This is a genomic window from Pedobacter nototheniae, from assembly GCF_004335085.1.
In the GTDB taxonomy this organism is placed as follows: Bacteria; Bacteroidota; Bacteroidia; order Sphingobacteriales; family Sphingobacteriaceae; genus Pedobacter; species Pedobacter nototheniae.
In genome coordinates, this window is sequence record NZ_RQRS01000010.1 from 57,672 (window position 1) to 115,342 (window position 57,671).

Sequence of the window (57,671 nt, forward strand, 5' to 3'; positions counted from 1 at the left end):
GCATCATGAAAACTGTATATAAAAAAAGCATCTACTTGTTTATCTTTATCTGCATCGCTAAACCCTTTTCTGGCACCCCAAACACTTATCACGCCATTATGGGTAATGATTTTTTCTTGAGCCAACTTCCAGGTATCTCCTATTTTAGTAAACTTTTCTGCATATAAAGTATCTGGATTACGGCCTGCAGGGACTTTAGAAAAAACAAAAATGTTTTTGGAAGATCCATCATCTATCCGATCAACCATCATTGCTCTTGTTCCCTTAAACTTAAATGGAGCATTTTTTAAATCACTCACATTCATTGCAATGGAGGTGATTTGCGCTTTGGAATAACTAAAAAAAACGCAAAGAATTAAAGAGGCGATAATTTTTTTCATAATCTATTTTTATTGAAGCTACAGAATATTTGTGAAGGTAAAAACCATTTATTTTATAATAGCACTGGAGGTAAATTCAGTATTTATCGCCACAGAAACATAAAATTTCAGAAATATTCTGTGATGATTGTATTTCTGTGGCAGATAAAATAAAATGGCTTATTTAGATTTTTGCGTTTTTAGCGCTTCAACCTCTCTTTTTAATTCTTCTATTTGCTTTTGTTGCTCTTTAATACTTCCAACTAAAAGTGGAATTAAACTTTGGTAATCTACTGTTGAAATGGTAGCTGTTTTAAAAGCATTTTTACCTGATGTATAATCTTTTGCCCGTTTAGAAACTAAAGCCGGCAATACTTTTTGAACATCTGCAGGAATAAACCCAAATTGAGAATCAGGATTTAATTTCAATTTTTCTGCCCATTGCTTCTCATAATTAAAGCTTACAGGCTCTAATTGCGACACCAATGAAATTGAATTATTAATAGGTTGAATATTATTTTGCACAACCTCTTGTGCACTAATTTTTAAGGATGCGGAAATTAAAAATACCGCAAAACAGAAAGAAATTGCTCGTTTCATTTTATTGTTTTTTTAAGTAAATAATTTAGTATTCTCTTTATTAAAAAAGGAAGATTTAATAGCTTGCTTTACCTGATGGAGGAGGCGTTAAAACCTCAGGTATATAAGTTGGATTAAAAACGTTGTAATATATTTCTTGATTCTTTATCGGTTGTTTCTGTAAGGCAAAACTCGTGTTGCTAAGAAAATAATCATCATACCAGCCCGTTTCAATTTTAGTTTCTTTTTCTTCAGCACTATCGTTATTTAAAGAAATATACTGGGTTGATTTACTAGATAAGCTTAAATAAGCAGACATTCCGCTTGCCTTAATTAATAAAGTAAGGGTAAAACAGAATATCAGAAGGTACTTAAACTTGCTTAAATTCATATTTACAAATATAAAGCCTAATCCTTAAACAGTTATAAATATCACATGGTTTTTAAGTCATCTTATAAAAAACATCCTGTTTACTAATTTTATAATATCCAACAATAAAGATCCGTGTACTTAGTTTTCTTTTCTAAATTCTGAAGGTGTTTTACTGATAATTTTTCTAAAAATTTTATTAAAGTACGTTACATTATTAAAGCCACATTCAAAGCAAATTTGCGCTATGGTTTTATCCTGTAATAAAAGTAAGCAGGCTTTCTGAATTCTGTACCGATTAACAAATTCTGTAAAAGTTATTTGGGTAGTTTTTTTAAAATAATTGCAAAAAGACGGGACAGAAATATTCACCAAATCGGCAACTTCTTTTATATCAATATCTTTTTGATAGTAGCTTTCTACATAGGTAAATATTTTCTGCAACCTGGAGCGGTGCTTACTAATTAAGTTTGCAACAATGGGTTGTTCGTTCAAAAAATCGTAGGTATTGTCGTTTGCCAGTACACTAAAAACCTCCAGCAATGCAATCATCTTCTCAAAGGGTTTCATATCAATCATTGCAATGAGTTTTGCTTTAATTTCAGCCTTAACCTCACCATTAAATTTTATTCCATGTTTAGATCGCTCAATTAAACCAGCAATACTTTTCATTTCCGGAAAAGCTTTTAATAAGTCATCGAGTACTTCGGGCTTAATCTGCACAACAATTTCTTCGTGGGGATCTCTGGCATTTAATCCAAACCCAGAGTGAGGAACATTAGACCCGATAAATACCAAATCACCTTCTTCATAAACACTCAAATGAGAACCAACATGTCGGGTTCCTGCCCCTTCAAAAACACAAACCAATTCATACTCGGGATGATAATGATATTCCCAAACAAATTCCTTGGTGGGCTTATTTTGATGTAAAAATCTAAAGGATGAATTTTGATCAGCCTTAATAATTTCATAATGTATTTTCATTGCCCAAAATAATTTAAATTAAATGATCCGCTTAAGAGGTTTCATCGCTATTAAGACTATAATCTTTAATATTACCAATTAATTATTAATATAGTTAAACAAATAATGAATAGAGGATAATTTGATTTTGTAAAGAATCTACATTTTTGTTTAGAACTAACAAACTACTTTTTAACCAAATATTTCTTGACCAAATGGAATTTTTAAAGATAAAAATTTCTGTACTAATCAATTACCTCTTGTTTGGGGTGCTTTTGAATAGTGTAGGCACTGTAATTCTTCAGTCGCAAAGGTATTATAGGGTTTCGGCCTCATCAGCTTCTATTTTAGAAGCTTTTAAAGATATAACCATTGCACTGGTTTCGTTTTTAGTAGCTTCTTTTATAACAAGAATTGGTTACAAAAAATCAATGCAAATAGGGCTTGCCGCTGTTGCTATTGCCTGTTTTGTTATTCCATCCTTAAAAACATTTATTGCTATTAAAATATTGTTCGCTATTACCGGAGCCAGCTTTGCATTAATTAAAATATCGGTATTTGGAAGTATAGGTTTAATTACCAAAAGTGAAAAAGAGCATATCAGCTTCATGAATTTTATCGAAAGCTTTTTTATGGTTGGGATTTTATCTGGTTATTTTCTATTCAGCTATTTTATTGATGATGCAGATGCAAGTTCTTCCCGCTGGTTTCAAGTTTATTATTTAATAGGCTTACTGTATGTTATTGCCTTAACGTTATTAACCTTATCGCCTTTAAACGAATCCGAAATAAAACCTGAAAAGGGATTAAGTTCAAGTCAATCCTTTATAAACATGTTTAAATTGCTCATGTTGCCATTGGTTGTTTCATTTATTGCATGTGCTTTTTTATATGTTTTAATAGAGCAAAGCATTATGAGCTGGTTACCGAGTTTTAATAATAAAGTGCTACATCTACCCTCGTCATTTAGTATTCTTATAGCTAGTATATTGGCAGGTACTACAGCTTTAGGGCGCTTTTTTGCCGGCTTGGTATTAAAAAAAATATCATGGTACGTATGCCTCGGGGCCTGTTTACTTGCCGCTACAATATTGGTGCTTATTACTATGCCATTGGCAGCAAATACCATACAGCACAATGTTGTAAGCTGGAAGGATATTCCGCTGGTAGCCTATATTTTCCCATTAATAGGTTTTTTTCTGGCACCAATTTACCCAGCCATTAATTCTCTTGTTTTGGCTTCGTTACCTAAAAACCAACATGCAGCAATGGCAGGGCTTATTGTAATTTTTTCTGCTTTGGGTGGTACTTTGGGATCGCTAATTACAGGCAACATTTTTCAATATTATGGCGGTAAAGAAGCCTTTTATTTCTCCCTGCTCCCTTTGGCAATCCTCGCTGTAGCACTTATATTTTTTAATAAACAAAAAAAAACGGTGGTAATCAATTTAATTAAAGATTAACTGCAACCTATTTTATATGCAATCCAACTTACTTTATATAGAAGATTTAGAGGAACTGTTCTTCGATGTACAAACACAAAGAATTTTTTCCGACCAAAAGGTTTTTCCCGATTGTGTACCAAAATTTACTGCAGATAAGATTATAGAAAAATATCGTTTGCAAAAAAATGAAGTTGGATTTAATCTATTAGATTTTTTAAAGGAAACCTTTTTTCTTCCCGAAAAATTAAAGCTTAGTGCTGATGTGCGTACCACTACAGTACTGGAGCATATTAATAATTTGTGGGATAAACTTATCCGTGAGCCTGTTGATGAATACAGTAGTTTGATTAATTTACCCTTTAAATTTGTGGTACCAGGCGGTCGTTTTAGAGAGTTATTTTATTGGGATAGCTATTTTACAATGCTTGGCTTACAGGTATCGGGCCGTATTGATTTAATTGAGAGCATGATTGATAATTTTGCATTTTTAATTAATGAATATGATTTTATTCCTAACGGAACGAGAAGTTATTTTTTAAGTCGCTCGCAACCCCCATTTTTTTCTTTGATGATTGAGTTGCTTGTAGAGGAAAAAGGTGAATTGAACCTGATTAGGTATTTACCAGAACTGAAAAAAGAGTATAATTTCTGGATGCAGGGAAGCGAAGAATTGGATTGCACCAATAATGCCGCCTCACATACGGTGATGCTACCAGGTGGCGAAATTTTGAACCGTTACTGGGATAAACTCAATACACCGAGGCCTGAGGGTTATTTCGAAGATTTAGAAGTTTTCGATAGTGCCCTAGGTGATAAAACAGATTTATACCGCAACATTAGGGCAGCTTGTACCTCAGGATGGGATTTTTCTGGCCGTTGGTTTGAAAATCCTCAAGATATCACCAGCATAAAAACCATCGATTTAATTCCCGTTGATTTAAACTGCTTACTATGGCATTTAGAATACACCATTGCAAGAGCCTCCAAGTTTGCAGGCTTTTATGATGAGTATTTAATATTTATTCAAAAATCAAATAATCGTTTGGCTGCTATAAAAAAATACTTATGGAACAACCAGCGAGAAGCATATCTGGATTACGATTTTAAAAAGAATCAATCTTCCGATACATTAAGTTTAGCAACCATGTTTCCATTATTTTTTGGCATTGCTACCAAGCTTGAAGCCAACGCCATAATTAAGCATATTGAGCGTGATTTTTTAAAACCTGGAGGACTAATTACCACCACTTTGCTTACGGGCCAACAATGGGATGCACCAAATGGGTGGGCGCCACTGCAATGGATAGCACTTTTGGGGGTTAAAAATTATGGCGCAAATGGCTTGGCAAAAAATATCAGCAAAAACTGGCTCAGCACAGTGGATAGAGTGTTTAATAAAACCGGAAAAATTATGGAGAAATATAACGTAACCGATGTTTCGCTGGAAGCTGGAGGAGGCGAATATCCAAATCAGGATGGCTTCGGCTGGACGAACGGTGTTTACCTAAAAATGAATGCAGAGGAAATTAATTTAAATATAAACCTTAAAACAACTGGTATGACAGAAAACAACCCGATTTAAGCTCTAAAATTATCATAAAAACTATTAACTAAAACCAAATATTAAACCATGAGAACCACTTTACCAATGAACCATTGGTTTGTTCAACTGAATAAACCTAAATTGTATGCGTTAAAAATGCTGGCTATGCTAAGTTTTTTTATACTGCTCAATTTTAATGTATTTGCTCAAACAATTGTTAAAGGAATTGTTTATGACGCTGATAAAACACCCATGGTTGGTGCCACTATTCAAGTAGCTGGAACCAATACCAGAACTCAGGCAGATGCCGAAGGAAAATTTTCCATATCGGTACCCTCTGGTTCAGCCAAATTAGTAATCACTTTTGTTGGCTATCAATCACAAACGGTAAGTGTTAACAACCAAAGCATTGTTAATGTAACCTTGCAAACAACCAATAATTTAGAAGGTATTACAGTAGTAGGTTATGCATCAGTAAAGAAAAGTGATTTAACAGGTGCCGCTACTACGATTTCTGCTAAAGATTTTAACAAAGGGCCATTAACCTCTCCAGATCAATTATTGCAAGGTAAGGTAGCCGGTGTACAAATGACAAATAATAGTGGTCAACCGGGGGGCGCATCTACAGTACACATTAGAGGTAACTCTGCCATAACAGGCACAGGGCAACCTTTATATGTGGTAGATGGGGTAGCTTTGGATGATCGTTCAGCAAGACCATCAACCAATCAGGGTGTTGGTGGCTTATCTGCCAGTGCAGGAACAGGTACCACTCCAGATGGAAACCCTTTAAACTTTATTAATCCTGCAGATATTGAAACCATGGAGATTTTAAAGGATGCATCTGCAACAGCTATTTATGGTTCGCGGGCTGCATATGGTGTAGTTTTAATTACAACAAAAAGAGGTAAAACGGGCGAAACTAAAATTGATGTAAGTGCATCGGTAGGTATAAGTAACATTGCCCGTAAAATTGATGTATTAAATGCTGACGAATACCGTTCGGCACTTAAAAAATATAGCTTAACCAGCGGCGATTTTGGCAGCAACGGTAACGCTTTGGATGCCATAACACAAACGGGTTATAACCAAAATTATTCTTTAGGCATTAGCGGCGGTACTAACGGAAATACTTACCGGGCATCTCTTGGCTATCAGGATCAAAAAGGCATTATTAAAACCAGTGGCTTTAAAAAATATAGCGCAGGTTTTAATGGTAATTTTAAATTTTTAGAAAGTAAAAAGCTTGGGCTCGATGTAAACATGATTAGTAGCCAGTATTTAGAAAACTTGGCACCAATTACTACCGATGCTGGTTTTCAAGGAAGCGTAATCAGCCAGGCTTTGGCTTGGAATCCAACTCAATCATTATATAATGCTGATGGCAGCCTTTTTATCGATCAGGGGTCAACGATAATTAATCCTTTAGCAGCACTTGCTGCAAATAGCGATAAATCAAAAGTATCAACCATTTTGGGGAGTATTTCTCCTTACTATAAAATTACGCCTTGGTTAGAATATCGTATGTTAGTGAGTGTAAATTATAGTGCTGGTATCAGACGGTCATCTACCCGCAGTTTCCTTAATTTACAAGGTATAGCTGCCGATCCTGCCAATGGAGCACCAGGCGGATTTGCCAGTTTAGCTACCACAGAATTAATTACCCAACAGTTTACAAACACGCTAAATTTTAATAAAGAAATTGTTAGTAAGCTAAATTTAAATGCTGTTATTGGTTATGAGTATTCAAATTTCATAAATAAAGGTGCAATTAATACTGCAACAGGTTTTGGTGAATTACCTGGTGATTATACAGATTTCTTTGCCGCTACAAACCCTGCCAACCGCACATTTGTAACCTATAACGATCCTACTACTGAATTGCAATCTTATTTTGCAAGAGCCATATTAAACTATGATAGTAAATATATTTTAACCGCAACGGTAAGGGCAGATGGATCTACCAGATTCGGAAGTAATAATAAATATGGCTATTTCCCTTCTTTTGCCGCAGCATGGAATATTAAAAACGAAAATTTCCTTAAAGATGCCAGTTGGTTAAGTCAGTTAAAATTAAGAGTTGGTTATGGAGAAACCGGTAATCAAGGTTTTCCATCAGGTGCATCACAACAACGTTATAGCGTTATTTATTATGGAAAAGACGGAATTGCAACACAAAACAAAGGCTTAAATAATCAAAATAATAACTTAAAATGGCAAGCAGATAAACAAACAAATGTTGGTGTCGACTTTGCCTTTTTAGGTAGTAAAATTACAGGCTCAATTGATTACTTTAATAAAAAGACAACTGATTTATTGTTTCCACAAATTGCCTTTGTGCCAGCAGAAACTGGAAATGTACCTACATGGACAAATTTAGACGGCCAAATTATTAATAAGGGTGTTGAATTAAGTATAAATGCAAACATTGTAAATAATGATAATTTCTCATGGTCAATGGGTGGAAATGCAACTTACATTAAAAATAAGGTACAAAACCTAACAGGGATTATTAAAACCGGATCATTAAACGGCCAAGGTTTAAGTGGCGTTAATACGGAAGTAATTCAAAATGGACTGCCTTTATTTGCTATGGTAACCAGAAAATATAATGGTTTAGATGCGAGTGGATTTTCACTTTATACAGATGATGGTTTTACTAAATATTATGTTGGCAATCCAAACCCAAAGGTTATTATGGGAATAAGCACCAATTTAAACTATAAAAAACTTTCATTTACAGCTAATTTCAATGGCGCCTTTGGTCAGGATATTTATAATAACACCGCTAATTCTGTATTACCTATATCTAATTTGGGCACACGTAATGTTGCATCTGCACTGTTGAGTTCTCCAATACAAGAATCATTAGCTAATCCTGTTGCTGCATCCTCAAGATATATCGAAAAGGGCAATTATATTAAACTTGCTAATGCTACGTTGAACTATAATTTTGGCAATATTGGTAAATCTATCAAGGCATTAAATGTTTATGTGAATGGGCAAAACCTTTTTGTGATTACTAAATATACTGGTTTCGATCCTGAGGTTAATGTTAACAAAAGTATAAATGGTGTTCCATCTGCAGGTATAGATTACAACGCTTATCCAACTGCAAGAACATTTAATTTCGGTGTTAATTTTTCTCTTTAATCATTTTTAACTGCAACAACATGAAAAATACATATATCATTGGATTTGTAATGGCAGCCCTATCTTTATCGGGTTGTACAAATCTTAAAGAAGATTTAAATGGGCAAACCAATAGTGGTTCGCTAACACAAGGGAGTGTACCTGGGTTAATAGCAGCAAGCTATTCTGCAATGGTTGGCCCCTACCAAGCACCCTGGAACTGGTCTGCTTTACAGGAAGTAACTTCAGATGAAATTATTGTACCTACCAGAGCGGGCGATTGGGATGATAATGGCGCTTGGCGTGCCCTACATTTACATAAATGGGCAGCTGATGATTCCAGAATTACAAGTGTATTTACAGATTTGAATAGTATATCGTATGTAAGTACAAATGTGCTTGGCTATAATCCAACTCCGGCTCAAGCAGCTGAAGCCAGGTTTTTACGAGCCTTTGCACAATTTTCTATATTAGATGGATGGGGCCAGGTACCCTACAGAGAATTTGGTGAAGATGTAACTAAACCATCAAGGGTAAGAAAGGCTGCTGAAGAAATAAATTATCTTATTGCAGAATTAACAACCATAATTCCTAACCTCCCAGCAGGCGGTGTAAGTAACGCTACAAGAGCAAATAAAGATGCCGCAAAAGTATTACTTATGAAAGTGTATTTGAACAAAGGCGCTTTTTTAAATCGTGCAAATCCAACTTTTGATCCAGCAGATATGGCTAAGGTAATTACACTTGCTGATGAAATTGCAACCAGTGGATATACTTTAACAACAAACTACTTTGATAATTTTGCAGCGACAAATCATCTGTTATCAAAAGAAAATATTTTTACTGCCCAAAACACTGGAGGAATCGCCGGAAGTGATTTAGATGGTGCCTGGAGATGTACTTTACATTATAATCAAAATCCAAGTGGGTACAACGGCTTCTCTACTTTATCTGATTTTTACAATAAATTTGAGGCTTCAGATTTAAGAAGGGGTGGTTCATACACTGGTCAAACAAATGTTTCTGGCGTTAGAGTTGGCTTTCTTGTTGGTCAACAATATGATCAAAATGGGCTTGCATTAAAGGATAGAAAAGGTAACCCACTTGCTTTTGATCCTAAAGTTAGCATTATTGAACGTGATCCTAACCACCTTGAGGTTGCGGGTATTCGCGTTGTTAAATACCCTATTGATTATCCAAACGAAAATACAACAAAGAAACCTGAAAATGATTGGGTTTACTATCGTTACGCTGATGTATTGTTAATGAAAGCCGAGGCTTTATTACGTACAAGTCAAAGTGGCCCAGCCTTAACCATTGTAAATGCATTAAGAAGCACTAGGGGTGCTACTCCGTTTGGCACACTAACTTTAGATAACTTAATTGACGAGCGTGGCCGTGAATTATATTGGGAGAGCTTTAGAAGACAAGATTTAATCCGTTTTGGAAAATTTCTTACACCATGGCAGGAAAAACCTGTTGATGATCCTAGATATTTACTTTTCCCTATTCCAGATACCCAATTGGGAAATCCGAATTTGGTTCAAAATCCTGGTTATTAGTTATAGTTAATTTCCCCTTAATGAGTCTGGCAAAAAATGTCAGGCTCATTTTTATTAAATCTACTTTCTTTATAAAGAGATATATGAAAAAAATAATCGCCTTGTTTTTAATTGTGCTTTGCTGTTTCGGATTAAAAGCTCAGGACCCCTGGAAAATTAAGCCTGATAAAATTGATCCTAATAACTATTATGGTATTACCGTTGGCAACGGAATAATTGGTGTGGTTTCATCAGCCGAGCCTTTTAAAGTTAAAGATGTTGTTTTGGCTGGCGCTTATGATACTTATGGGCGTGGCAGGGTGAGTAACTTTTTAAGAGGCTTTAATCTTTTAAACATGTTTATAGAAATTGATGGAAAACGGTTGGATGCTAAAAATGTTCAAAACCTGCACCAAGAGTTGGATATGCAACATGCTTCTTTTACCACCACGCTAGATTATGGAAATAAAGCCACTATTAAATACACTTATTACGCCCTGCAACAATTGCCATATTCAGTATTGATGGATGTTAGTATTACAGCGAAACAGGACCTTAATTTAACCGCCGCCAGTGTAATGGAAACTCCTGATGCTTTGCGAGATGTACAGAATTACTACAACGAAATAGATCGGCCGCATGTTACTTTAAGCCTACTCACATCAACTGCAAAAAGCCCAACGGGTAAGCTGCAATTATGTGCTTCTAATAGTTTTCTTTTTAATGAGACACATGGTAATGAGCCTAAAATTATCCACGAAATGTGGGATAATAGTATGCACCTGATGAAATTTAGTAAAGCAATTAAAGCAGGTTCAAACTATAGTTATTCAGTTGTGGGTAGTACCATTACTTCTGCACAACATGCCGATCCATTAAACGAAGCTGAAAGATTAACCATTTTTGCAAAGCTTGAAGGGCGAGATAGATTAATTAAGTTTCATAACCAAGCGTGGGACAAACTTTGGGAATCGGATATTAAAATTGAAGGCGATTTACAGGCTCAGCAGGATATACACAGTATGTTGTACCATTTAATTTCTTTTTCGAGAGCAGGAACTTCAAATTCCCTTTCGCCAATGGGTTTATCTGGTTTAGGTTACAACGGTCATGTGTTTTGGGATACCGACATTTGGATGTTTCCAGCCTTACTGGTTTTGCATCCTGATATTGCCAAATCATTAATAGAATATCGTTTCGAACGGTTAGAGGCAGCCAAGCGCAATGCCTTTTCTCATGGCTATAAAGGCGCAATGTATCCATGGGAAAGTGCCGATACTGGGGTAGAAGAAACTCCTGTTTGGGCATTGAGTGGCCCTTTTGAACATCATATTTCTGCTTGTGTGGCTTTAGCAGCCTACAATTATTTTTGTGTTACTCAAGATACTGTTTGGCTTAAAGAAAAAGGCTGGCCAATATTATCAGCCACTGCCGATTTTTGGACCAGCCGAGTAGAACGCAATGGAGTAGGTAAATTTGATATTAAAAATGTTGTAGCAGCAGATGAATGGGCAGAAAATGTAGATAACGACGCTTTTACTAATGCAGCAGCTAAAGCAAACTTATTTAATGCCACAGCGGCTGCAAAAATTTTAGGTTTAAAGCCAAATTCAGACTGGAATTATGTGGCACAAAATATTCCAATATTAAAGCTTGAAAACGGAGTAACCAAAGAACATGATACTTATAAAGGAGAAGGAATTAAACAAGGTGATGTTAACCTTTTGGCTTACCCATTAAAGGAAATTACAGATCAAAAACAGATTGAAAAAGATTTGGCTTATTATGAAACCCGAGTTCCAAATGAAGGAACCCCCGCAATGACGCACGCTATATTTGCACTTTTATATTCCAGATTGGGCGACGGGAAAAAGGCTTACCATTTTTTTAAGGATGCTTACGAGCCAAATTTAAACAATCCGTTCAGGGTAATTGCCGAAACCAAGGGAGGTACAAATCCTTATTTTGCTACAGGAGCTGGCGGTGTATTACAATCGGTTTTAATGGGTTTTGGTGGATTGGAAATTACGCCAACAGGTATTACTCAAATTAAAACGAAGTTACCACCCAACTGGAAATCTTTAAAAATTACCGGTGTAGGAATTGAAAAGAGAACTTTTACCAATACTCAATAAGATAAAAACACACTGCGGAAACATGGATTAACTCGGAATAAAATTTCGATGATTTTTATGTTTCCGTGGTTATTACAGAATCTAAATTTTATTAATTTCTGCAATTACAATTTCTATATCTTCTTTGGTTGTTCTCCAATTTACAAATGCTGCACGTATGCCTTTTTTCCCTTTATAAACTGTAGGCGTCATAAAAACTTTACCAGTTGCATTTAACTGGTTTAGAAAACCATCAACCAAGTTTTCATCTTTTAAAGTAAAGCAAACCGTATTTAAACGAACAGGTGCAAGGAGTTCAAAAAGTGGCTTTTCTTTAATAAAATCAGCAAATAGAAGAGCCATTTCTACATTGTTTTCTACAATATCCTTATACCCATTTTTGCCATAACTGATTAGCGAAAACCAGGCTGGTAGAGCTTTTAAACGACGTGAATTTTCGGGCAGAAAATTAAGGTAACTGAAGTTAGCCAAAGGATCGCCAAGATAGGCTGCATTTGAATTTTGAAAGGTTTGCACCTGCAACAGCTGATGCTTTTCCTTAACAAAAAACACTGCACTTTCGTAAGGAACATTTAACCATTTGTGGCAATCTACGGTAATACTATCTGCTGTTTCCCAACCTTTAACCAAGTGGCTGTATTTAGGAGAACATGCTGCAAAGCCCCCAAAAGCGGCATCAATGTGCCACCAGAAATTATATTTTTCCTTTAGCTTGGCAATGGCTTCAAAATCATCAAAATCAACGGTATTTACCGTACCAGCACTGGAAATAAGAATAAAAGGCTCGCCTTTTAGCGTTGCAATTTTCTGTTCTAAATCTTCCACATCTATTGATTCTCTATTGCCTTCTGCAGTTTTTAACTGATAAAAATTATTGCTTCCAAGCCCCAGCATCGCTAATGATTTTACGGATGATGAATGTGGCGTAGCCGATAAAACATGAATCTTTCCAGATATTCCGTCATGGGCAAAATCTTTTTCGCTTTGCTTACCAATCCATTGTCTGGCAACGGCTAAACAGGTAAAATTAGATAAGGTTGCTCCGGTTACAAAACCGCCAAAAAAATTGTTCGGCAGGTTAAAAAGCGAAAGCAAAAGCTTTATAGTTTCCACTTCTATTATTGCAGATATATCACCGCTACTTTTTGTGGTTTGTGTATTTTGATCGTAAATTGTAGCAAGCCAATCGCCTGCTATTGCCGCAGGTGTAGTTCCTCCGGTTACAAAACCCCAATATCTTGGGCCTGCAGATGCTACAATAATTTCTTCGAAACGGTTATTAAACTGAGTTAAGGTATCAATTGTACCTAATCCTTCAGCTGCAAGATTATCCAAAACCTGAACATTTTTTCCTGCAAAAGTTGATCTTTCATTAATATCATTTAAAAAATCTAGCCCTTGTTCTTTAATCAAGTCCAATATGGTATCTATTGATTTCAGATCGTTTTGTAGATGCGTATTCATATCAAAATTTTAGGTTAAATGTAGCTTATTCCTGCAAATGACAGTTTAGAACTTACAGTAGACAGTTTGGGGTTTGCAGTTGACAGTTTAGAACTTGGATTTGACAGTTTAGGGTTTGCAGTTGACAGTATTGAACTTGCATTTGATAGTTTAAGGTTTGTAGTTGGCAGTTTAGAACTTGTATTTGACAGTTTAGAGTTTGCAGTTGACAGTTTAGAACTTGCATTTGATAGTTTAAGGTTTGTAGTTGGCAGTATTGAACTTGCAGTTGATAGTTTAAGGTTTGTAGTTGACACCCTGCTACCCCACGCTACCGCAAGCATCCTCGCTTGTGGCTACATACTAATTAAACGATAACCTTTACCAGCCCAGGTACGTCATTATAATCTCTGGCACTACTATACAAGTATTCATAATCATGTTCAACAAAACCAGCTTCCAAAGGGTTATTATGTGTGTAATCGATTTTTTGTTGAATTACGTTATTACTCCACAATTCAATAGGATGATTATCCTGTTGCCAAAACTGGTTTTTAGTATTATTTGAGTTTGTTAAGGCTGCCTTTTTAAACGAATTTAACAGCCACTCCCGTCTACTTTCCTGCAGGTTTCCTTCTATTAATTTTATTAACTGTTTTGATGTGTATGATTTAAAATTACGGATCAAATCTTCTGGTTTTTGAATGGTTGATCTAAATACCAAATGCACATGGCTTAACATAATACACCATGAATATACTTCCATCCTTTACTTTTTATGCAATGGTTTAGGTTCTCAACGATGCAATCTAAATAAATACGCCTCACAAAAACATCTACCCAAAATACGGTTGCAAAACTTATAAAATATAAGCCATCTGCATTATAAAACTTGTAATTACGGCTCATTACTTTAAATCTATTATAGCATGTTTTACACTACTTTTTGCCACAAGCGAGGACGCTTGCGGTAGCTGTTAAAATATTGCTTTTGCTATTCGTTTTGTTGGTTCTGGGTTACTCATGGTGTAAAAGTGGAGCACGGGAGCACCAACTTTAATCAACTCTTTACATTGCTCAATCATCCATTCAATACCCACCTCTTTTACATCTTTTTCATTTTTACATGCATGTACGGCCTCACTTAATTCATCAGGTAAATCAAGGTGAAAAATTTTAGGTAAACTAATTAATTGCTTTGATGATGTAATTGGTTTTAAACCTGGAATTATGGGCACATGAATATCGTTTTCGCGACAAAGTTTCACAAAATCAACATACTTCTGCACATCAAAAAACATCTGGGTAACAATAAATTCTGCACCCATTTCTATTTTTTTCTTTAGATATTTGAAATCAGTTTTCAAATTTGGTGCTTCAAAATGTTTTTCGGGATATCCGGCAACGCCGATACAAAAATCGGTTTTAAAAGCCTCATGATCTTCGTGCAAATAATGTCCATTATTCATATCTGTAACCTGTTGAAGCAAATCTGAAGCAAATGAATGTCCGCCAGGCGTAGGCACGAAAGATGAATCTGCGTGGCGGGCATCGCCACGTAAAACCAAAACATTATCAATTCCCAAAAATTGCAAATCGATTAACGCATTTTCAGTTTCTTCTTTAGTAAAACCTCCACAAATTAAATGAGGTACCGCATCAACCTTGTAGCGGTTCATAATTGCTGCACAAATTGCTACTGTACCCGGGCGCTTGCGGTAAGAAACTTTTTCGAGCAGGCCACTATCATGTTGCTTATAAATAAAATCCTCTCTATGATACGTTACATCTATAAAAGGTGGATTAAACTCCATTAATGGATCAATCGCTTTATAAATTTCATCAATGCTTTTCCCTTTTACGGGTGGCAAAAGTTCGAAGGAGAAAAGGGTTTTGCCCTCAGAATTTTTTATATGGTCTGTAATTTTCATAACCCAAAAGGGGTTTTTAGTTTGGTTTCTTATTTATAAATCTTAATAGGCTAAATTTGGACTTAACCATCGTTCTACTTCCTCAACCGACATTCCTTTTCTAACAGCGTAATCGTCAATTTGATCTTTAGTAATTTTTCCCAACCCAAAATATCGAGATTGAGGATGTGCGAAGTAAAACCCACTAACTGCTGCGGTTGGATACATGGCATAACTTTCGGTAAGGCGTAATCCTATTTTATTTTCTGCATCAAGCAATTCGAATAAAGTTCCTTTTTCAGTATGTTCAGGGCAGGCCGGATAACCTGGAGCAGGGCGAATACCTGCATATTCTTCTTTAATTAATTCTTGATTGCTTAATTGTTCTTCCTTTGCATAACCCCAAAACTCTTTACGTACACGCTCATGCATACGCTCTGCAAAAGCTTCAGCTAAACGATCAGCCAATGCTTTTGCCATAATACTGTTGTAGTCATCATGGTTTGTCTCAAACTCAGCAACCAATTCATCAACTCCAATACCTGTTGTTACCGCAAAACCACCAAAATAATCTTGTATTCCACTTTCTTTTGGTGCGATAAAATCTGATAACGCATAATAAGGCTGTCCATCAACTTTTTCTGCCTGCTGGCGAAGCGTATGTATAGTAACTGGTTTTGAGTTTTCAATTTCCTGTTGCGAACTGTTAACTGTTAACTGAATATCGTCTCCTACAGAATTTGCAGGCCAGAAACCGATAACACCTCTTGCGGTAAATAACTTTTCATCAAGCACCCTTTTTAGGAGTTGCTGTGCATCATCGAAAAGTTTTTTAGCCTCATCGCCAACATTCTTATCATCAAATATTTTAGGATAACTTCCACGAAGTTCCCAAGTATGAAAAAACGGTGTCCAATCTATATATGGAACTAATTCTTCCAGCGGGTAATGATCAAAAACTCTTGTCCCGGTAAACTCAGGTACAGGAAGATTTGGTTCAAAATCTATTTTAAATTTATGCTCGCGGGCTTCTGCAATGGTTTTAAAACGCTTATCAGAACGTTTGTTTAAATGTGCTTCGCGGGCTTTTTCGTATTCTTCTTTTATCTGCCTGATGTAAGTATCTCTGGTTTCGCCATTCATTAAAGTACTGCAAACCGTAACACTTCTGGATGCATCTAAAACGTGAATAGCCGGACCAGAATAATTTGGCGCAACCTTTACTGCAGCGTGGATTCTTGAAGTGGTAGCTCCTCCAATAATTAAAGGAATGGTAAACCCTTCGCGTTCCATTTCTTTGGCAAAGTGTACCATTTCATCCAGTGATGGCGTAATTAAGCCACTTAAACCAATAATATCTGCATTAATTTCTTTAGCTTTTTTAATGATATCCTGAGCAGGAACCATTACGCCCATATCGATAACTTCAAAATTATTACAGGCCAAAACAACACCAACAATGTTTTTTCCAATGTCGTGTACATCACCTTTTACAGTAGCCATTAATACTTTTCCGGCAGAAGAATTTTGATCCTGATCGGGATTATCTAATTTTTCTTGCTCAATAAAAGGCAATAAATAGGCAACTGCTTTTTTCATTACCCTGGCAGATTTTACCACTTGAGGAAGAAACATTTTTCCGGCACCAAATAAATCACCAACAATGTTCATTCCGTCCATTAAAGGTCCTTCAATCACCTGTATTGGCCGCTGATAAACCTGTCGTGCTTCTTCAACATCATCATCAAGATATTCAATCAAACCCTTAACCAATGCATGCGATAACCGCTCTTGAACTGTTCCTTTACGCCATTCTTCATCTTTTACAACTTCTTTGCCTTTGGATTTTACAGTTTCAGCAAATTCTACCAAGCGTTCGGTTGCATCATCCCTGCGGTTTAAAAGCACATCTTCTACTCTTTCTAATAATTCTGGCGGAATTTCCTGATATACTTCCAACATACCTGCATTAACAATACCCATATCTAAGCCGGCTTGTATTGCGTGGTAAAGAAAAGCCGAGTGCATGGCTTCTCGTACGGTATTATTTCCTCTAAAAGAAAAAGAGATATTGGATACACCACCACTAACTTTAGCGTGTGGCAGGTTTTCTTTAATCCACCGGGTAGCGTTTATAAAATCGACAGCATAGTTATTGTGCTCTTCTAAGCCAGTTGCTACAGTTAAAATATTCGGATCGAAAATGATATCTTCTGCTGGGAAGCCCACCTCATTAACCAAAATATCATAACTTCTTTTACATATTTCTGTACGGCGTTCGTAATTATCAGCCTGGCCTTGTTCATCAAATGCCATAACAACAACGGCAGCGCCATAAATCATAATTTTACGGGCACTTTCCTTAAACTTCTCTTCACCTTCTTTTAAGGAAATTGAGTTTACAATACCTTTACCTTGCAGGCACTTTAAACCACATTCAATTACGCTCCATTTAGAGGAATCGACCATGATTGGCAATTTTGAAATGTCGGGTTCAGAAGCAATCAAATTTAAAAACTTAGTCATTGCAGCCTCTGAATCAAGCATCCCCTCATCCATATTTACATCGATAATTTGGGCACCACCTTCAACCTGTTGGCGGGCAACGGCTAATGCAGCTTCATAATCACCACTTAAAATAAGTTTAGAAAACTTAGGAGATCCGGTAATATTGGTACGCTCACCAATGTTTACAAAAATACTTTCGGGGGTAATGGTTACGGGTTCTAAACCGCTAAGGCGCATGTAAGGCGCAAGGGTAGGGATTTTGCGTGGAGCAGATTTACGAGCATTAGCTGCAATACAACCAATATGCTCTGGCGTGGTGCCACAACAACCACCTACAATATTTACAAAACCAGAATTAATAAAGTCATCAACTAAATGTGCTGTTTCATGCGGCTGCTCATCATAAGCACCAAATTCATTCGGCAAACCTGCATTTGGATAAGCTGATACATAACAGCCTGCCTTGGCAGAAAGTTCTTCAATGTGCGGACGCATATCTTTTGCACCCAAAGCACAGTTAAAGCCTATACTTAATGGTTTTGCATGAATAACTGAATTTAAGAAAGCTTCTGCCGTTTGGCCTGAAAGTGTTCTTCCCGAAGCATCGGTAATCGTTCCCGAAATCATAATTTCGAGCTTACGACCAACAATTTCTTCGTATTTTTTTATTGCCGCTATGGCTACTTTGGCGTTTAACGTATCGAAAATAGTTTCTATTAAAAGTACATCAGATCCACCATCAACCAAACCACGAACTTGTTCATAGTAAGCGTCAAAAAGTTCATCGTAACTAATTGCTCTAAAACCCGGATCGTTTACATCAGGTGATAGAGATAAAGTACGGTTTGTTGGGCCAACTGCCCCGGCAACAAAACATTTCCGATCAGGGTGTTGTGCCATAAATTCAGCAGTTGCTTCCTTTGCTATTCTGGCACCTTCGTAACTTAATTCGTAACTCAGTTCTTCCATTTGGTAATCGGCCATGGAAATGCGCTGGGTACTAAAGGTATTGGTTTCTATAATATCGGCACCTGAACTTAAATATTCAAGGTGGATGGTTTTAATAATATCCGGACGGGTTAAATTCAGTAAGTCGTTATTGCCCTTAACATCACAAGTGTGATCTTTAAAGCGTTCCCCTCTAAAATCTTCTTCGGTTAATGTATAGCGCTGAATCATGGTGCCCATTGCTCCATCAATTACTAAAATACGCTTTTCTAATTCTTCTCTTATGCTCATTTGTTTTGTAAAATGTGAGCTGTAAAATGAAAACGACAAGATTATAATATCTCTCGACTAACGATTTACATCTCCAAAAATGGCTTATTTAAAAAGCAGGTACACGATTGTACTTCCTAAACTTATCTTTCTCCTGATATAATCAGGAATAGAATTTAGCACCTTGTTGGCACAGGTTGCTAAGACTTCGTTGGGTCTAATCCCTCCGTCTTTCTTAATAAGCATACAAAAATGCAACAAAGCAACATCAATTCCAAAAATTATCGCCTTGTTACCAAATAAAATTACAAAGGCCATGCAAAACTGCACGGCCTTAAGAATATTGTTCTGTTTTTATCAACTATCTTCTGTTTCCAAAAAGACGAAGTAACGATAAGAATAAATTGATAAATGTAATGTAAAGAGATAAGGCGCCCATAATAGCTAACTTTTTACTATCATTCACGTCAAGTGTATTTCCATTTTCATCAAGTCCTTCTCCAATTCTTTTAAGCTCTTGAACTTTATAAGCGGTTAAAGCAGTAAAAATAGCCACACCAAAGAATCCCATTATATATCCCAAAGTAGAACTACCTAAAAACATATTAATTACACTGATGATAACCAAACCAATTACTCCAGCAAGTAATATAGGTCCAAATTTACTTAAATCCGTATCTGTAGTGTACCCCATTATTGCCATTACAGCAAATATTGCTGCAGCAGCACCAAAACTAATTGCTATTGATGGTAATGAATAAGTTAACAATATAAAACTTAGCATTACGCCTGTAAGAATAGAATATAGAATAAATACGCCAACAAGTGCTTGATAAGACATTCTTTGCATACCCGCTCCCATTAAAAAGACTAGTCCAAGAGGTGCAAATATGGCGATGTATCCTAAAACAGTAAAGCCACCTTTACCTGTTGCCGGGTTGTAAGATAAAAGGTAGTTTAATACAGCAGGTGTAGTTGCAATAAAATATGCTGCAGCTGTAGAAACAAGCAATGCAACAAACATCCATAAGAAAACATTTCCGAAGAAACGCTTTGATGCAGATTTTCCCTGAACGAAAATGCTATTGTCTTGATATTGATAATTTTGTTGTTCCATTTTAATTTGTGTTATTTAAATATTATAAAAATAAATATTTAGTTCAATCTTTTTGTCAGCAATTCTTCAACTTTTTTGAAGAACTGTAAAGGTTTTAATGTACGCCATGGCATATTATCAAACGCACCACCAAAGTTAATGTAATAATCGATACTGTTCTCTCTAAACTCGCTAATTACATGCTCGCTAAAGTTAACCCCAACAATCCATCCTTCATCAACTTCCTGAAACCATTCTTCATAATAGCTATCATCTGATGCATGGAAATTTAATACATTTTCACCAATCAGAATAAATTTATTAATTCCTTCATCCATCATCAGTTCAATAATATCACGTTTTAGCAACATAATATCATTGTTAATGGCATCGTTCCATTCGCCAATAAATTCTATAATCGCATAACCACGGTCGTAATCAGCAAAAAGCACTTTCATGTAAAGTGTATTTGAGCCAAACTCATCCCATTGTGGATGCAATAGAAAATTATAAATCTGCTTATCAAAATAAAGTTCTGAATATTCGGTATTGAAAAACGGCGACCGTTCATCTTCTGCCGAAATATATTCATCTCTCCATTGGTAATAAGGCTCTATTTCATGCATGCTTTTTCTAATTATTGAATGAGTGAATGGTTGAATTTTGAATAAGTGAGTTTTGAATGAGTGAATGTGACAGGGGTATCATTATATAATTCAATCCCTCTCTAATTCTTTCATTCATTTCTTTTAATCATTCAAAATTCACTCATTCATTTATTCATATTATTCGCTAATGTGTCCTGCTTCTACCGCTCTACGCACGCTACCGTATTGGTTTAATAAATTAGCGGCTTCATCGTAACCGATGTTTAACTCATCCATTACCATTTGCGTACCACGATCTACCAATTTATTATTGGTTAACTGCATATCGACCATTTTATTGCCAACAACTCTACCTAATTGAACCATTACAGTAGTACTCAGCATATTTAAAACTAACTTTTGTGCTGTTCCTGATTTCATACGGGTTGATCCAGTTACAAATTCAGGTCCTACTACAACTTCTACAGGAAAATCGGATTCAGCAGCAATTGGACCGCCAGTATTGCATACAATACAACCGGTTAAAATACCATTTTTACGTGCCGTATTTAAACCACCAACAACATAAGGTGTAGTACCTGATGCTGCTAAACCAACTAAACAATCTTTATCGTTGATGTTAAATTCTTGCAAATCTTTCCAGGCTTGTTCCTCATCATCTTCAGCAAATTCTACAGCTTTTCTAATAGCTGTATCGCCACCAGCGATAATGCCAACAACCCAATCAAAAGGAACGCCATAAGTTGGAGGACATTCGGATGCATCAACTACGCCTAACCTACCGCTTGTACCGGCACCTATATAAAAAAGACGACCGCCTTTTTTCATCCTTTCAGCTACTGCCGAAGTTAATTTTTCTATTTGAGGCAAAGATTTTTCAACTGCATAGGCTACAGTTTTATCTTCGTTATTAATGCCCTGCAGAACTTCCATTACCGACATTTGGTCAATGTGATTGTAGTTAGATTCTTGCTCGGTTACTCTGTTCATAAATATAATTTTGATAAAATTCGGTAAATTCTTTCTAAAAACTACCTTAAAAATTCAAAAATATGCAAGCCAAAATTTAACAAAGCTTGCTACGCGGTTAAATTATGTTAAAAAATGGAAACAAAATGCATGAAAATGGGGTTAAAAAATTAATCAACCCACTAATTTTCATAAATTTGCATGGTCGCTAATGAAAAAAAACACTCGTAATAATCTTCTGATTGCCCTAAGTTATTCAATCATTCTAATTACTGGAATGGTGCTAGGCATTAAATTCATAAAGGATCAGGGATTTGGTGTGCAAAAAAACCCTCAGCTTGCGGCAAATAATTCTGAAAAACTAGATGAAATCCTGCATATCATTAACAAAAACTACGTTGATGACATTAATACAGATTCGCTTCACAATTTACCGATAGATAGTGTTTTACATCAATTAGATCCACACAGCGTTTACCTGCCGCCTACTGATGCGCAGGATATGGAGGATAATTTGGAAGGGAATTTTGAAGGCGTTGGCATTGAATACTACATGCTTAATGATACTATGATGGTAACAAGTGTAGTTAAGGATGGACCAGCCTACCAAGCCGGAATAAAACTGGGTGATAAAATTTTAACAATCGATAGTACCGCAATTAGCGGAAGAAACTTGCCTAAAGACCAAATTACAGGCCGTTTTAGAGGAAAATCAGGAACTGGTGTTAAGGTAGTTCTATTACACAGCGGAAGTTTACAGCCAAGTAAATTGGTGGTAACCCGTGGTAAGGTAAACATAAGCAGTATTGATGCCGCTTATATGATTAATAACGAAACTGGTTACGTGCGAATTAGCAAATTTGGTGCAAATACCGATAGCGATTTCGCGACAGCAGCTGCAAATTTAAAATCAAAAGGGATGAAAAAACTCATTCTGGATTTACGAGATAATGGCGGCGGTTACTTTAGTGCAGCAACAGGTTTGGCGGATCAATTTCTACCTGAAAATAAGTTAATTGTTTACACAGAAGGGAAGCACGAACCGCGTACAGATTATTTTTCGACTGGAACGGGCGCTTTTCAACAAGGAAAACTAGCCGTTTTAATTAATGAAAATACGGCTTCAGCAAGTGAAATTGTTGCTGGCGCAATTCAGGATTTAGGTAGAGGTATTATTGTTGGTCGCCGCTCATTTGGGAAAGGGTTAGTACAGGAGCAATTTGCTTTTGGCGATGGCTCTGCGTTAAATTTAACCATAGCCAGATATTATACACCCTCGGGTAAAAGCATCCAGAAATCTTACAAAAAAGGTTATGATGCTTATAAACACGAGTTAGATGATCGTATGACTGATGGAGAGCTGACTGGCGATCGTACTTCATTTCAGGATTCTGTAGAAAAACCAGATGCAGCAAACCCTCCAGTGATTAAGCAAAAAATTATTGGTGGCATCAGACCAGATATTTTTGTTAAACTTGATACAGTAGGTTACAATAAGTTTTATAGTAATTTGGTAAGCAAAAAGATATTGGCAGATTATGTTTTTAATGTTTTAACTAATAAATATAGTGCGAGTTTTGTAGAGCAAAACATTAACATTTTTAACATTAACGATAATGACTTTAAAGATTTTATCGGTTTTATACAACGCAAAAATGTTGCGATAGATCGCTTGCAACTATACAGTGCAAAAAATGTTATTCAGAATGACCTTAAAGCTTTACTTTGTCGCTATTATCTTGGTGATGTGGGTTATTATAAAGCGGTAAACCAAAACGATAACGCCGTTAAACAGGCGCTTGCTAACATCCAATAAGCAAGGTTTACTTATTTTTGCAACATATAATATTCTAAACCCTGTAGATCACATCCGCGAAACAAAACATAAGCGCAGTATAAATAATAAAATCAATATAATATTCTAATTTAATAACAAAACAAGATACTATATTTTGATTCCGTAACTTTGTTAATCAATAAAACAAATATGGAAGCCAATAATTTATCTATAAAAGATCAGGAAATATTACGCGACTTACTTGAAAAAGTTAAGGAGCAAACTAGCCTATTTTTAGGCTATCCAGTTTCTAAAGATTTTAATTATCAGGATTTAACGGAGTTTTTAAAATATCCAATGAATAATCTTGGAGATCCATTTGTAACCTCTACCTATGGGGTTGGCTCCCGTGATCTTGAAAAAGAAGTAGTTCAATTTTTTGCAGAATTATTTAGAGCACCCGCGGATAATTGGTGGGGATATGTAACCAACGGCGGCTCTGAAGGGAATTTATATGGTTTATATCTTGCCAGAGAATTACATCCCAAAGGCATGGTATACTACTCTGAAGCAACACATTACAGCGTTCAAAAAAACCTTCACCTGCTAAATATGCCCAATATTGTAATTAGAACCCAAGAAAATGGAGAAATTGATTACGAAGATTTGGAACACACCATTAGGATGAATCGCCACATGCCCGTTATAATTATGGCAAACATTGGCACCACTATGACAGAGGCTCGTGATGATGTAGCTAAAATTAAAACCATACTTAAAAGATTAGCCATTCAACATTATTATATCCATGCAGATGCTGCCCTATCTGGTACGTACAGCGCTTTAATTGAGCCCAGACCTGCCTTCGATTTTGAAGATGGTGCAGATAGCATAGCCATTAGCGGACACAAGTTTTTTGGTTCACCGATGCCTTGTGGGGTAGTTGTAGCAAAAAAATCTAATCGGGATAGAATTGCTAGATCAGTAGCTTATATCGGCAGTGTAGATACAACTATAACAGGCTCTAGAAACGGTCACAGTCCTTTGTTTTTGTGGCATACCATTAAAAGACTTGGCTTGGATGGATTAAAACGCAGAGCGATACACAGCCTTAAAATTGCAGAATATACGGAAACAAAGCTTAAAGAAATGGGAATTGCCGCCTGGCGCAATCCAAATGCAATTACAGTTAATTTCCCAACGCCCTCGACAACAATTTGTAAAAAATGGCAACTTGCAGCGGAGAATGGGAGTTCGCACATTATTTGCATGCCAAATGTAACCAAAAAGCATATCGATCTATTCGTTCATGATTTGGAAGCTACTACTGTTGTTGCTTAGGTTATTGAATTTAAAACTTTTAAATGACCTTAATGTTTTATAGCAATCATAACTTTAAGTAAATCATTTAAAATAATTTAGCATGAAAATAGTTATTGTTGGCGCAACAGGCACACTTGGTAAAAAAGTATCTGATGCTTTTGCTCAAAAACATGAAGTTATTCGGGTTGGCAATACACGCGGAGACGTACAGGTAGATATTAAAAACGATGCATCCATTAAAGCAATGTTTGAAAAAATTGGCCCGTTCGATGCCTTAATCAGCACATCTGGTAGTGGTCCTTTTGCAACCATAAAAGAAATGACTGGCGAACAATTAAAAACCGGACTTTTAGATAAATTACTCGGTCAAATAAACTTAGTTTTAATAGGCCAGCACTACATTAATAAAGGAGGTTCATTTAGTTTAACTTCTGGCATATTGGCCGACCATCCTATTGCAGCTGGCGCAGCTTTGAGCACCATAAACGGCGGATTAAATTCTTTTGTTTATGCCGCATCAGCAGAACTTGAAAATGGTGTTCGCATTAATGCCATTAGTCCAAACGTGGTTGAAGATTCCCCCTCATTCTTTGATTCTTTTCCTGGCGAAATACCTGTAAGCATGGATAAAGTTGTTAAAGCTTTTGAAAAAAGTGTTTTAGGTATCATTACAGGGCAGGTTATTAAAGTTTATTAATTTCACAATCAAGAAAATTTATAACGGTAATTTGTATTTTAGAATACAGATTACCGATTAATAAAATGATAGAAAGTCAACGCCTCGTCCTGCAGCCTCTTACGCACAATCAACTTTTAAAATTTATTAAAGATGATCATTCATTAGAAAAAGAGCTGAAGCTTAAGCCCTCTGTTAAAAATATTTCCCGCCAGCTCCAAAAGGATTTAAAGGAAACCGTTTTACCTAATATTAACGATAGGGATAAAAATTATTTATACGATACACTTTGGATTATTATTTCTAAAAAAGAAAAAGCCATTGTAGGCGATATTTCCTTTGTAGGTAAACCAGATCAGGATGGAGAGATACAAATTGGTTATGGAACTTATAAAGCTTTTAGAGGAAGAGGATTTATGACCGAGGCTGTGGGAAGAATTATAGAATGGGCAAAGCAGCAAACTGAGGTAAAATCTATTTTCGCAGCAACTACAAAGGTTAATATAGCTTCTTATTCCATCCTGGAAAAGAATCACTTTATATGTATTGGTGAGGTTGATGATATGTTAAGCTGGCAAATTTTATTGAAATAAAACCTAAAGTTTGATTTCGAAAAGATTTAAGCTAATCCCTTCATAGTGTTTTGGTAAACCTTCAGATTCTGTTAAAACTACCATACCTGCAAAATCAAAACCACAGCCAGTGTAGTATTCCAAAAGTTTATCATTATCTGCCCAAGTATCCATTCGGATAAATTTGAGGTGATTTTCTGATGAATATTTTTTAGCCCAATCAATAATTCGTTTTACAAATGAATATCCCCTAAAATTTGGATGGGTTACAATACGGTGGATATAAATAGAATCGTGATCTCTTTCTTTCCAGATTAGCTCATCGTTAAAGGTAACGGCAAAAATAGCTGCAATCTGTCCATCAACTAATATTTTGTACTGCCTGTTCTCTGCAATTTCTGTGGTAACTAAATCCCGACTGAAGCCTTGCCAATGTTTATTAAAAACCTTTTTTTGATGGGCAATAGCCATATCATAAAATTCGAAAATAACTTCAATATCTTTCGCCTCACTATTTAAAACCACAACTTCATTTTGCATGCCGCAAAGTTAATTATGTTTTTAATTTAGAGAAGATTCTATGCAAAAGAAACTGACGCTTCAAAATTATTTGCCCCAACAAAGTAATTTGCCTATAAACGCAAAAAGCAGGACTGATTTTCCAAAATGGAATACCAGTCCTGCTTATTTAGTAATTTAGAAAATCACTCTATTTCTGTCTGAAGAAAATTTGAATCGGTGAACCTGAAAAATCAAAGTTTTCTCTTAGTTTATTTTCAATAAAGCGTTTGTATGGATCTTTAATATATTGTGGCAAATTGCAGAAAAATGCAAACATTGGTGAGGTAGCATTAATTTGAGTGATATACTTAATTTTAATGTGCTTACCTTTTAATGCTGGCGGTGGAAATTTCTCAATTAATGGCAGCATTACATCATTTAATTTAGATGTAGGTATTTTCTTACTACGGTTTTTATAAACATCAAGTGCAACTTCAATTGCCTTGAAAATACGTTGCTTGTTTAACACTGAGGTAAATACAATTGGCACATCAGTAAAAGGACGAATACGTTCGTGAATTTCCTCTTCGAATGCTTTCATGGTTTGGGTATTCTTTTCGATCAAATCCCATTTGTTTACCAAAATAACGATACCTTTTTTATTCTTTTCTGCTAAGTGAAAAATGTTAATATCCTGACTTTCGATACCTTCTTGCGCATCAATCATTAAAACGACTACATCAGCCTCTTCCAAAGCTTTAATGGTACGCATTACTGAATAGAATTCAAGATTTTCTTTAACCTTTGTTTTTTTACGTAATCCAGCTGTATCAATCAACATAAATTCGTGACCGAACTGGTTGTAATGTATTTTAATGGAATCGCGGGTTGTACCTGCATTAGCCGTAACGATATTACGTTCTTTACCAATTAAAGCATTTACTAATGAAGATTTACCCACATTTGGGCGACCAGCAATCGTAATTTTAGGTAAAGCATTTTCTTCCTCAGGAATATCTTCGAAATGTTTAATTACTTCATCCAATAATTCACCAGTTCCAGAACCTGTCATTGATGATAGAGGAAAAACTTCCCCTAAACCAAAACCATAAAAAGTGCTGATTTCGCTATGCAAAGCAGTATTATCTACTTTATTTGCAGTTACAAAAACTGGCTTGTTGCTACGACGAAGTACTTGAGCAATATCATCATCTAAATCGGTGATGCCTGTTGTTACATCAACCATAAAGATTAATACACTTGCTTCTTCAATCGCAATCATTACTTGCTCGCGAATAGCAGCTTCATAAACATCTTCAGAATTTGCTACGTAACCACCAGTATCAATTACTGTAAATTGTCTGTCTGTCCATTCACCAACACCATAATGCCTATCGCGGGTTACTCCGCTCATATCATCTACAATAGCTTTACGGCTTTCGGTTAATCTGTTAAAAAGGGTCGATTTGCCGACATTCGGCCTGCCTACAATGGCGATAATATTACTCATGGGTTGGTATTATTGGAACGTTGCTGTGTTGAAACGTTATACTGTGTGTATTAATTAATTTTTAAATAATGAAGGCACCGTTGTAGCCGTTCATCTGTTTTTTTGCAAATTTACGCTTAATTATCGTAACCAAAGCTTTTTAAGTAATTCTTCTTGCTTCTCCAATCAGGAATTACCTTAACAAACATCTCCAGAAACACTTTATTACCTAAAAACTTTTCAATTTCCAGTCTCGCTTCTGTACCTACTTTTTTAAGCATTTTACCTGCAGTTCCAATTAGGATATTTTTTTGAGAATCGCGTTCTACTACAATTTCAGCAGTAATTCTAATCATTAAATCGCCTGGTTTTCCTGACCGAAGTTCTTCTTCTTTAAAGCTTTTTACAATTACTTCTGTACTGTATGGGATTTCCTTCTGATAATTTAAAAATATTTTTTCGCGGATAATTTCAGAAACAAAGAAACGTTCAGAACGATCTGTATAATCTTCTTTATCATAATACGGTGGATGCTCTGGCAACATGCTTAAAACTTTATCAAGCAAGCCATCAACATTATGTTTATGCAATGCAGATATTGCATAAATAGCAACAGGATTTAATTTCTCCTGCCAATAAGCAATCTTTTCATCTACCTGCTCTTGTAATGCTTTATCAATTTTATTAATCAGTACAATTGTTGGAATATCACGATTTAATAATTTTTCTAAAACATCTTCTTCATCGTGTTGCTCATTAATATCTGTTACAAATAAAAGTACATCAGCATCTGTTAAAGATCCGTTAACAAAGCTCATCATACTCTCTTGCAAACTGTATTTTGGCTTAATTATACCGGGTGTATCAGAAAAAACAATCTGATAATCTTCTTCATTTACTATTCCTAAAATCCGGTGTCTTGTGGTTTGGGCTTTAGGCGTTATTATGCTAAGCCGCTCTCCTACAAGCACATTCATGAGGGTAGATTTACCAACATTTGGCTTACCTATTATACTTACAAAACCTGCTTTATGCGCCATTAAAATATTTTTTAAAAAAAATTTGCAGTACAAAGAAACGAATTATATCTTTGCATTCCAATTCGGAAACACTGTTAAGGATTTAACATTAAGGTAAAACGAGTTGTATAGAGTGCGGGGTGGAGCAGTTGGTAGCTCGTCGGGCTCATAACCCGAAGGTCGCACGTTCGAGTCGTGTCCCCGCTACCAAAATGAGTTGAAAGACACTCTAATTTAATGGCCCGTTCGTCTAGGGGTGAGGACGCCAGATTTTCATTCTGGAAACAGGGGTTCGATTCCCCTACGGGCTACATTTATAATAAAAACCACTAACTTGTTGCAAGTTAGTGGTTTTTTTGTTTTCAGTGGCACAACAAATATTATCTGATATAAATTACAGGGTGATTCACACCTAATCTGCTTTCACTCCGAACAACTATACAATTCGGATCCAAATCCATTTTCCTACAACCTCTTCGCTTTAATCCACCCTACTACCGGATTTATCTCTAATTCAGTTTTTTTTGAAAAGTTACCTCCGCAAGCTAATCGGAAAATCAGAACAGCCAATTTGCACCGAAACAGATAGTCAATTTAAAGCAAAATTCGGATTAAAGTTTAAACGAGGAATGGGTGGTCAATTTTGCCGAAATACCCACACTACTTTTCGGATAATGCCCACTTTATAACTTTCTCTTATTTATTTTACTTTTAAGCATTTGAACATCTTGCTTCAGTATTGCATTTTCTTTCTTCATTTCAATCATGTAAAGAGTGATTTCTTCAACTTTTTGCAATAAGCGTTTATTCATTTCACCCAGTTCTAATCCATTGAGCTCAACTTCTTTTGCGGACGGCATGCCAGGTAGGTACCCCTTTTCTTTAATGTACTGCTCTGTTTCTTCCAAGCTTGGTAAAGAATAATTTTTTTTAAAAACATAATCAGGCCATCCCGAAATTTCTACCTTAACTTCATGTGCACGTATTTTTCCATTCACTGAAAGTTTTTCCTTGGGTACTGTTGTACCTATTCCTACATCGCCAGAAATACTAACCACTGCCGCATCGTAAACTTCTGTCTGATTAGGAACAAAGTTTTCTATATTGCTAAGTACATCCTGGTTTACTGGCTGCCCAGCAAATTCATAAGCTACAGCAAGCATATTTTCTCCTGTAGACTGCGTCCATCCAGTAAAATGATAACCAAAATCGTGATAGGAATCTTGGTAAGGCACATCAAGCGCCAGGTATTTTTTACCTTTATATATACAGGTCATCAGCTTCCAGGCAACTGCATTATTATATACAGAATTTACACTCCCCGCATTACTATTATACGCCGAAGAAGTATTGATTTCTGCGACATTTAATCGATTCCATGATACTGCACTTCCTCGCATAGCGACAATGGTACCTATAGCATGATTATTACCTATAATTGTTCCAGCATAAGCTTCGTGAAGCAATATTAAGCACCGAGTATAATCACCTTGCGAGTTAAGATTTTGGATTCTGATATTTTTATAAGTGGGCGGTGCAATCGGCGTTACCTGACTAAAACCTTTATAATAACACAGAATTAAAGCTAAAAAGATTATTATTTTTTTCATTGTTTGATTGATTATGTTCTTATTTTCTATTTCAAGATTGAGGAGCCTACGCTCCAATTGTTTAAGATAGGAGGTGTTAATTCTGCTGTTTTTTAAAAGTAAAAACTTATTCATTCGCCCAATTGAATTCGTTTTATTCTACCTGTTTTACATAGTGCAGAGCCGATAAGTGTTTATGAGCTTTACTGTATTCCTTAAAAGCATAAGTAAGGTAATTTAATATCTTCATCAAAAACATTATCGAACCAAAAAATTATATCTATCCGATTTCATTACCTACATACTTAATCAACTAATTTCAAAGCTTAGCTTACATCTATAGCTGATTTAAGTATCTTTTTCTAATATTAAAAAGCAAAAGCAATTGATTGAATTACCCTATTTTTTTAGCTTATAAAACCAAAACATAAATGATAGATAATAATAAGGAATGCCTCTAAAATGAATAAGTTTTAACCGGAGGTGATTTTCTTTCTAAAGAATGGAAGTATAATATTTGCCAGTACAACAAGTTTATTGAGGTTGAGGGCTATCAATTTAATTTTCATACCTGAGATCGTTTTTTTATGTTATTCTTAGAAACTTTTTAATTCTTCTTAAAAGATAAAATCGTCATTGTGAACTTGTTTTAAGAAATATCAATCTATCTTGGATTTCAGACCGATAATTTTAATTAAGACATATTACACAGATCTTTTTCTTTGCTTATCAAGTGATAAACTTATATAACTTTCCTGATACAAAAAACAATATCACCAATATGTTGATAAAAAATTATATGGTTATAATTAATATCCTTAATAAAATTGTTCTTCACAACATAAAGTAATCCCTGTCTATACTTTTTAAATTACCGTTATCATCATATTCCTAAATGCTATAAGCAAAATCAATGACGACAGTAAGCTAGTTACTTGTACAACTATTTGTAGACACCATTAGGCATGGGAATTTTATGGATGGTAAATATTAGATTTCAATAGAAAGTGCGCATCCGAATTTAGCTTATTAACACTGGAATGGTATAAAAATTTATAATTTTCTACTTCAAATAAACAATATTTTAAAATTGAGGTTTATCTTTGAATCAATCCCTTATTAAGATTAAATGCTTAAAACTTCAAACCATACTTTGTCTAAGCCATTTGGCAAGGTACAGCTGATTTACCAAAAATATGCAGCCATGCTACTTGGCTATATTTATGGCATTGTTCAGGATCGTCAAAAATCCGAAGAATATCTTATGAAAATTTTTACAGATTTTTCTACACAACAAAATAAAACTAACCAAATTGATTGTACCTGGCTTGAGTTAAGAGATTTTGCTAAACAGAAGTTAGCTGGAACATCGAATGAAATTCAAATAAAAACATCAGATAACCATACTGATCAGCACCTAAGTATATTAACAGATAATCAGCGAAGAATTTTCTGTGCGGTTTATTATCATGGAAAATCAATTTCGTATCTTGCTTCTATATTTAATCAAGACGAAAGTTCGATACGCCAGGAATTAAAATCATCGTTAGATCAAATAAGAAAAGCCCGTGGAAATTAAAGCATTAATAGATAGCGGTATATTGGAAACCTATGTTATGGGTATTGCAACCGATGATGAAACTAAAAAAGTTTTAGCCTATAAAGAGGTTTATCCAGAGTTTAGAGATGCCCTGGAAAAACTAGAGTTAGATATGGAAATGCTCGCACAAAGCATGGCTATTAATCCCCCGCCAGGAATTTTAGAGCGCATTGAAAATGAAATCAATGAGATTCAGCTTCACCAACCAAACGCACTTCAAGTTGGCAAGCCCAATTATGAAAAAGGAGATAATAACGACCAGGAAAAATACATTAATGTAGAATCGTCTTCCAGCCACATGCGTATACATAAAGCATGGAGATGGATTTTTGCTGCTGTTTTTATTTTAGGCAAAATATTCTTAGCTACAGCGATTTATTTCTATCTGGAAAACAGACAGGCTCAAATTCAGCTAAAGGAGTTAAAGCTAGAATTACAGCAAAAAAGATAAGAATAAAATAAAAACCTTCTTTTCATTAGTTATAATGAATGCTTTAAAGCCTTCATTATATGTTGTAAATTTTAAGTTTTAAGATCAAAAAATTGATATGAAATAATATTATTATTTACCAATAGAGTATTATAATTCAAAAACGAAATCAAATAATCTTATTATTAACAGCATAAGAAAGAGCCTCTACCATGCTATTTACACTCAAGCGCTCAAAAATTCGTCTTCTATAATACTTTACCGTATCAGAAGTAACAAATATTTTTTCGGCAATTTGATTAATTGTTAAACCCTGCGCATGCAACCGAAGTACTTCTATCTCTCTTTTTGTAAGTTTGGGTTTTTCTGATTTACGCCAAGTATTACTTTCTATATTTAACGTCCAACTTTCGTCAGTTCCCTGTTTATGAATAAAAATATTACCTGCATTTTTATGATGTGAAATAGAAACAATACACATGGCTTTCCAAATCTTATCATCACTGGTTAAAAATAAAGGAGTAAGTTTATGGTTGATGAGCATCTGCTTACCATCCTTATTAATCAGATGAAAATCATAAACTATACTGTACAGCATTTTTTCGTTTGCTGGCAATTTCTTAAAGAAATCAAATCCAGCTTCATTAATTAAGTTCAGTAACTCTAAATCAGGTTTAGGAACATTTTTAAAATAAAATTCATAACCCATTTCTAATACCTCTGCAGGAGAATATCCACACAAAAACAATGGATTTTCTGAAACATATTCAAAAGCCATCTTCTCATAATCAATAACATATATACTTTCATATGTTAATCTTGCAAAAGATTTAACAACTTCTAAATATTGTTGCTGTTGAAGATAATCCCTTTCTGATAATGCCGTAATCTTATTCTTAGTAAGTAGGCTTGAATTAATATTGTTTGTCATTTGCAGCAATAACTTGATAACAAATCTACACTAAAGTGTAGGCTTTGAGAATATTTTTGTTTTCATTTTTGCGATAAATTATTTTTTTCATAGGCAAGATATCAGCTTTAAAACAACGATTAATTTCAATAATCTCATCTATAAATGGAACATAATTGCTTAAACTGTAATCATCACATACTTGATAGTTATTGTCAAAATTGCGGGCAAAAAGCAAGCACACACCGATATTCAATTAAACATTTTGTTGAACATGATTTTATTCATGGGGTTTGGCATGTAGACAAAGGAATTGCTTTTACTTTAAAAGAACTTTTTACAAGGCCAGGGCATAGTATTAGAGAATTTATTCAGGGCAAAAGGGCTAATTATTTTAGTTTTGTTACGTTAATACTTTTAATTATAACAGCATCCAGTCTTTTATCACCATATGTGCACATCAAACTGGCTGATTTGATGCCTATCCAGAATAAAAGCATAATGAATACTTTTGAAGATTTTGCAACAAAATACCCAAAAGTATTGGTATTAATTACTATACCCGTTAATTCATTTTTTAGCTTTATATGGTTTAGAAAGTCAAGATTAAATTATTCTGAAAATTTAGTTTTGAACTCATATAAGGCAGCTTCAGAATTAGTTATCGCTCTAATTTTCAGTATTTTCGCTGTTTTCTGTTCCAACATCAAAATACTTACTTTTTTTTATTTCTGGATAATAACACCAGCCATTACTATTTATGGATTTTGGTACTACTTCCAGTTTTTTTCGGGTTTTGGATATAGCAAAAAAGCATTATTCTTCAGAAGTATTCTCGTAATTTTCACCTACTCCCTCTTCCAGGCAATTATTGGTTTTACTTTGGGATTAATTCAAATGTTAAGGCATTAATTCTTGAACAAATTGAATAAATAAAATCTGAATTATATTATTTTAATTTGCCTAAATAAAGCTGTTATATATTTTTGTAACCGCTACCAAACAATTTTCAGGCAATCAAAAATAACATCATAGCATGATTAATTCAGAAGCTATTTACAATGAATCATACCCATTGGATATTGATTCTATCTTAAAAAGAAATCATGTAAATATTATCGGCAAAGGCACAAAGGTTATTCTTTTTGCCCATGGTTTTGGCTGTGATCAAAACAGCTGGAAGTTTATAAGCAACTCTTTTATTGATGATTATAAACTCATTCTATTTGATTACGTTGGATCAGGAAAATCGGATATTAGCCAATATGATTACCACAAATACTCTACATTGGAAGGTTATGCCTGTGATGTAATTGACATTATAAATGCATTAAATCTTCGTAATATTATTTTTATTGGGCACTCAGTAAGTAGCATGATTGGAATGATTGCAGCTTTACAAATGCCAGAAGTTTTTGACAAACTGATTTTTATAGGCCCATCGCCAAAATACTTAAATGAAAAAGAATATTTTGGTGGTTTTGAAACCAAGGAAGTAGAAGCCTTATTCAATTTTATGGCCGAAGACTATACAGGCTGGGCTAAAGCGATGCCCCCATCAGTAATGGGAAACTTATCGCGACCAGAGCTTACTGATTTTTTACAAGAAAGCTTCGAAGCCATGGATCCCAAAATAGCTTTGGCTTTTGCCATGACTACCTTTAATTGCGATCATAGAGATAGATTGAAAGAAATGAAAGTACCAAGTTTAACCGTGCAAAGTAAGGACGATATTATTTCTCCTATTTCTACGGGAGAATATATAAAAGAGAATATGCCATATAATTCTTTACAGCTAATTAATGCAACCGGCCACTATCCTCACATTAGCGAACCAGAAGAAACTGTACTGGCTATCAAGGCTTTCATAAATAACCAATAAAAAACTTAATTTTTTTCTTCAAATACCTTTGCATCTTTAAAAAATAATTCTACCTTTGCATTCCAATTCGGAAACACTGTTAAGGATTTAACATTAAGGTAAAACGAGTTGTATAGAGTGCGGGGTGGAGCAGTTGGTAGCTCGTCGGGCTCATAACCCGAAGGTCGCACGTTCGAGTCGTGTCCCCGCTACCAAAATGAGTTGAAAGACACTCTAATTTAATGGCCCGTTCGTCTAGGGGTGAGGACGCCAGATTTTCATTCTGGAAACAGGGGTTCGATTCCCCTACGGGCTACAAAAAGCATCAATCAAAACAGATTGGTGCTTTTTTTATGCCTAAAATTTAGCTTTGTTCTTGATCTGGATTTATATAAATACATCTGTACATTAAAGAGCGCCTACTTATCCAATTGGTTTCTGTATCTATAAAATAGTTCAACTATTTGATAATCAAATTCAGCAATAAATCACTACTTTAGTTAAATCTAAAAACAATAAGATGCTTCTTTTAATTATACCATGTATTATTGCTGCGTTCGGCGCATTTTTGATTTCTTATTTTACGTACAAGAAATTGAAAAAAGCAGGGAACGTTAATCCCATGCTAATTGGTATTATAATTTTTGTGGTAAGCTTTATATTAATTGGTTTTGCAATTCTATATCTGATCCTTGCTAACATTCGATTTGAAAGATAAAGCTCTTCGCTTCTTTCTAATTAACCATTCGGCAAAAATTAAATTTGGCACAAAACCCAACCAGGCATTAATCATATAAAGATGGAGGGGATCAATAGTTGCAAAATTTAAGAACACCATTTTCCATGCTCTTAGTGTAACGGCAGAAAGTGTAAGTGCATAACTTCTTATCATATATTCTTTATGCGCCTTAATGTTTCCCTTTTTAATTTCGAGTAAAGCTTTCAGTGTAAACCAAAACCATAAACAATCTAATACAATAAAAGCTGTTTTACCAGGAATTAATCCGTTAGCGTAAATAGCCATAATAAAAGTTGCTGGAAAATTTATGAGCAGAATATCTATTACATAAACTCTACCCATTATTCGATGCAAAGGCTTAAACTCCTTTAAAATTGTATCAGAAAACTGCGTAAAACCTGCTAATAAAGCAAATATAATGGTGAATACATGGATATAGAAAGCAATTTTCCAGTAAAGGATGTGAATATAATCTTGCTTAAATTGTAAAAAACCAATATTATCTTGTAATGGATAATAGCGAACAATTCCCTTTAACATTAAAAAGGTTGCGATGCATAACAGCAAATAAATGCTTATGTTTTTTACAATAAATTTTAGTGTATGCAAGTTGCCAAATTTGTTTAACGCAATAAAAGTATTAATAAATTGGTTTTATATTTTTAATCCAGAAATATATTCCTTTACCGAATGTTCCAAGAATGTATCTAAATAGAAATGAGATTCCTTTCTTCTCGTTCATTGTCTTAGTTTTGCCTTATTAACAAAACAAATTTATGTCTAAAACAAAACTTACGATAAATAATAACGGATCGGTAAAAATTGAGGGTGATTTTGAAATCGTAGATCGCAATGGAAATGCGTACGGATTACAGGGCAGAACGGTGCTTTCTATCTGTAGATGTGGATTATCGAAAAATAAACCTTTTTGTGATGGTGCACACAATGGCCATTTCGAACACGAGGCTATTGCTTTTGATTTGCCACCTAAAAAAGTTTAATATCCGTATAATTAAAAAAGCCCTGCAAACATAAAACGTTTACAGGGCTTTTAACTTTTATTGAGCGTCGTAAATAATTACTTTCTCAAATAATTCACGAAACTCGTCTAAAAATGCTTTATGTATTGGGTGCACCTGATAAACATCGTGCGCTGCTAAATCTTCAAAAAACAATACCAAACTAAAAGTATAAGTAGTATCTACAACGGCACGCTCAATTGGCGCTGGAGTACCGATATGAAAAGTTTTAACAACTTCAATATTTTCTAGTGTTTGCAAACCATTACGAAATGCATTCTTTTGTTCAGCAGTGGTATCGGCTTTTAGCCAGAATAAAACGTGGTGTGAAATCATTTTTATATTTTTTTCGCCAAATATAAAAAAACTGAATTACCTTATTTATTTATGTACGTACCATTTTACGATAAGCTTTGGGGCTATTGCCTTTTTGCTTTTTAAAGAACTTATTAAAGTGGCTTTCGTCAGTAAAACCAAATTCGCCAGCAATTTCATTAAGCCGTTTATCACTAAACTGCAATCGATGTTCTATTAATTTCGTTTTATAATTGGTTATATATTGTTGTAAGGTTTCATTAGCGTGCTTTTTAAAATAGCGCCCAAAATAAGCTTCAGAAATATTAAAATAATCACTTATTTTTTCAGCTTTCAATTTCTCTGGATAGTAAATATTACTTTGCACATACTGCAAAATATCCATAGCTTTCTCTTCGGCACCCATATTTATCTGTTCAGGAAGGTATTTTGCAATATTTCGAGCCACAATAATAATTAAGGTATTAACCAGTTGCTGCACCAATTCTTTATTGTATAAATCTTTTGTAGCGTGCTCGCGAAGAATGGCATCAACCATGTATTGTACCAAAGCCTTATCACTTTGATTTTTAAGAATACAGCCAGGTTGGTGATTGGCATTGTGCAAAATAAATTCGAGTCGCTTAATATTCTCTGTTAACAGCGCACTATTTTTTAAATAGATATCGTTAAAGCGCAGAAAGAAAAAAGTAGTCGTTGTTTCAATATCAAACGAGTGGCAATCTTCGGGTGTTATTAAAAACATATGACCAGCACGATAGCAAAAACTATTTTTATTAATGCATTGTTTTCCTGTACCTTCAATAATGTAAACCAGTTCAAAAAAATTGTGTTGATGTTTGGCTTTACCGCACTCATCAATAGTTTTGGTTACGATGGTAAAAGGTTCGTATAAGTTTTCTTTTAACATGACACAAAAATACCAAATTAGAGAAAATATATACAATTAATTTAATATTTATTGGTATAATTTTGATATATAAATATAACAAAAGAATGAAAGCAATTATTTTAAAAGGTTTTGGAGGTGTAGAAAACTTCGCAGCCGTTGATATAGAAATCCCCGTACCTAAAGAAAACGAAGTATTGGTAAAGTCGAAATCGATAAGTATAAATCCTGTAGATGCAAAAACAAGAGTTGGCAATGGCAGAGCGAGTTTCTATGCAGGTGTAGACCCAATTATTTTAGGTTGGGATATTTCTGGCATTGTTGAAGAAGTTGGCGCAAATGTTACAAAATTTAAAAAAGGAGATGAAGTTTTCGGAATGATTGATTTCCCTGGACTTGGTAAGGCATATGCAGAATATGCCGTTGCGCCAGAAGCGCACTTGGCCCTTAAACCAGCAAATATTAATCACGAAGAAGCCGCAGCCGCAACCTTAGCTGCATTAACGGCTTATAAAGCTTTAGAGTTATTAGAGCTTAAAAAAGGCGAGAAAATATTAATTCATTCCGCCGCTGGAGGTGTAGGACATTATGCTGTGCAGATTGCTAAACATATAGGTGCACATGTAATTGGAACAGCTTCAGAAAAGAACCGCGAATTGGTAATAGGATTAGGAGCAGATGAGTTTATAGATTATAAATCGCAAAAGCTTGCTGATGTAATTTCAGGTATTGATAAAGTTTTGGATTCTATTGGAGGCGAAAATATAGATCGATCTTTGGAAGTGATGAAGCTGGGTGGAATTATTGTTAGCATGCCTTCAGGAAAAAATGCTGAGGTTGCAGAAAAAGCTGCAAAAAAAGGAATGAAGGGAATGGGTATGATGGTAAATTCAAACGATCAGCACATTAATAAAATTGCTTCGTACCTTGAAAAGGAAATTTTAAGATCAATTATTTTTAAAACTTATTCTTTGGATCAAATACCTGAGGCACACCTACAAATTGAAAGTGGTACCACAACTGGAAAAATTATTGTAAACCTGTAATACTTTATAGCCCAATAAACCCGTTTTAATTTAGAAACGGGTTTATTTAACCTGGTAATTTAATAGCCGATCCATTAGTTTATGAACAATCCTGAAATCTATATACCGCTACCATCAGATTATATTAAAATTATTAAAGTGTGGGAAGCCTCCGTAAGAGCAACACATTATTTTTTAACGGAAGAAGATATTAGGGATTACAAGAGTTTAATTTTTAATGAATACCTGCATCAGGTAGATTTATATTGTATTGTTGATGATGCGCAAATTATTGCTTTTATTGGCCTGAATGAAGATATGATTCAAATGCTTTTTGTACATCCAGATGCTAGAGGAAAAGGTATTGGTAAAAGGCTTATTAAATACGCAATAGAGGAAAAAAATGCAACAAAAGTTGATGTAAATGAGCAAAATGAGCAGGCTGTAGGTTTTTATGAGCGCTTAGGTTTTTCTGTTTCAGAAAGATCAGATTATGACGCATCTGGCAAACCCTATCCAATTTTATCAATGGAACTGCAAGAAGCGATTACTTTTTAAACTAATCTTGATGGCGCTATCCCATAAGCCTTTTTAAAGGCGAAAGAAAAATGAGAGAAATTCTTAAAGCCAACTTCAAGATAAACATCTGAAGATTTCCATCCCTTTTCCTTAATTAAATAATAAGCATCATCAAGTCTTTTGTGCTGCAACCAACGGTTAGGTGAGGTATTATAAATTTTCTCGAAATCTCTCTTAAAAGTAGCCAAACTTCTTCCGGTTAGGTAAGCAAAGCGATTAATATCTACATTAAACTTATAATTGGCATTCATATAGGCTTCTAGGTCTATTTTTCCTGGCTCACTAAAATCGAAAAGCACATCTTTTAAAATGGGTTTCATTTGAATTAAAATGATAACAGCCTCTTTTACTTTTAAATCTATTAGCGCCTTATTAAATTCATTTCCTCCAGCTAAGTAAGGCTTAATAGAATCGATGTAGTTTTTCAATAAGCCTTTTGATTCAAGCACCAAGCCCGTAATATCCGTATTTGGCTTTTGCATGTGCCAATCATATTCATTGCTTATACTTCGTAAAATATCCTGATCCATTGTTATGCTAATGGCCTTATATTCGCCACCAGGCGGTGGATATTTAGTATATCGAGCTAATTGATTTCTTCTAAAAAAACGGAAATCGCCATCACTATAAGTAAATTTTTCGTCACCTATAGATATTTCAGAAGTACCCGTAATAATTAAACCCAAAGAATGATTGGCAATAAACTGCTCGCCCTCACTACTTTTTTGTGAGTAACAAGAATATAAAATACTAGGTCTTTTATTTTCGCTCTGCATGCTAATCAAATTTAACAATTAAAGATATAATGACTATCCTTTTCAAGATAGTCATTATAGTTTTTTATCTTTTTGTAAAGGCCTTGCCTAAATCAGAATCAAGGAAATTTTCGGCATCATCATGATCGGTAGATAAACTTACATCCATCCATTTTTCCATTTCCGCGGCTCTGGCGGCATCCGCATGCTTCAACATTCCGATAGCATCACTTCCAAAAAGAAGATGAATTGGTGGTTCTGGGTGTTCAACAAGATCAATTATAGCTTTTGCAGCTTTATCAGGATCTCCTGTTGGAACAAAACCTCCACCTTTAAAAAATTCGGCACGTTGCTCAACCGCTTCATATCCATTCACATGAGGAGCATACGTCATTGAATCTCCCGCCCAATCTGTACGAAAACCGCCAGGCTCAACACTTGTTACGTATATTCCTAAATCTACCACTTCTTTTGCCAAAGCTTCACTAAAGCCACTTAATCCAAATTTTGCGGCCTGATAAATACTAATACCCGCATTACCTACTCTACCACCTACAGAACTCACTTGAATAATTCGTCCTGATTTTTGTTTACGCATAAAAGGCAATACCGCTCTGGTAATATCAATAGGTGCATATAAATTGGTTTCAAGCTGGCTGCGAACTTGCTCAATGGTAAATGCTTCTGTTGCGCCAATAATTCCAAAGCCAGCGTTATTTACCAATACATCGATTTTACCGAAATGCTCAATCGCAAATTCTACAGCAACATTTATTTGATCGTAATTGGTAACATCCAGTTGAACAGGAAAAATCTGTTCAGGATATTGTTTTTTTAGATCTTTTAATGCTTCAATATTTCTTGCGGTAGCTACCACCTGATCTCCTTTTTCCAAAACTGCTTTTGTCAGGTTTCGTCCCAATCCGCGGGAACTACCTGTTATAAACCAAACTTTTTTCATTGTTCTATTTTTTTTATAGAATCAAAATTAGTTTGTTGTAAGATGAAAAGTTTTGTTTAAAAGCTCAATTTACTTTGTTAAAAAGCTCATATAAAATTGCTGACCTATTATTTGGATTGAACGGATTTAACAGCCGATTGTAAATTATTCAAGTCTTTAGTAAAAAATATATTTTAGCACTATATTTGTAAGGTAAACTTATAAGTTTTACTTATTAAAATGAAAATACAAAATAGTGATGTACTTGCCGCTCAGCTCCGCCCGATTTTAACAAGATTGGTTCGGAAAATGCGTAAGCTTTCGCCCATAAATACGGTACTTTCTCAAACTGAGAGATCGGTTTTAGTCTTGTTGGAAAACGAAAAATTTCTTTCGGCAGAACTTGCTGTTATAGAAAAAATAACGCCACAATCAATGGGATCGGTACTTAATCATTTAAGCGGCTTAAATCTGATCGAAAAAACACCCTCTGAAACAGATAAGCGAAAAATTTACATTTCCATATCGGAAACAGGAAAAAAAATGATTCAGCAGGTTAGAAATGAGCGAGATGAATGGTTGGGAAAAGCTATTGCAGAGGTTTGCACAGAAAAAGAACAAGAAGCAATTGGAGCAGCAATTGGTCCATTATCCAAACTCGTAGATTTTTAGATTATTATGAAAATCAGCACTTTTAATGCATTTAAAAGCAGAAACTACAGACTTTATTTTGGCGGTCAGTCCATTTCATTAATTGGAACTTGGATGCAAAAAACTGCTGTAAGTTGGGTTGTATATTCTGAAACGCATTCTAAGTTTATGCTCGGCTTAACGTTATTTGCAAGTTTATTTCCATCATTTATCTTTTCTTTTATTGGTGGCGTGGCCTCCGATCGTTATAGCCGATACAAATTATTATTAACCACACAAATTGCCTCTATGATTCAGGCAGTTTTATTAACGCTACTTATCTTTTTCAGGCATTATTCTGTATGGGAAATTATTGCATTAAGTGCTTTACTGGGCTTAATTAATGCTTTTGATGTACCTGCAAGACAATCATTAGTTTATGAAATGGTTGATGATAAAGCCGATTTACCCAATGCATTGGCTCTTAATTCTTCGATGGTTAATTTATCCAGATTAATTGGTCCAGGTCTTGCAGGATTGGCTTTGGAGAAATTTGGCGATGACATTTGTTTTGGATTAAATGCGGTAAGTTTTATTGCAGTAATTGGTTCGTTATTGATGATGAAACTTCCAAAATATGTTGCAAAACCACACACTAAAAACGTAATAGGTGAATTAAAAGAAGGATTTGCCTATATTAAAAAAACACCTTCCATTAGTTTAATTTTAATTATGCTGGCATTAATCAGCTTAATGGTTTTGCCCTTTAGCACCTTAATTCCTGTTTATGCCAAAGATATTTTTAAAGGAACAGCGTCAACTTTTGGAGTAATTGATAGTGTAATTGGCTTAGGTGCTTTTTCTGGTGCTATATTTCTTGCTTCATTAAAGCCTGGAAGGAATTTAAGAAAGATATTAGCCATTAATACGCTAATTTTTGGTGTAGGTTTAATTTTATTCTCACACACTACTTATTATCCAATTGCTTTACTTTTCGCAACAATATCTGGCTTCGGTATGATGTCGCAAATTACCATTAGCAACACCTTAATACAAACCACAGTTGACCCTTCCATGCGTGGACGAGTAATTAGCTTTTATGCCATGGCTTTTTTCGGGATGCAACCCCTAGGTGGTTTACTGGTTGGTAGTATTTCGCAATGGATTGGTACGCCTGATACTGTATTAATTGAAGGCATAATAGCATTAATTATTGGTGGATTCCTTTTTAGAAAGCTTAGAAAGGATGAAATAAAAAACACTCAAATAACAACACTTCCGCAGCAAATAGAATTGGAAAAAATATAATTTAAATCAATATAAAATGATTACTTCTTTAGATAAAAATACAGCGCTTGTTTTAATCGACTTACAAAAAGGAATAATAAATTTACCTTTGACTAAACCTGCAAACGAGGTTTTAGATAAAGCCAGTCAATTGGTTTCTGCATTTAGAAAAGCTGGCTTGCCGATTGTAATTGTAAACGTTAATCCTACACAATCTCCTTTAAATGCACTGCGTAAGAATGCAAAAACAGCGGCTATGAGTTTTCCTGATGAGTGGTTTGAAATTGCACCTGAAATCAAAACTTCGGGTGAAGATATTTTCATCACCAAAAACATCTGGAATGCCTTTACAAATCCTGCTCTTGATGTTGCATTAAAAAATAAAGGCGTTACAGGAATTGTTTTAGCAGGAATATCAACCAGTATTGGTGTTGAAGGCACTGCAAGAGCGGCAAGTGAGCACGGTTATAACCTAACTTTTGCAAAGGATGCAATGGCGGATATGATTGCAAGTGCACATGAGCATAGCATCAACATTATTTTCCCGAGGATTGGTGAAGTGGATAACACCGATAAAATTATTGAAAAACTAGCAGAACTTTAGGAGTACGCTGAAAAAACCATCATCAAAGAAACGAGTATAGTTGAAATCCAATAAATGATTTTAATTGTTTTTGTTTTCATATTTCTTTTTTTTTCGCAAACCTATGTACTTTTACTATCCAAAAGATATTAGTATCCAAAAGGATAGCAGTATCCTTTAAGAAACCTATGTAATTTTGTGCCATGCGAAAAGGAAAAGAACATCACAATAAAGAAACTTGTACAGCCAGTTTAAATGCGGTAAAGGATGCTCTTTACGTGTTAAATGGGAAATGGAAATTACCTTTAATTATTTCATTACAGGATGGGCCTAAACGTTTCAACGAAATTCAGAAATCGCTGGGCGAGATTACACCTAAAATTTTATCGAAGGAATTGAAAGATTTGGAGCTTAATGAATTTGTGGTGCGTAAAGTATTTTCTACTACACCTGTTACTGTAACCTACGAACTTACCCCATATAGCGAAACATTAGACAAAGTGATTGATGAATTAAGAAACTGGGGCTTACAGCACCGCGAAAGGCTTGTTAGCAACCGTAGAAATGCACCCAAAGCTGAAGAACTTGTTTTAACAACGGCTTAACTTAAAAAGTTTCGTCAACTAAAGCTTTTATCTCTTTGTAATTTTGGTTTCGCCCTTTATTATTCAAGTAAAAAGCCATTAAAATACCTGCCGTTTTATTTTTATTGTCTACCCAAGGAAAAGTACCAAATAAACCAGGGCTGGATACCGTGTTGCTTAGCTGATTATTACTTCCTTTTTCCATTACCCACTCCCCATAACCATAGCCAAAACTACCTGCTTCAGTAGGCGTGTATGCAACTTTTACATCAGCTGTTATTCTATTAACCTGCATTTGGGCTACGCTATTTTCAGTTAATATCCTTTTGCCTTTATATATTCCTTTATTTAAAATCATAGTTAAAAAACTCATATAATCAGTTGGTGTACTACTTGCACCACCAGCTGGTAAAGCAACTTTTCCATATCCGAAATCTGTATTCTTCATTTCTAAGGGCGCTGCAATACGTTCGGCGAAAAGGGTTTCGAAACTCTTTCCACTAATTTTTTCAATTACTGCACCTGCAATTTGCAAGCCCGTATTGCTATATCTAAAAACTTTTCCGGGTTTTCCTTCCATTGGGAGCAAGGCAATTTTTTCTATAGCCTGATCCATACTGCTTAAACCTTTCATCTCGTTCAAACTTTCTTTTAAATCTGGCGATTTAATAGCTGTTAGGTGCGATAGGCAATCGCTAATGCTAATATTACCCTTGCCACTTTTAGATAGTTGAGGCAAAAACTTACCTACTGTATCACTTAGTTTAAGTTTACCTTCATCAACAAATGTCATTACCAATGCTGCACTTAACCATTTGCTACAACTTGCAATTTGTTGTTGTGTTGTAGCTGTATAATCACTCAAGTTGGCCGTTTTACCCTGTAGTTTAGCAAAATAATTGACTACTGTACGGTTCTTCATATTCATTTGATTGATTCCATTACTATAAACCTGTTTACCATTTTTATACACCAGTAAATAAACCCGCCCACCCATTTCATTAACATGATTGGTAAGCCAACTATCTATTTTAGCTGTATTTTGCTGTGCCTTGGTTTTTAATGCTAACGAGAATACAAGGGCAAAAAGAATAATGATTTTTAAGCAGATCGGTTTCATATGCTTGTGACAGATAAAGTGGTTAAAAGTTTAAATTCCTTATTTACATGATTATCTGTAATATCGGTTATCTTTGATGAAATTTAAAATCGATGGCGGTATTACATAGAAAAGAAGAAAAAATTCAGGCAGTGCTGGGTAGGTTGCCTAAAAAATATACACATGAGCAGTTTGTAGAGATGTTTATTAAACTTTACTCTAAAGATTGGGGCAAAATTAAATCAGCTTATATCAAACAATCGCAAGATAAAGAACCGGGGACGATTATTAATATGCCTAAACCGGAAGTTTATTTAAAGCAAATATTAACTTCTTATTTGCAACAAGCTGATGAGCCAAAAACAGTTGCTGAAGAAATTGTTCCTGCTACTGAAGTTAAAAAACCTAAAGCGCCTGCAAAAAAGAAAACCGAAGCTTTAGCAGAAGAAATAATTGAAGTTAAAAAACCTAAAGCTGCAGCAAAGAAAAAAACTGATAAAGAGGAAGATGACGCTACAGAGGTAAAGAAACCTAAAGCGGCTGTGAAAAAGACGGCAATAAAAAAATAAAAATAATTACATCCGTATATAATAAATCGAATTTACAAGCGTCTATATATACGAGAGCGTTAATTTAGATGACGGGGATAGGTCGGTATGATTTATCCCCGTTCTTTTTTAAAGCAATTTCCAATCTGAAGAAAAAAAATAAAAATAATTACATCTGTATATAATAAATTCAATTTACAAGCGTCTATATATACGAGAGCGTTAATTTAGATGACGGGGATAGGTCGGTATGATTTATCCCCGTTCTTTTTTTAAAGCAATTTTACCTGAACAAAAAAAAGCCGCAAATTTCTTCGCGACTTTTTACAATTAACCTATGTTGTCAGTTGTTATTTTTCAATCATTCTATAATAACGAACATAATCGACTTCCATTTTTTGCGGCCAGATGCTATCATCAATGCCTTGTGCCCCACCCCAATCACCACCAACGGCAACATTTAATAAAAGGTGGAAACGTTTATCAAAAGGCCAAACTTTATACCCAGTTCCTTCGTTGGTAAACTCAAAAACCTTAACATCATCATAATAACCACGAATGGCAAAGGGAGTCCAATCTACACGGTAAAGGTGAAAAGCTGTACTTGCTCCATCAATCTTTTTAGAAATTGTTTTTTGAGTATTAATTTTAAAGTAATAAGCTTCGCTATGTGTACTAAAATGCACATTATCTTGATCGTAGCCTACATGTTCCATAATATCAATCTCACCCGATTTTGGCCAATCTCCGTAAGCCCTATCGGTTGGCAGCATCCATATTGCAGGCCAAGTTCCTCTACCAGTTGGTAATTTTGCTTTAATTTCAAACCTACCGTAAAGTACGTCCAGCTTACCTCGGGTTACCAAGCGTGCTGAAGAGTAATTCATACCGCCAATATCTTGTTTTCTTGCAATAATAGTTAATTTTCCATCGGCAACGCTGGCATTATTAGTGGTATTGGTATAAAATTCTTTCTCGTTATTTCCCCAGCCGCTCCCTCCAGTATCGTAATCCCAGTTAGAGGTTAATGGCGCACCGGTGTTATTAAATTCGTCGCTCCATGTTGCCGTACTTTCAAACGCCCAGTTTTTATCAACTGGTGTTGTAGTTTCTGGCGGAACATAAACGGGGCCATCATCTGTTTTTTTAGAACAGCCACTTATCCCAATTACCGCAATTGCCAAAGCGGCAAAAATTTCTTTCCTGAAGTACTTTACTGAATCTTTTATCATAAGTTGATTTTAAAAAGGAGAAGTTTGAGTTAATACCCAAACCTCTCCGGTTGAAGGAGCGTACGCTGTTTATTTAAATTCGAAATCATCAATATAAAATATCCCTGCATTTGGATGCCCTTCGCCACCAAGCTGCACTACAATTTTATCATATAAAGTTTCTGTAGAAAAAGCAGAGAAATCAAACTCTAACTGCACCCATCGATCGAAAGTAGTAATGGTTTTAACCACTTCTTTTTGCGTTTGCCAAGAATTGCCACCCAATAATGAGTTTTGAAGTTTAACCGATACCGTTGGTGGTACCAAAGCAAAATTATTGCCACTTGGGAAGAAAACTTTTAAACGAACCTTGTTTTTCGCAGTTAAATCAAGGCGATAAGATAAGGTAGTTTGCAAATTACCATATTGATTATCAGCACCAGCTAAACGGCCATAATAACCAACTTTAGGCGATGTATTAATTGGAAAAGGCCCAGGATTATCATAAGAGCGTTTAAAAGTAACGTTTTCTGCTGTCCATGTAATGTTATTTACAACATCCAAATCATCACTTAAATTTGCGGCTTGCAATGGTTTCTGCACCACAGGTCTGGTAAATCCTTTTTTGATAAGTTTTAAATACCATGCATTGCCAGGATTTGCCTTATCCAAACAACGTAAGGACATTTCGTTTTCGGTTAAAGATAAAATTTGATACTGGGAAACGCCTGTGTAGTAGCTAATAAAACCGCCACCAGAAATGGTTAAAAATTTTGTGCCATTAACCTCAGTAATTAACCATGTTAAATTTGTTGGTGGCGTATAATTAACCGTAGGATCTGATGCCCCTGTTGGCCCACCAATCCCTGGCGCATTTGCTGCGTTTGCAAATGTGGTCCCTTTATTATCGTATGTATATTTCAATCCATTCATGTTAAAGGTCATTTCATCATCGTAAAAACCTAGACCACTTTTCTCATTAGGTCCTGCTTTATACCACCCTGGTTCGGTAGAGCCATCGCCAGTAGCCGGACCAACGCCTAAATGTCCAAGTTGCGTTTGATCTATCACCCAAGTAAAGCCCGCTGTATTGCTTAAGCCACCAGATAATGTTGTAAAAGCTGGATCAGTTAACATAGCTGGATTAGTTTGTGCAATAACTACTGTTTTTGTACTCGATACGTAGCCACCATCAGTAACAATGGTTAATTTAACGGTATATGTGCCCGCAAGCGGATAAGAGGCCGTTACTTTTGCTCCATCGCCCGTATTTCCATTTCCAAAATCCCATAAAGCTTTAAAGCCTGGTGATTGGTTTTCGAAAGTTATGATATTGGCGTTGGTTGCCGTTGGTGTAACGGTAAACTTTACCTGATCTGCCGTAGGTGGCGTGCCAAGTTCTCTATTATCAGTTTTTTTACAAGCAGCGGTAGCCAGTAAAATCAGCAGGGCGAAAAACCCGGCTGTTTGTTTTATGATATAATTTAATTTCATGATATTTTTAATTAATTATAACCCGGGTTTTGTTTGATAACACCTTTGGTAAGGTCTATTTCTTGCTGTGGTATTGGCAATAATTCGCTTTTGCCAGCCTTATATCCTAAAGGCCCCAAAACTGTAACAGCTCTACCACTACGCACTAAATCAAAGAAACGATGTCCTTCGGTGGCCAATTCTAATCTGCGCTCGTTAAAAATATTATCTAAAGTTGCTGGTACAGATGTTAAGCCAACACGGGCTCTTACAGCATCAAGCAATTCTTTTGCACGGGCTGCACTGCCACCACTTCTAACCAAAGCCTCAGCTTGCATTAAATACGTATCTGCCAAACGGATTTCAATTTCGTTAATTGGCCAGTTTAACTCTGCTGTACCACTGCCAGAGCGAAAAGCCTTTAATGGTGCATACTTTTTAATGAAGTAATCGGTATTTTGATAGCGAGATCTGTAACTTCCTCCGGCTACTTTTAAAGCTTTACCATCAATAATAGTGGCATCAAAACGTGGATCGTTCTTTAAGGCGTTTACTAAATCTAGTGTAACCGGACAGAAACCCCATCCGCCGCTGTAGGTATCTCCATTGTAATCGTCCATACCAATAAACTGTGGTGCTACATTTCCTTCACCGCCATTTATCCATCCCCAATCGCCCCAAGCAGCTAAATTAGAATGTGGAATTTCTAAAATAGATTCTGCATTAAATTTGTTATCTGGTTTAAAAATATCAGCATAATTTGGAAGCAAGCTGTATCCATAAGCGTTTCCAACTTTGTTTACATCTTCTAATAGTGTTGCTGCTTCGGCAATTTTAGCGTTATCGTTTTCTGTTAAAAGCACTTTTGCTAATAATGCTTTACCAGCTCCTTGCGATATTCTACCCTTTTCTGCCGCTGAAACTGTAACTGGCAAACCTGGGTAGGCATCTCTTAAATCCTTTTCAATTTGTGCATAAATTTGTGCTGGTCCCACTTGTACCTGCGTGTATAATTCGCTTGTTGGAATTACATCCGTCATTAAAGGAACATTGCCAAAGAAACGCACTAAATCAAAATAGAAATAACCACGTAAAAATTTAGCTTCGGCTGTAACACGCGTTTTAAAAGCGGCACTTAAAGTGGTTGATTTAGCAATTTTATTTAAAATTAGATTTGCACGATTAATGCCCGTAAAGTTTTTAGACCAAAGGCCAACTTGTGGGCCAACCCGAGAATCCATATTGAAATTATCATAAGCTACCCAATTTGGTTGATCGGAAGCATTACTTCCACCAGCAAAGCAATCATCTGATGCGGCGCTTAACAAAGGCATTTTCATGGTGTAACCGCCAGTTGTACCCCATTGCATAACATCGTAAACAGAGATAAGCCCTTGATAAACTTCTGTTTCAGTTTTATAAAAATTATCTTCTAAAGCTGTACCTCTTGGACTAAGCTCTAAAAAATCTCGTTTACAGGATACTGCTATTAGCGAAATGGCTAAAATCAGTGTTGAATATTTTATATTTCTAAATTTCATGATCGTGATGTTTAAAGATTAAAAACCTACATTTAAACCTACATAGAAGGTTCTGGCCTGGGGATAGAATCCTCTATCTACACCGAAACTGCCACCTCCAATTTCCGGATCGTAACCAGAATATTTGGTTACCGTAAACAGGTTATTGCTCATTGCATAAACTCTAACTTTGTTTAAGCCTGCTTTTTTAACCAAATCTTTTGGTAAAGTATAACCAACTTGAAGGGTTTTCAATCTGAAATACGATCCATCCTCTAAAAATAAACTTGATACTCTGCTATAGTTTTTGTTCTCATCCTGCAAGGTTACTCTTGGCATGGCATTAGAAGAACCTTCACCAGTCCACCTGTTTAAAATAGAAGTACTGTAATTTGATGTTGGTAAATCAAAACGTCTGATCCCATTAAAAATCTGATTACCCGATACGCCCTGACCAAATACAGTAATATCCCAGTTTCTCCATGATCCTGATAAAGTAAAGCCATAAGTAAAATCAGGATTAGAGTTTCCGATAAAGGTTCTATCGGCATCGCTGATTAAACCATCACCATTTAAATCCAAAAACTTAATATCACCGGGTTTAGCATTTGGCTGAATTAAACCTCCTGAAGCATTTTTATAGTTATTGATTTCTTGCTGATTTTGGAATAAACCTGCTGATTGATAACCATAAAACGATCCAATTGCATAACCTACAGCCGTTCTAGTTACTTCAAGTGCTTGTGGTGTAATAGTTTGCGTACTTGGGATATAATCTTTATCATCACCTAAATACAAGATTTTATTTTTGATGAAAGTGGCATTGGCCGAAACTTTAAAAGCAAAATCGCCAATCTTTTTGTTGTAACCTAATTCAAATTCGAAACCTTTATTGCGTAAGGTAGCAATATTGGCCATTGGACCAGTGTTACCAATATAAGATGGAACAGCCTGCCTTAGCAACATACCGTAAGTTTTTTTGTTAAACCAATCAACGGTTAAAGTAACGCCTTTTAATAAGTTTGCATCAAAACCAATATCGGTTGCAGAGGTTTCTTCCCAAATTAAATCAGGATTAGATAAAGCGTTAGGACTAACACCATTTACCAAACTTTCGCCCGCTCCGGTGCCCAAAGAATAATTACGACCACCGCTTACTGTTGCTAAATAAGAGAAAGGATCCATTCTATCGTTTCCATTAACACCATAAGATCCTCTGAACTTTAAAAAGGTAACTACATCGTTTTTAGGGAAGAAGTTTTCTCTTGAAGCCACCCATCCAACAGATGCTGAAGGGAAATTTCCATATTTATGATTTGGCCCGAACTGTGAGGAACCATCACGGCGAATAATACCTGTAAACAAATATTTTTCATCATAATTATAAATAATACGTCCAAAAACAGAACTTAACGTAGATAAACCTTCGCCTCCGTAAAAATCTGTATTGGCTCTGGCTACTGGAAACTGTAAGGAAGCATCCTTTAAATTATCAACCGGAATACCTTCTTTTACACCGCCTTGATTCTCGCTCTTATTTTTTTGTGCAGAGTAACCTAACAAAGCAGTTATAACATGCTTGTTAAAAGTTTTATCGTAGCTTAAAGTATTTTCTAACGACCAGAATAAGCCTCTATTAGCATTACGTGTATATGCTGTTAGAGTGGATTGATTAATGGAATTTAAATAAAAAATCGGTCTGAAGTTTTCATCGCCCCAGAAAGATAAATCGGCACCACCAGTACTTCTGGCTTTTAAACCTTTTATAAATTCTACCTCTACATAAACATTTCCAACAACCTTATCAGACCAGCTTTTACCTTGTGCCACCTGAAGTGCTGCAACAGGATTTAAAACTTCTGATTGTGCATATTGCGAAATACCGTAAGGGAAACCTGCCGCATTTCTTACCACAGGGTTTTGAGTATAAACTGATGCAGCGTATTTAGCCGGATCAGTTTCTACAACAGGAGTAAGAGGATCCATATTAATGGCTCTGCTTAATGGAGAACCATATTCTGAGTTTGTACTTACACCAATTGAATTAATGCGGGTGTAGCCAATGGTATTACCAAATTTAATGCTTTTTGTAATTTTATGTTCAGAGTTGAAACGTGCAGTAAAACGCTTAAACTTAGAGTTTGAAGAGGCCACAATACCATCCTGATCAAAATAACTGAATGAACCAAAATAAATAGATTTTTCATTACCACCGCTTATACTTAAATCGTGGTTTTGAATCATGGCATGATCGTTAAATACAGCTGCCTGCCAATCTGTACCCACACCATATTGGCTTGGATTTGGAAAACGAACCGAGGTTACACCATCAGCTAATTGTGCTTCATTATATAAAGTTGCGTATTGAGTAGCGTTTAAAAGATCTAATTTTTTCGCTGGCGCCTGAGTTCCCAAGTATCCATTATAATTTACCTGTATTTGTCCGGTATTAGAACCTTTTTTGGTACTTACTATGATTACACCATTTGCTGCACGAGTACCGTAAATTGCCGCCGAAGCTGCATCCTTTAATACTTCGATAGATTCAATATCAGATTGATTTAGGTATTCTATCCCACCATTAATCTGTACCCCATCCACAATAAATAAGGGATCAGAGTTGCCAATTGTGGTTGTACCTCTAATTCTTAATCGTGCACCTTCACCAGGTTGACCTGAGTTGGTAGTTACGGTTACACCTGATGTTCTGCCCTGCAAAGATTGCTCTACACGGGTTACAGGCATGTTTTCTAAATCGGTAGCTTTTACCTGCGAAATTGCCCCAGTAACTACGCTTTTCTTTTGCGTACCGTATCCAATTACAACCGCATCGGCCAGCAAACCTGCCTGCGGCATTAATTTAACTGTTAAATCTGCACCTACGGTAGCCTTAACTTCTCTATTCTCATAACCAATAAAGGATACAACTAAAGTTGCGTTCTCAGGCACATCTCGAAGGCTAAATAAACCATTAGCATCCGTTATTGTGCCTTGGTTGGAGCCTTTTACCTTTACACTGGCACCAATCATAGGTAGCCCCATTTCATCCACTACCTTTCCACGCACATCAATATAAGCCATTAAAATTAATGGCATTCCATCCGCTGCTTTACGATGAATAATAATGGTATTATTTTTTATGGTATAACCCAAGGGCTGCTCGTTAAAAATTTGCCTTAGCGCTTCCTTAATATCAGTGTTTTTTAGCTCTATGGTTACTGGCTTAGCTTCCTTTAAAAGATCAATATCATACAAAAAGCTATAGCCAATACTCTTGTTTAACTTGCGGAAAACTTTGAGCAAAGTTGTATTTTTTTCAGACAAGGTTACGTTTTGTGCACTTGCGCCGAAACTAACTTGAAGAAAAGTGGTGATTAGCAAGACGAAAGTCAATTTCATAATCAACAAAAATTTAAACAGGCTTCCCTTAGGTTTGGGAAACCATTCAGTATAAAAATTCATATATTTGGTTATTAGGTTTACAATAGTTGTATCTCACAATTTTACGATTAGAATAAAGCCCTAATTATAACCGGAAGCGTTGCCGCGCTTTCGGTTTTTTAGTTTAGCTAAATCCTAAAAAATCATCTTTTGATGATGAAAAGTATAGGTTATGGCATAACTAAAATCCTCCTTCCTTCTATTTTGAAATGTACGGCACCCGTAGTTTCCAGCATATCCAAAACATCGTTTACGCTGTTAAATCTTGAAATACGACCGCCAAAAACTTTATTAATCCGGTTACCACGATAGTCGATCTCAACATCGTACCATCGCGAAATTTTATTCATAATCGTTTCTAAATTCTCTTCGTTAAAGCTAAACACGCCATCAATCCAGCTTACAGCTTCCTCTGCATCCACATCCTTAATAAAAATTGAAGGAGATGATGCCTGAATAATTGATTGCTGCCCAGGCTTTAACAGATTGGCATTTTTAGATTGCAGGTTTACAATTCTCACACTTCCTTCTACCAGCGTAGTTTTATTACTTGGCTCATTAACGTAAGCATTAATGTTGAAATGCGTTCCTAAAACATCAACCTCCTGGTTCCGCCCATTTCCTATTTCTGTAATTACTTTAAATGGAATTCTACCGCCAGATTTATCCATTCGTTTGGCTACCTCGAAATAAGCCTCGCCTTTAAGCTCCACAACCCTATCTTTTTGATCAAAAGCAGTCGGATATTTCAATTTAGATTCTGCATTGAGCCAAACTTTTGTACCATCGGGTAAGTTAACCTGGTATTGACCACCTCTAGGGGTTTCGATGGTGTTATAAAGATTTTTGTTTTCCTTTTCTGTTGCAGAAGCAATAGTATAAATTAGCTCGCCTTTATTTGTTTTTGTAATGCTGATGCCCGCTTGTTGCGCAATTACACCATTTGTTGCGTCAGTAAGTGAAATTTTAGAACCATCGGCCAATGTTAAAGTAGCTTTATTACCTCCTGGAGTAATTTCTTTAACCTGATTTTTTACCTGTTGAAGATTTGGTGTATGTTTATTAACTTGAAAATAAATAACAAAGCCAATAAAGAATAAAACAACCGCCGCCGCTGCTATTTTAAAGAAAGAAACGTACTTAGTTTTCTCTTTAACAGTTGTTTCTTCCTGAATAAACTCCCACATTTGGCTTTTAGCGCCCAATAAATCTCTTTCTGTTAAATCAGATTTTTTACTAGAAAGTTCTGCTAAGTGCCAGGATTCTACCAAAGCTTTTTCTTGCTCAGTACAATTTCCTGCGTTGTATTTTTCTAAAAGTTTTGCAACTTCTGACTCTTCCATCTTGATAATATATTTGGCTAATATTAAACATGTAGGTTAAGTAAGGTCGAAGTAGTAGATGAAATGAAAATATTTTTTATTTATTGTTTCTAAACGAAAAATCATAGATAAAATATTCCGTGCGGATCCGTGTTTCTGCGGCAAGAAACAAGCAAAACCGTTATGCAACGCTGTACTACTTCTTTTTAAAAAAAGTGGAGTTAGCTTAGTAAAAGAATAATCGTTAGCAATAAAAACGAAGTGAGCTTTAATCTCAAAACCTTTAACGCATTACTCATTTGTTTTTTAACTGTTTTATCAGAAAGATGAAGAATTTCAGCAATTTCCTTTTGAGTAAGGTGTTGTTGCCGGCTCATTTCAAAAATCAATCGCATTTTTGCAGGTAGCAAACTGATTTCCTTTTCAATAATTGATGCAAATTCTTTTTCTCTTATATAATTATCCGTTTCGCAACTGCCCTCATTGGCAAATGCCTGTAAAGAAGTTAAATAATTGGATTTTGTTTTATTTCGATCAAGCCAATCAAAAATTTTATAACGAACGGCTGTATATAAATACGAGGAAAGCTCAGATTTAATTTTAATGTTAGGATTGCTCCACAAATAAATAAAAATTTCCTGTACAATATCACGTGCATCTTCCCGATCAGCAACCATTTTACAAGCATAAATATATAGCAAACCATTAAACCTTTCGTATATTTCTTCGAAGGCACACTTATCCCCACCTTGTAAAAGAATAAAGAGTTCGTTGTCAGTTAATGATTTATAGGTATGCATTTGGTTAGAATGATTAAACGAATGTAAGAAATAGTTTAATTTAAATCCTAACATTTTTAACAATCATTTATTCGATTTAAAAAGACTAAAACGGTTTATTAAGTTATACACCAAATTGTAAATTTTTAATAATTAATTGGCATATCGGGAAAAGTCGATATACATTTGTACCATGGAACAAGTAGAAATTTTTAAGGCACTATCCAACAAAGCTCGTTTGCAAATTTTAAACTGGTTAAAAAATCCTGCAGAAAATTTCCCTGCACAAGAGCATGCCTGTTTTGAAAAAGAAGGTGTTTGCGTTGGTCAAATCCAATTAAAAAGTGGCTTAACTCAAAGTACCATTTCTGAATACCTCTCCATTTTATTGCGTGCTAATTTGCTTGTTGCCACCCGTGTGGGCCAATGGACTTATTATAAAAGAAATGAAGAAGCTTTTGAAAAGCTTAGTCAAATGATTAATTCAGAATTATAAATTTTAATACATATATGAACACAGATAGTTTATTCAGGCCATTTAGCCTTAAATCTCTAAATATTAAAAATCGCATTGTTATGGCTCCAATGACGAGATCATTTTCTCCAAATGGGATTCCTACTGATGCTGTTGCCACTTATTACCGCAAAAGAGCCGAAGGTGAAGTAGGTTTAATCCTATCAGAAGGTACTGTAATAGACCGACCATCGTCTTCTGCAGATCCTAATATTCCACACTTTTATGGAACCGAGGCTTTAGCTGGTTGGAAAAATGTAATTACCAATGTACATAGCGCCGGCGGGCAAATGGGACCACAGCTTTGGCACCAGGGCATTATGGAAAATCACGCTTCGGGCTGGTTACCAAGTGCTCCATTTGAAGGGCCTTCTAGCTTTAATAAACCAGGATTAGAAAACGGCGTAGCCATGACAGATTCTGCCATTGCAGATACTATTGCAGCTTTTGGTCAGGCTGCTGCAGATGCAAAAGCATTAGGTTTTGATACTGCTGAGATTCATGGTGCACACCAATATTTAATTGATCAGTTTTTTTGGGATGGCACAAATAACCGTACGGATATTTATGGTGGTAAAACTTTAGCTGAGCGTACCCGTTTTGCTGTTGAAGTAATAAAAGAAGTACGTAAAAGAGTTGGCGATGATTTTGCGTTAATTATTCGTCTTTCTCAGTTTAAACCTGCTGCTTATGATTTTAAATTAGCAAAAACGGAGCAAGAATTAGAGCAGTGGTTAACGCCTTTGGCTGATGCCGGAATTGATATTTTCCATTGTTCGCAACGCCGTTTCTGGGAGCCAGAATTTGAAGGTTCTGATTTAAACTTCGCCGGATGGGCTAAAAAAGTAAC

The 57,671-nt window shown here is 35.4% G+C and carries 52 protein-coding genes, 4 tRNA genes and 1 riboswitch (2 of these 57 cut by a window edge); of the genes, 28 read left to right on the forward strand and 28 right to left on the reverse strand.

Annotated features, from left to right (window positions below; genetic code table 11):
- The 4 genes from EHC72_RS10430 to EHC72_RS10445 all read right to left on the reverse strand — a co-directional run.
- Positions 1 to 380, reverse strand: the 5' portion of a protein-coding gene (locus EHC72_RS10430; protein ID WP_131537637.1) for a hypothetical protein. The gene continues 172 nt to the left of window position 1, outside the view; 380 of the gene's 552 nt are visible here — the first part of the coding sequence; its start codon is at positions 378 to 380; its stop codon lies beyond the left edge, outside the window.
- 159 nt (positions 381 to 539) lie between these two features.
- Entirely contained in the window at positions 540 to 959 is a 420-nt protein-coding gene (locus EHC72_RS10435) for a tail fiber domain-containing protein (RefSeq protein WP_131537638.1), read from the reverse strand.
- A 55-nt stretch (positions 960 to 1,014) separates the two neighbouring features.
- Positions 1,015 to 1,329, reverse strand: coding sequence for a hypothetical protein (locus EHC72_RS10440; RefSeq protein ID WP_131537640.1), 315 nt, complete (start codon positions 1,327 to 1,329; stop codon positions 1,015 to 1,017).
- Positions 1,330 to 1,449: 120 nt separating this feature from the next.
- Positions 1,450 to 2,295: an AraC family transcriptional regulator gene (locus EHC72_RS10445; protein WP_131537641.1), complete on the reverse strand. Its 846-nt coding sequence runs from the start codon at positions 2,293 to 2,295 to the stop codon at positions 1,450 to 1,452.
- A 194-nt stretch (positions 2,296 to 2,489) separates the two neighbouring features.
- Between EHC72_RS10445 and EHC72_RS10450 the strand changes: the two genes are divergently transcribed.
- From EHC72_RS10450 to EHC72_RS10470, 5 genes are all read left to right on the forward strand, one after another.
- Positions 2,490 to 3,737 (forward strand): MFS transporter, encoded by a 1,248-nt coding sequence (locus EHC72_RS10450; RefSeq protein ID WP_131537642.1) that lies wholly within the window; start codon positions 2,490 to 2,492, stop codon positions 3,735 to 3,737.
- Between the two features lie 16 nt (positions 3,738 to 3,753).
- Complete coding sequence (gene treF / locus EHC72_RS10455; RefSeq protein ID WP_131537643.1) at positions 3,754 to 5,301, forward strand: alpha,alpha-trehalase TreF; 1,548 nt, start codon at positions 3,754 to 3,756, stop codon at positions 5,299 to 5,301.
- Between the two features lie 48 nt (positions 5,302 to 5,349).
- Positions 5,350 to 8,415: a SusC/RagA family TonB-linked outer membrane protein gene (locus EHC72_RS10460; protein ID WP_246029418.1), complete on the forward strand. Its 3,066-nt coding sequence runs from the start codon at positions 5,350 to 5,352 to the stop codon at positions 8,413 to 8,415.
- Positions 8,416 to 8,435: 20 nt separating this feature from the next.
- On the forward strand, positions 8,436 to 9,956 hold the full coding sequence (locus EHC72_RS10465; RefSeq protein ID WP_131537645.1) for a RagB/SusD family nutrient uptake outer membrane protein: 1,521 nt from the start codon (positions 8,436 to 8,438) through the stop codon (positions 9,954 to 9,956).
- Positions 9,957 to 10,039: 83 nt separating this feature from the next.
- Complete coding sequence (locus EHC72_RS10470; RefSeq protein WP_131537647.1) at positions 10,040 to 12,070, forward strand: glycoside hydrolase family 65 protein; 2,031 nt, start codon at positions 10,040 to 10,042, stop codon at positions 12,068 to 12,070.
- Between the two features lie 81 nt (positions 12,071 to 12,151).
- On the opposite strand, the gene EHC72_RS10475 is transcribed toward EHC72_RS10470, so the two are convergent.
- Positions 12,152 to 13,534: a pyridoxal phosphate-dependent decarboxylase family protein gene (locus tag EHC72_RS10475; protein ID WP_131537648.1), complete on the reverse strand. Its 1,383-nt coding sequence runs from the start codon at positions 13,532 to 13,534 to the stop codon at positions 12,152 to 12,154.
- Positions 13,535 to 13,600: 66 nt separating this feature from the next.
- Between EHC72_RS10475 and EHC72_RS10480 the strand changes: the two genes are divergently transcribed.
- Positions 13,601 to 13,891: a hypothetical protein gene (locus tag EHC72_RS10480; protein WP_131537649.1), complete on the forward strand. Its 291-nt coding sequence runs from the start codon at positions 13,601 to 13,603 to the stop codon at positions 13,889 to 13,891.
- Here the strand turns inward: EHC72_RS10480 and EHC72_RS10485 are convergent.
- From EHC72_RS10485 to murQ, 6 genes are all read right to left on the reverse strand, one after another.
- A complete protein-coding gene (locus EHC72_RS10485) occupies positions 13,881 to 14,279 on the reverse strand; it encodes a transposase (protein ID WP_246029419.1) in 399 nt (132 codons plus the stop codon). The genes EHC72_RS10480 and EHC72_RS10485 overlap by 11 nt on opposite strands.
- A 211-nt stretch (positions 14,280 to 14,490) precedes the next feature.
- The gene (gene metF / locus EHC72_RS10490; protein ID WP_131537651.1) at positions 14,491 to 15,444 is read right to left on the reverse strand and encodes a methylenetetrahydrofolate reductase [NAD(P)H]; all 954 of its coding nucleotides are present in this window, start codon (positions 15,442 to 15,444) and stop codon (positions 14,491 to 14,493) included.
- A gap of 42 nt (positions 15,445 to 15,486) precedes the next feature.
- Complete coding sequence (gene metH, locus EHC72_RS10495; protein WP_131537652.1) at positions 15,487 to 19,170, reverse strand: methionine synthase; 3,684 nt, start codon at positions 19,168 to 19,170, stop codon at positions 15,487 to 15,489.
- A 119-nt stretch (positions 19,171 to 19,289) separates the two neighbouring features.
- Positions 19,290 to 19,394, reverse strand: a riboswitch (SAM riboswitch).
- 116 nt (positions 19,395 to 19,510) lie between these two features.
- On the reverse strand, positions 19,511 to 20,266 hold the full coding sequence (locus EHC72_RS10500) for a Bax inhibitor-1/YccA family protein (RefSeq protein WP_131537653.1): 756 nt from the start codon (positions 20,264 to 20,266) through the stop codon (positions 19,511 to 19,513).
- Positions 20,267 to 20,304: 38 nt separating this feature from the next.
- Complete coding sequence (locus EHC72_RS10505) at positions 20,305 to 20,871, reverse strand: hypothetical protein (RefSeq protein WP_131537654.1); 567 nt, start codon at positions 20,869 to 20,871, stop codon at positions 20,305 to 20,307.
- 159 nt (positions 20,872 to 21,030) lie between these two features.
- Positions 21,031 to 21,843: an N-acetylmuramic acid 6-phosphate etherase gene (gene murQ, locus EHC72_RS10510; RefSeq protein ID WP_131537655.1), complete on the reverse strand. Its 813-nt coding sequence runs from the start codon at positions 21,841 to 21,843 to the stop codon at positions 21,031 to 21,033.
- A gap of 190 nt (positions 21,844 to 22,033) precedes the next feature.
- Between murQ and EHC72_RS10515 the strand changes: the two genes are divergently transcribed.
- From EHC72_RS10515 to EHC72_RS10530, 4 genes are all read left to right on the forward strand, one after another.
- Positions 22,034 to 23,638 carry a S41 family peptidase gene (locus EHC72_RS10515; RefSeq protein WP_131537656.1) on the forward strand — a complete coding sequence of 535 codons (1,605 nt, stop codon included), beginning with the start codon at positions 22,034 to 22,036 and terminating at the stop codon, positions 23,636 to 23,638.
- 171 nt (positions 23,639 to 23,809) lie between these two features.
- Entirely contained in the window at positions 23,810 to 24,940 is a 1,131-nt protein-coding gene (locus EHC72_RS10520; protein WP_131537657.1) for a histidine decarboxylase, read from the forward strand.
- Between the two features lie 82 nt (positions 24,941 to 25,022).
- The gene (locus EHC72_RS10525; protein WP_131537658.1) at positions 25,023 to 25,619 is read left to right on the forward strand and encodes a short chain dehydrogenase; all 597 of its coding nucleotides are present in this window, start codon (positions 25,023 to 25,025) and stop codon (positions 25,617 to 25,619) included.
- Between the two features lie 65 nt (positions 25,620 to 25,684).
- A complete protein-coding gene (locus EHC72_RS10530; protein ID WP_131537659.1) occupies positions 25,685 to 26,191 on the forward strand; it encodes a GNAT family N-acetyltransferase in 507 nt (168 codons plus the stop codon).
- A gap of 3 nt (positions 26,192 to 26,194) precedes the next feature.
- On the opposite strand, the gene EHC72_RS10535 is transcribed toward EHC72_RS10530, so the two are convergent.
- The 3 genes from EHC72_RS10535 to era all read right to left on the reverse strand — a co-directional run bounded on the left by EHC72_RS10535 (position 26,195) and on the right by era (position 29,200).
- Entirely contained in the window at positions 26,195 to 26,710 is a 516-nt protein-coding gene (locus tag EHC72_RS10535) for a GNAT family N-acetyltransferase (protein WP_131537660.1), read from the reverse strand.
- A 169-nt stretch (positions 26,711 to 26,879) separates the two neighbouring features.
- Positions 26,880 to 28,181: a ribosome biogenesis GTPase Der gene (der, locus tag EHC72_RS10540; protein ID WP_131537661.1), complete on the reverse strand. Its 1,302-nt coding sequence runs from the start codon at positions 28,179 to 28,181 to the stop codon at positions 26,880 to 26,882.
- A gap of 116 nt (positions 28,182 to 28,297) precedes the next feature.
- Entirely contained in the window at positions 28,298 to 29,200 is a 903-nt protein-coding gene (gene era / locus EHC72_RS10545) for a GTPase Era (protein ID WP_131537662.1), read from the reverse strand.
- 113 nt (positions 29,201 to 29,313) lie between these two features.
- Here era and EHC72_RS10550 point away from each other — a divergent pair.
- Together EHC72_RS10550 and EHC72_RS10555 are read left to right on the forward strand one after the other, a co-directional pair.
- Positions 29,314 to 29,389: transfer RNA gene (locus tag EHC72_RS10550), tRNA-Met, on the forward strand.
- 29 nt (positions 29,390 to 29,418) lie between these two features.
- Positions 29,419 to 29,490: transfer RNA gene (locus EHC72_RS10555), tRNA-Glu, on the forward strand.
- Between the two features lie 372 nt (positions 29,491 to 29,862).
- On the opposite strand, the gene EHC72_RS10560 is transcribed toward EHC72_RS10555, so the two are convergent.
- Positions 29,863 to 30,789 (reverse strand): tail fiber protein, encoded by a 927-nt coding sequence (locus tag EHC72_RS10560; RefSeq protein ID WP_131537663.1) that lies wholly within the window; start codon positions 30,787 to 30,789, stop codon positions 29,863 to 29,865.
- A gap of 1,108 nt (positions 30,790 to 31,897) precedes the next feature.
- On the opposite strand from EHC72_RS10560, the gene EHC72_RS10565 reads away from it, so the two are divergent.
- A complete protein-coding gene (locus EHC72_RS10565) occupies positions 31,898 to 32,347 on the forward strand; it encodes a sigma-70 RNA polymerase sigma factor region 4 domain-containing protein (RefSeq protein ID WP_131537664.1) in 450 nt (149 codons plus the stop codon).
- On the forward strand, positions 32,337 to 32,819 hold the full coding sequence (locus tag EHC72_RS10570; RefSeq protein ID WP_131537665.1) for a hypothetical protein: 483 nt from the start codon (positions 32,337 to 32,339) through the stop codon (positions 32,817 to 32,819). The genes EHC72_RS10565 and EHC72_RS10570 overlap by 11 nt, the downstream gene beginning before the upstream one ends.
- Positions 32,820 to 32,967: 148 nt before the next feature.
- On the opposite strand, the gene EHC72_RS10575 is transcribed toward EHC72_RS10570, so the two are convergent.
- Positions 32,968 to 33,729 carry a response regulator transcription factor gene (locus EHC72_RS10575; RefSeq protein ID WP_131537666.1) on the reverse strand — a complete coding sequence of 254 codons (762 nt, stop codon included), beginning with the start codon at positions 33,727 to 33,729 and terminating at the stop codon, positions 32,968 to 32,970.
- A 144-nt stretch (positions 33,730 to 33,873) separates the two neighbouring features.
- Here EHC72_RS10575 and EHC72_RS10580 point away from each other — a divergent pair, with 144 nt between their 5' ends.
- The 4 genes from EHC72_RS10580 (at position 33,874) to EHC72_RS10595 (ending at position 35,885) form a co-directional block, all read left to right on the forward strand.
- Complete coding sequence (locus tag EHC72_RS10580; protein ID WP_131537667.1) at positions 33,874 to 34,620, forward strand: DUF3667 domain-containing protein; 747 nt, start codon at positions 33,874 to 33,876, stop codon at positions 34,618 to 34,620.
- Positions 34,621 to 34,744: 124 nt separating this feature from the next.
- A complete protein-coding gene (locus EHC72_RS10585) occupies positions 34,745 to 35,590 on the forward strand; it encodes an alpha/beta fold hydrolase (RefSeq protein ID WP_246029420.1) in 846 nt (281 codons plus the stop codon).
- Positions 35,591 to 35,708: 118 nt separating this feature from the next.
- A tRNA-Met gene (locus EHC72_RS10590) sits at positions 35,709 to 35,784 on the forward strand.
- A gap of 29 nt (positions 35,785 to 35,813) precedes the next feature.
- Positions 35,814 to 35,885: transfer RNA gene (locus EHC72_RS10595), tRNA-Glu, on the forward strand.
- 363 nt (positions 35,886 to 36,248) lie between these two features.
- On the opposite strand, the gene EHC72_RS10600 is transcribed toward EHC72_RS10595, so the two are convergent.
- Entirely contained in the window at positions 36,249 to 36,848 is a 600-nt protein-coding gene (locus EHC72_RS10600; protein WP_131537668.1) for a DUF2306 domain-containing protein, read from the reverse strand.
- Positions 36,849 to 37,084: 236 nt separating this feature from the next.
- Between EHC72_RS10600 and EHC72_RS10605 the strand changes: the two genes are divergently transcribed.
- Positions 37,085 to 37,309, forward strand: coding sequence for a CDGSH iron-sulfur domain-containing protein (locus tag EHC72_RS10605; RefSeq protein WP_109924188.1), 225 nt, complete (start codon positions 37,085 to 37,087; stop codon positions 37,307 to 37,309).
- A gap of 57 nt (positions 37,310 to 37,366) precedes the next feature.
- Here EHC72_RS10605 and EHC72_RS10610 read toward each other — a convergent pair whose 3' ends face one another.
- Positions 37,367 to 37,663: a Dabb family protein gene (locus EHC72_RS10610; RefSeq protein ID WP_131537669.1), complete on the reverse strand. Its 297-nt coding sequence runs from the start codon at positions 37,661 to 37,663 to the stop codon at positions 37,367 to 37,369.
- Positions 37,664 to 37,712: 49 nt separating this feature from the next.
- Positions 37,713 to 38,552, reverse strand: a complete 840-nt coding sequence (locus EHC72_RS10615) for an AraC family transcriptional regulator (RefSeq protein WP_131537670.1) — start codon at positions 38,550 to 38,552, stop codon at positions 37,713 to 37,715.
- 86 nt (positions 38,553 to 38,638) lie between these two features.
- On the opposite strand from EHC72_RS10615, the gene EHC72_RS10620 reads away from it, so the two are divergent.
- Positions 38,639 to 39,577: an NADP-dependent oxidoreductase gene (locus tag EHC72_RS10620; protein ID WP_131537671.1), complete on the forward strand. Its 939-nt coding sequence runs from the start codon at positions 38,639 to 38,641 to the stop codon at positions 39,575 to 39,577.
- A gap of 81 nt (positions 39,578 to 39,658) precedes the next feature.
- Positions 39,659 to 40,114 carry a GNAT family N-acetyltransferase gene (locus tag EHC72_RS10625; RefSeq protein WP_131537672.1) on the forward strand — a complete coding sequence of 152 codons (456 nt, stop codon included), beginning with the start codon at positions 39,659 to 39,661 and terminating at the stop codon, positions 40,112 to 40,114.
- Here EHC72_RS10625 and EHC72_RS10630 read toward each other — a convergent pair.
- Both EHC72_RS10630 and EHC72_RS10635 read right to left on the reverse strand, forming a co-directional pair.
- Positions 40,111 to 40,911 carry a helix-turn-helix domain-containing protein gene (locus tag EHC72_RS10630; RefSeq protein WP_131537673.1) on the reverse strand — a complete coding sequence of 267 codons (801 nt, stop codon included), beginning with the start codon at positions 40,909 to 40,911 and terminating at the stop codon, positions 40,111 to 40,113. The two genes, EHC72_RS10625 and EHC72_RS10630, sit on opposite strands and share 4 nt — an antisense overlap.
- A 64-nt stretch (positions 40,912 to 40,975) precedes the next feature.
- Entirely contained in the window at positions 40,976 to 41,851 is an 876-nt protein-coding gene (locus tag EHC72_RS10635; RefSeq protein WP_131537674.1) for an oxidoreductase, read from the reverse strand.
- Positions 41,852 to 42,070: 219 nt separating this feature from the next.
- Here EHC72_RS10635 and EHC72_RS10640 point away from each other — a divergent pair, with 219 nt between their 5' ends.
- The 4 genes from EHC72_RS10640 (at position 42,071) to EHC72_RS10660 (ending at position 44,935) form a co-directional block, all read left to right on the forward strand.
- Positions 42,071 to 42,502, forward strand: coding sequence for a MarR family winged helix-turn-helix transcriptional regulator (locus EHC72_RS10640; protein WP_131537675.1), 432 nt, complete (start codon positions 42,071 to 42,073; stop codon positions 42,500 to 42,502).
- A gap of 6 nt (positions 42,503 to 42,508) precedes the next feature.
- Entirely contained in the window at positions 42,509 to 43,768 is a 1,260-nt protein-coding gene (locus EHC72_RS10645) for an MFS transporter (protein ID WP_131537676.1), read from the forward strand.
- A gap of 16 nt (positions 43,769 to 43,784) precedes the next feature.
- Positions 43,785 to 44,351: an isochorismatase family protein gene (locus EHC72_RS10650; protein ID WP_131537677.1), complete on the forward strand. Its 567-nt coding sequence runs from the start codon at positions 43,785 to 43,787 to the stop codon at positions 44,349 to 44,351.
- Positions 44,352 to 44,533: 182 nt separating this feature from the next.
- Positions 44,534 to 44,935, forward strand: a complete 402-nt coding sequence (locus tag EHC72_RS10660; RefSeq protein WP_131537678.1) for a winged helix-turn-helix transcriptional regulator — start codon at positions 44,534 to 44,536, stop codon at positions 44,933 to 44,935.
- Position 44,936: 1 nt separating this feature from the next.
- Here the strand turns inward: EHC72_RS10660 and EHC72_RS10665 are convergent, their stop codons facing one another.
- Positions 44,937 to 46,034: a serine hydrolase domain-containing protein gene (locus EHC72_RS10665; RefSeq protein WP_131537679.1), complete on the reverse strand. Its 1,098-nt coding sequence runs from the start codon at positions 46,032 to 46,034 to the stop codon at positions 44,937 to 44,939.
- A 143-nt stretch (positions 46,035 to 46,177) separates the two neighbouring features.
- Between EHC72_RS10665 and EHC72_RS22945 the strand changes: the two genes are divergently transcribed.
- Positions 46,178 to 46,582, forward strand: coding sequence for a hypothetical protein (locus EHC72_RS22945; RefSeq protein ID WP_211660306.1), 405 nt, complete (start codon positions 46,178 to 46,180; stop codon positions 46,580 to 46,582).
- Between the two features lie 329 nt (positions 46,583 to 46,911).
- On the opposite strand, the gene EHC72_RS10675 is transcribed toward EHC72_RS22945, so the two are convergent.
- The 6 genes from EHC72_RS10675 to EHC72_RS10700 form a co-directional block, all read right to left on the reverse strand.
- Positions 46,912 to 47,793 (reverse strand): glycoside hydrolase family 16 protein, encoded by an 882-nt coding sequence (locus EHC72_RS10675; RefSeq protein ID WP_131537680.1) that lies wholly within the window; start codon positions 47,791 to 47,793, stop codon positions 46,912 to 46,914.
- 69 nt (positions 47,794 to 47,862) lie between these two features.
- The gene (locus EHC72_RS10680) at positions 47,863 to 49,266 is read right to left on the reverse strand and encodes a PKD domain-containing protein (RefSeq protein WP_131537681.1); all 1,404 of its coding nucleotides are present in this window, start codon (positions 49,264 to 49,266) and stop codon (positions 47,863 to 47,865) included.
- 11 nt (positions 49,267 to 49,277) lie between these two features.
- A complete protein-coding gene (locus EHC72_RS10685) occupies positions 49,278 to 50,786 on the reverse strand; it encodes a RagB/SusD family nutrient uptake outer membrane protein (protein ID WP_131537682.1) in 1,509 nt (502 codons plus the stop codon).
- An 18-nt stretch (positions 50,787 to 50,804) separates the two neighbouring features.
- Positions 50,805 to 54,164: a TonB-dependent receptor gene (locus EHC72_RS10690; RefSeq protein WP_246029421.1), complete on the reverse strand. Its 3,360-nt coding sequence runs from the start codon at positions 54,162 to 54,164 to the stop codon at positions 50,805 to 50,807.
- Between the two features lie 212 nt (positions 54,165 to 54,376).
- Complete coding sequence (locus EHC72_RS10695; RefSeq protein ID WP_131537684.1) at positions 54,377 to 55,549, reverse strand: FecR family protein; 1,173 nt, start codon at positions 55,547 to 55,549, stop codon at positions 54,377 to 54,379.
- 200 nt (positions 55,550 to 55,749) lie between these two features.
- Entirely contained in the window at positions 55,750 to 56,328 is a 579-nt protein-coding gene (locus EHC72_RS10700) for an RNA polymerase sigma factor (protein WP_131537685.1), read from the reverse strand.
- Between the two features lie 172 nt (positions 56,329 to 56,500).
- Between EHC72_RS10700 and EHC72_RS10705 the strand changes: the two genes are divergently transcribed.
- On the forward strand, positions 56,501 to 56,803 hold the full coding sequence (locus EHC72_RS10705) for an ArsR/SmtB family transcription factor (RefSeq protein ID WP_131537686.1): 303 nt from the start codon (positions 56,501 to 56,503) through the stop codon (positions 56,801 to 56,803).
- Between the two features lie 14 nt (positions 56,804 to 56,817).
- Positions 56,818 to 57,671, forward strand: the 5' portion of a protein-coding gene (locus tag EHC72_RS10710) for an NADH:flavin oxidoreductase (RefSeq protein WP_131537687.1). The gene runs 247 nt beyond the window's last position; 854 of the gene's 1,101 nt are visible here — the first part of the coding sequence; its start codon is at positions 56,818 to 56,820; the stop codon falls past the right edge of the window.

Bases quoted from the DNA above. Each gene is read 5' to 3' on its own strand.
- EHC72_RS10695 (WP_131537684.1), bottom strand. From the start codon at position 55,549: ATGGAAGAGTCAGAAGTTGCAAAACTTTTAGAAAAATACAACGCAGGA.
- EHC72_RS10470 (WP_131537647.1), top strand. From the start codon at position 10,040: ATGAAAAAAATAATCGCCTTGTTTTTAATTGTGCTTTGCTGTTTCGGA.
- EHC72_RS10610 (WP_131537669.1), bottom strand. From the start codon at position 37,663: ATGATTTCACACCACGTTTTATTCTGGCTAAAAGCCGATACCACTGCT.
- EHC72_RS10485 (WP_246029419.1), bottom strand. From the start codon at position 14,279: ATGGAAGTATATTCATGGTGTATTATGTTAAGCCATGTGCATTTGGTA.
- metF (WP_131537651.1), bottom strand. From the start codon at position 15,444: ATGAAAATTACAGACCATATAAAAAATTCTGAGGGCAAAACCCTTTTC.
- EHC72_RS10675 (WP_131537680.1), bottom strand. From the start codon at position 47,793: ATGATAAAAGATTCAGTAAAGTACTTCAGGAAAGAAATTTTTGCCGCT.
- EHC72_RS10600 (WP_131537668.1), bottom strand. From the start codon at position 36,848: ATGTTAAAGGGAATTGTTCGCTATTATCCATTACAAGATAATATTGGT.
- EHC72_RS10690 (WP_246029421.1), bottom strand. From the start codon at position 54,164: ATGAAATTGACTTTCGTCTTGCTAATCACCACTTTTCTTCAAGTTAGT.
- EHC72_RS10525 (WP_131537658.1), top strand. From the start codon at position 25,023: ATGAAAATAGTTATTGTTGGCGCAACAGGCACACTTGGTAAAAAAGTA.
- murQ (WP_131537655.1), bottom strand. From the start codon at position 21,843: ATGAACAGAGTAACCGAGCAAGAATCTAACTACAATCACATTGACCAA.
- EHC72_RS10630 (WP_131537673.1), bottom strand. From the start codon at position 40,911: ATGCAGAGCGAAAATAAAAGACCTAGTATTTTATATTCTTGTTACTCA.
- EHC72_RS10700 (WP_131537685.1), bottom strand. From the start codon at position 56,328: ATGCATACCTATAAATCATTAACTGACAACGAACTCTTTATTCTTTTA.
- EHC72_RS10585 (WP_246029420.1), top strand. From the start codon at position 34,745: ATGATTAATTCAGAAGCTATTTACAATGAATCATACCCATTGGATATT.
- EHC72_RS10640 (WP_131537675.1), top strand. From the start codon at position 42,071: ATGAAAATACAAAATAGTGATGTACTTGCCGCTCAGCTCCGCCCGATT.
- EHC72_RS10435 (WP_131537638.1), bottom strand. From the start codon at position 959: ATGAAACGAGCAATTTCTTTCTGTTTTGCGGTATTTTTAATTTCCGCA.
- treF (WP_131537643.1), top strand. From the start codon at position 3,754: ATGCAATCCAACTTACTTTATATAGAAGATTTAGAGGAACTGTTCTTC.
- EHC72_RS10635 (WP_131537674.1), bottom strand. From the start codon at position 41,851: ATGAAAAAAGTTTGGTTTATAACAGGTAGTTCCCGCGGATTGGGACGA.
- EHC72_RS10605 (WP_109924188.1), top strand. From the start codon at position 37,085: ATGTCTAAAACAAAACTTACGATAAATAATAACGGATCGGTAAAAATT.
- metH (WP_131537652.1), bottom strand. From the start codon at position 19,170: ATGAGCATAAGAGAAGAATTAGAAAAGCGTATTTTAGTAATTGATGGA.
- EHC72_RS10645 (WP_131537676.1), top strand. From the start codon at position 42,509: ATGAAAATCAGCACTTTTAATGCATTTAAAAGCAGAAACTACAGACTT.
- EHC72_RS10520 (WP_131537657.1), top strand. From the start codon at position 23,810: ATGGAAGCCAATAATTTATCTATAAAAGATCAGGAAATATTACGCGAC.
- EHC72_RS10705 (WP_131537686.1), top strand. From the start codon at position 56,501: ATGGAACAAGTAGAAATTTTTAAGGCACTATCCAACAAAGCTCGTTTG.
- EHC72_RS10680 (WP_131537681.1), bottom strand. From the start codon at position 49,266: ATGAAATTAAATTATATCATAAAACAAACAGCCGGGTTTTTCGCCCTG.
- EHC72_RS10460 (WP_246029418.1), top strand. From the start codon at position 5,350: ATGAGAACCACTTTACCAATGAACCATTGGTTTGTTCAACTGAATAAA.
- EHC72_RS10440 (WP_131537640.1), bottom strand. From the start codon at position 1,329: ATGAATTTAAGCAAGTTTAAGTACCTTCTGATATTCTGTTTTACCCTT.
- era (WP_131537662.1), bottom strand. From the start codon at position 29,200: ATGGCGCATAAAGCAGGTTTTGTAAGTATAATAGGTAAGCCAAATGTT.
- EHC72_RS10660 (WP_131537678.1), top strand. From the start codon at position 44,534: ATGCGAAAAGGAAAAGAACATCACAATAAAGAAACTTGTACAGCCAGT.
- EHC72_RS10575 (WP_131537666.1), bottom strand. From the start codon at position 33,729: ATGACAAACAATATTAATTCAAGCCTACTTACTAAGAATAAGATTACG.
- EHC72_RS10625 (WP_131537672.1), top strand. From the start codon at position 39,659: ATGAACAATCCTGAAATCTATATACCGCTACCATCAGATTATATTAAA.
- EHC72_RS10580 (WP_131537667.1), top strand. From the start codon at position 33,874: ATGGAACATAATTGCTTAAACTGTAATCATCACATACTTGATAGTTAT.
- EHC72_RS10535 (WP_131537660.1), bottom strand. From the start codon at position 26,710: ATGCAAAATGAAGTTGTGGTTTTAAATAGTGAGGCGAAAGATATTGAA.
- der (WP_131537661.1), bottom strand. From the start codon at position 28,181: ATGAGTAATATTATCGCCATTGTAGGCAGGCCGAATGTCGGCAAATCG.
- EHC72_RS10665 (WP_131537679.1), bottom strand. From the start codon at position 46,034: ATGAAACCGATCTGCTTAAAAATCATTATTCTTTTTGCCCTTGTATTC.
- EHC72_RS10465 (WP_131537645.1), top strand. From the start codon at position 8,436: ATGAAAAATACATATATCATTGGATTTGTAATGGCAGCCCTATCTTTA.
- EHC72_RS10530 (WP_131537659.1), top strand. From the start codon at position 25,685: ATGATAGAAAGTCAACGCCTCGTCCTGCAGCCTCTTACGCACAATCAA.
- EHC72_RS10560 (WP_131537663.1), bottom strand. From the start codon at position 30,789: ATGAAAAAAATAATAATCTTTTTAGCTTTAATTCTGTGTTATTATAAA.
- EHC72_RS10615 (WP_131537670.1), bottom strand. From the start codon at position 38,552: ATGTTAAAAGAAAACTTATACGAACCTTTTACCATCGTAACCAAAACT.
- EHC72_RS10475 (WP_131537648.1), bottom strand. From the start codon at position 13,534: ATGAATACGCATCTACAAAACGATCTGAAATCAATAGATACCATATTG.
- EHC72_RS10515 (WP_131537656.1), top strand. From the start codon at position 22,034: ATGAAAAAAAACACTCGTAATAATCTTCTGATTGCCCTAAGTTATTCA.
- EHC72_RS10620 (WP_131537671.1), top strand. From the start codon at position 38,639: ATGAAAGCAATTATTTTAAAAGGTTTTGGAGGTGTAGAAAACTTCGCA.
- EHC72_RS10685 (WP_131537682.1), bottom strand. From the start codon at position 50,786: ATGAAATTTAGAAATATAAAATATTCAACACTGATTTTAGCCATTTCG.
- EHC72_RS10650 (WP_131537677.1), top strand. From the start codon at position 43,785: ATGATTACTTCTTTAGATAAAAATACAGCGCTTGTTTTAATCGACTTA.
- EHC72_RS10505 (WP_131537654.1), bottom strand. From the start codon at position 20,871: ATGCATGAAATAGAGCCTTATTACCAATGGAGAGATGAATATATTTCG.
- EHC72_RS10450 (WP_131537642.1), top strand. From the start codon at position 2,490: ATGGAATTTTTAAAGATAAAAATTTCTGTACTAATCAATTACCTCTTG.
- EHC72_RS10500 (WP_131537653.1), bottom strand. From the start codon at position 20,266: ATGGAACAACAAAATTATCAATATCAAGACAATAGCATTTTCGTTCAG.
- EHC72_RS10445 (WP_131537641.1), bottom strand. From the start codon at position 2,295: ATGAAAATACATTATGAAATTATTAAGGCTGATCAAAATTCATCCTTT.
- EHC72_RS10565 (WP_131537664.1), top strand. From the start codon at position 31,898: ATGCTTAAAACTTCAAACCATACTTTGTCTAAGCCATTTGGCAAGGTA.